46 protein-coding genes (2 of these 46 only partly in view) are annotated in these 57023 nt (G+C 71.9%); 24 read left to right on the top strand and 22 right to left on the bottom strand.

The window, feature by feature from the left end; translation table 11 throughout:
• Positions 1-876 carry the 5' portion of an ABC transporter substrate-binding protein gene (locus tag B082_RS0114885; protein WP_078622573.1) on the bottom strand. The gene continues 462 nt to the left of window position 1, outside the view, so the window shows 876 of its 1338 coding nt (coding positions 1-876); the start codon lies at positions 874-876; the stop codon falls past the left edge of the window.
• A 570-nt stretch (positions 877-1446) separates the two neighbouring features.
• Here B082_RS0114885 and B082_RS0114890 point away from each other — a divergent pair.
• The 3 genes from B082_RS0114890 (at position 1447) to B082_RS0114900 (ending at position 4236) form a co-directional block, all read left to right on the top strand.
• Complete coding sequence (locus B082_RS0114890) at positions 1447-2427, top strand: DUF1996 domain-containing protein (protein WP_051094619.1); 981 nt, start codon at positions 1447-1449, stop codon at positions 2425-2427.
• Positions 2428-2500: 73 nt separating this feature from the next.
• On the top strand, positions 2501-3109 hold the full coding sequence (locus B082_RS0114895; RefSeq protein ID WP_018552605.1) for a DUF305 domain-containing protein: 609 nt from the start codon (positions 2501-2503) through the stop codon (positions 3107-3109).
• A gap of 74 nt (positions 3110-3183) precedes the next feature.
• Positions 3184-4236 carry a LacI family DNA-binding transcriptional regulator gene (locus tag B082_RS0114900; protein ID WP_018552606.1) on the top strand — a complete coding sequence of 351 codons (1053 nt, stop codon included), beginning with the start codon at positions 3184-3186 and terminating at the stop codon, positions 4234-4236.
• Positions 4237-4257: 21 nt separating this feature from the next.
• Here B082_RS0114900 and B082_RS0114905 read toward each other — a convergent pair whose 3' ends face one another.
• Positions 4258-6420, bottom strand: a complete 2163-nt coding sequence (locus tag B082_RS0114905) for an alkaline phosphatase family protein (protein ID WP_234018157.1) — start codon at positions 6418-6420, stop codon at positions 4258-4260.
• Between the two features lie 83 nt (positions 6421-6503).
• A complete protein-coding gene (locus B082_RS0114910; RefSeq protein ID WP_026249799.1) occupies positions 6504-6908 on the bottom strand; it encodes a hypothetical protein in 405 nt (134 codons plus the stop codon).
• A gap of 221 nt (positions 6909-7129) precedes the next feature.
• Between B082_RS0114910 and B082_RS0114915 the strand changes: the two genes are divergently transcribed.
• Both B082_RS0114915 and B082_RS0114920 read left to right on the top strand, forming a co-directional pair.
• Positions 7130-7912, top strand: coding sequence for an MBL fold metallo-hydrolase (locus tag B082_RS0114915; RefSeq protein WP_018552609.1), 783 nt, complete (start codon positions 7130-7132; stop codon positions 7910-7912).
• Positions 7912-8535: a DedA family protein gene (locus B082_RS0114920; protein ID WP_018552610.1), complete on the top strand. Its 624-nt coding sequence runs from the start codon at positions 7912-7914 to the stop codon at positions 8533-8535. Before B082_RS0114915 ends, B082_RS0114920 begins: the two co-directional genes overlap by 1 nt.
• A gap of 165 nt (positions 8536-8700) precedes the next feature.
• On the opposite strand, the gene B082_RS0114925 is transcribed toward B082_RS0114920, so the two are convergent.
• On the bottom strand, positions 8701-9951 hold the full coding sequence (locus tag B082_RS0114925) for an aminotransferase class I/II-fold pyridoxal phosphate-dependent enzyme (protein ID WP_018552611.1): 1251 nt from the start codon (positions 9949-9951) through the stop codon (positions 8701-8703).
• 51 nt (positions 9952-10002) lie between these two features.
• On the bottom strand, positions 10003-10797 hold the full coding sequence (locus B082_RS0114930) for an IclR family transcriptional regulator (protein ID WP_018552612.1): 795 nt from the start codon (positions 10795-10797) through the stop codon (positions 10003-10005).
• A gap of 245 nt (positions 10798-11042) precedes the next feature.
• Between B082_RS0114930 and B082_RS0114935 the strand changes: the two genes are divergently transcribed.
• The 3 genes from B082_RS0114935 (at position 11043) to B082_RS0114945 (ending at position 14011) form a co-directional block, all read left to right on the top strand.
• Positions 11043-12548: a bifunctional phosphatase PAP2/diacylglycerol kinase family protein gene (locus B082_RS0114935; protein ID WP_026249801.1), complete on the top strand. Its 1506-nt coding sequence runs from the start codon at positions 11043-11045 to the stop codon at positions 12546-12548.
• 174 nt (positions 12549-12722) lie between these two features.
• Positions 12723-13532, top strand: coding sequence for a class I SAM-dependent methyltransferase (locus tag B082_RS0114940; protein ID WP_018552614.1), 810 nt, complete (start codon positions 12723-12725; stop codon positions 13530-13532).
• Between the two features lie 125 nt (positions 13533-13657).
• On the top strand, positions 13658-14011 hold the full coding sequence (locus B082_RS0114945) for a VOC family protein (RefSeq protein WP_018552615.1): 354 nt from the start codon (positions 13658-13660) through the stop codon (positions 14009-14011).
• 10 nt (positions 14012-14021) lie between these two features.
• Here B082_RS0114945 and B082_RS0114950 read toward each other — a convergent pair whose 3' ends face one another.
• Both B082_RS0114950 and B082_RS0114955 read right to left on the bottom strand, forming a co-directional pair.
• On the bottom strand, positions 14022-14570 hold the full coding sequence (locus B082_RS0114950) for an AAA family ATPase (protein WP_018552616.1): 549 nt from the start codon (positions 14568-14570) through the stop codon (positions 14022-14024).
• 43 nt (positions 14571-14613) lie between these two features.
• Positions 14614-16581: a DUF5107 domain-containing protein gene (locus tag B082_RS0114955; RefSeq protein WP_018552617.1), complete on the bottom strand. Its 1968-nt coding sequence runs from the start codon at positions 16579-16581 to the stop codon at positions 14614-14616.
• Positions 16582-16795: 214 nt separating this feature from the next.
• On the opposite strand from B082_RS0114955, the gene B082_RS0114960 reads away from it, so the two are divergent.
• Positions 16796-17134 (top strand): DUF6204 family protein, encoded by a 339-nt coding sequence (locus B082_RS0114960; RefSeq protein ID WP_018552618.1) that lies wholly within the window; start codon positions 16796-16798, stop codon positions 17132-17134.
• Positions 17135-17235: 101 nt separating this feature from the next.
• Here B082_RS0114960 and B082_RS0114965 read toward each other — a convergent pair whose 3' ends face one another.
• Complete coding sequence (locus tag B082_RS0114965) at positions 17236-19350, bottom strand: discoidin domain-containing protein (RefSeq protein WP_018552619.1); 2115 nt, start codon at positions 19348-19350, stop codon at positions 17236-17238.
• 423 nt (positions 19351-19773) lie between these two features.
• On the opposite strand from B082_RS0114965, the gene B082_RS0114970 reads away from it, so the two are divergent.
• Positions 19774-21642, top strand: coding sequence for a transketolase (locus B082_RS0114970; RefSeq protein WP_018552620.1), 1869 nt, complete (start codon positions 19774-19776; stop codon positions 21640-21642).
• Between the two features lie 52 nt (positions 21643-21694).
• Here B082_RS0114970 and B082_RS0114975 read toward each other — a convergent pair whose 3' ends face one another.
• The 7 genes from B082_RS0114975 to B082_RS0115005 form a co-directional block, all read right to left on the bottom strand.
• Entirely contained in the window at positions 21695-22249 is a 555-nt protein-coding gene (locus tag B082_RS0114975) for a GNAT family N-acetyltransferase (RefSeq protein ID WP_018552621.1), read from the bottom strand.
• Between the two features lie 71 nt (positions 22250-22320).
• Complete coding sequence (locus B082_RS0114980; protein WP_018552622.1) at positions 22321-22560, bottom strand: DUF1049 domain-containing protein; 240 nt, start codon at positions 22558-22560, stop codon at positions 22321-22323.
• Between the two features lie 127 nt (positions 22561-22687).
• The gene (locus B082_RS0114985) at positions 22688-23632 is read right to left on the bottom strand and encodes a S66 peptidase family protein (protein WP_018552623.1); all 945 of its coding nucleotides are present in this window, start codon (positions 23630-23632) and stop codon (positions 22688-22690) included.
• Positions 23629-25617: a prolyl oligopeptidase family serine peptidase gene (locus tag B082_RS0114990; protein WP_018552624.1), complete on the bottom strand. Its 1989-nt coding sequence runs from the start codon at positions 25615-25617 to the stop codon at positions 23629-23631. The genes B082_RS0114985 and B082_RS0114990 overlap by 4 nt, the downstream gene beginning before the upstream one ends.
• Before the next feature lie 24 nt (positions 25618-25641).
• Positions 25642-26985, bottom strand: a complete 1344-nt coding sequence (locus B082_RS0114995) for a M20/M25/M40 family metallo-hydrolase (RefSeq protein WP_018552625.1) — start codon at positions 26983-26985, stop codon at positions 25642-25644.
• The gene (locus B082_RS0115000; RefSeq protein WP_018552626.1) at positions 26978-27811 is read right to left on the bottom strand and encodes a M55 family metallopeptidase; all 834 of its coding nucleotides are present in this window, start codon (positions 27809-27811) and stop codon (positions 26978-26980) included. Before B082_RS0115000 ends, B082_RS0114995 begins: the two co-directional genes overlap by 8 nt.
• 105 nt (positions 27812-27916) lie before the next feature.
• Positions 27917-28894, bottom strand: coding sequence for a quinone oxidoreductase family protein (locus tag B082_RS0115005; RefSeq protein WP_018552627.1), 978 nt, complete (start codon positions 28892-28894; stop codon positions 27917-27919).
• Between the two features lie 106 nt (positions 28895-29000).
• Here B082_RS0115005 and B082_RS0115010 point away from each other — a divergent pair, with 106 nt between their 5' ends.
• A complete protein-coding gene (locus tag B082_RS0115010; protein ID WP_018552628.1) occupies positions 29001-29342 on the top strand; it encodes an ArsR/SmtB family transcription factor in 342 nt (113 codons plus the stop codon).
• Positions 29343-29373: 31 nt separating this feature from the next.
• On the opposite strand, the gene B082_RS0115015 is transcribed toward B082_RS0115010, so the two are convergent.
• Positions 29374-30375: an aldo/keto reductase gene (locus B082_RS0115015; protein ID WP_018552629.1), complete on the bottom strand. Its 1002-nt coding sequence runs from the start codon at positions 30373-30375 to the stop codon at positions 29374-29376.
• A 129-nt stretch (positions 30376-30504) separates the two neighbouring features.
• Between B082_RS0115015 and B082_RS0115020 the strand changes: the two genes are divergently transcribed.
• Positions 30505-31395 (top strand): LysR family transcriptional regulator, encoded by an 891-nt coding sequence (locus B082_RS0115020; protein WP_018552630.1) that lies wholly within the window; start codon positions 30505-30507, stop codon positions 31393-31395.
• Positions 31396-31653: 258 nt separating this feature from the next.
• On the opposite strand, the gene B082_RS0115025 is transcribed toward B082_RS0115020, so the two are convergent.
• From B082_RS0115025 to B082_RS0115040, 4 genes are all read right to left on the bottom strand, one after another.
• Positions 31654-32373: a class I SAM-dependent methyltransferase gene (locus B082_RS0115025; RefSeq protein ID WP_018552631.1), complete on the bottom strand. Its 720-nt coding sequence runs from the start codon at positions 32371-32373 to the stop codon at positions 31654-31656.
• 100 nt (positions 32374-32473) lie between these two features.
• Positions 32474-34921 (bottom strand): SpoIIE family protein phosphatase, encoded by a 2448-nt coding sequence (locus B082_RS0115030; protein WP_018552632.1) that lies wholly within the window; start codon positions 34919-34921, stop codon positions 32474-32476.
• A gap of 153 nt (positions 34922-35074) precedes the next feature.
• Entirely contained in the window at positions 35075-37540 is a 2466-nt protein-coding gene (locus B082_RS0115035; protein ID WP_018552633.1) for an MFS transporter, read from the bottom strand.
• A gap of 184 nt (positions 37541-37724) precedes the next feature.
• Complete coding sequence (locus B082_RS0115040; protein ID WP_018552634.1) at positions 37725-38198, bottom strand: SRPBCC family protein; 474 nt, start codon at positions 38196-38198, stop codon at positions 37725-37727.
• 148 nt (positions 38199-38346) lie between these two features.
• Here B082_RS0115040 and B082_RS0115045 point away from each other — a divergent pair, with 148 nt between their 5' ends.
• From B082_RS0115045 to B082_RS0115055, 3 genes are all read left to right on the top strand, one after another.
• On the top strand, positions 38347-39405 hold the full coding sequence (locus B082_RS0115045; protein WP_018552635.1) for an Rv2578c family radical SAM protein: 1059 nt from the start codon (positions 38347-38349) through the stop codon (positions 39403-39405).
• 132 nt (positions 39406-39537) lie between these two features.
• Entirely contained in the window at positions 39538-41130 is a 1593-nt protein-coding gene (locus tag B082_RS0115050; RefSeq protein WP_026249803.1) for an alpha/beta hydrolase, read from the top strand.
• Between the two features lie 325 nt (positions 41131-41455).
• Positions 41456-44764: a type ISP restriction/modification enzyme gene (locus B082_RS0115055; protein WP_026249804.1), complete on the top strand. Its 3309-nt coding sequence runs from the start codon at positions 41456-41458 to the stop codon at positions 44762-44764.
• Between the two features lie 10 nt (positions 44765-44774).
• Here B082_RS0115055 and B082_RS0115060 read toward each other — a convergent pair whose 3' ends face one another.
• Both B082_RS0115060 and B082_RS0115065 read right to left on the bottom strand, forming a co-directional pair.
• Entirely contained in the window at positions 44775-45158 is a 384-nt protein-coding gene (locus B082_RS0115060) for a hypothetical protein (RefSeq protein WP_106435498.1), read from the bottom strand.
• A 195-nt stretch (positions 45159-45353) separates the two neighbouring features.
• Entirely contained in the window at positions 45354-45926 is a 573-nt protein-coding gene (locus tag B082_RS0115065; RefSeq protein WP_018552639.1) for an adenylosuccinate lyase, read from the bottom strand.
• Positions 45927-46296: 370 nt separating this feature from the next.
• Here B082_RS0115065 and B082_RS0115070 point away from each other — a divergent pair, with 370 nt between their 5' ends.
• The 9 genes from B082_RS0115070 to B082_RS0115110 form a co-directional block, all read left to right on the top strand.
• Complete coding sequence (locus tag B082_RS0115070) at positions 46297-48078, top strand: 3-hydroxyacyl-CoA dehydrogenase family protein (protein ID WP_018552640.1); 1782 nt, start codon at positions 46297-46299, stop codon at positions 48076-48078.
• A gap of 91 nt (positions 48079-48169) precedes the next feature.
• The gene (locus B082_RS0115075) at positions 48170-48985 is read left to right on the top strand and encodes a TetR family transcriptional regulator (RefSeq protein ID WP_026249806.1); all 816 of its coding nucleotides are present in this window, start codon (positions 48170-48172) and stop codon (positions 48983-48985) included.
• A 55-nt stretch (positions 48986-49040) separates the two neighbouring features.
• Positions 49041-49853: a GNAT family N-acetyltransferase gene (locus B082_RS0115080; RefSeq protein WP_051094620.1), complete on the top strand. Its 813-nt coding sequence runs from the start codon at positions 49041-49043 to the stop codon at positions 49851-49853.
• A 389-nt stretch (positions 49854-50242) separates the two neighbouring features.
• The gene (ccrA, locus tag B082_RS0115085; RefSeq protein WP_018552643.1) at positions 50243-51604 is read left to right on the top strand and encodes a crotonyl-CoA carboxylase/reductase; all 1362 of its coding nucleotides are present in this window, start codon (positions 50243-50245) and stop codon (positions 51602-51604) included.
• Positions 51605-51613: 9 nt separating this feature from the next.
• A complete protein-coding gene (locus B082_RS0115090) occupies positions 51614-53626 on the top strand; it encodes a protein meaA (protein ID WP_018552644.1) in 2013 nt (670 codons plus the stop codon).
• Positions 53623-54651, top strand: coding sequence for an HpcH/HpaI aldolase/citrate lyase family protein (locus B082_RS0115095; protein WP_018552645.1), 1029 nt, complete (start codon positions 53623-53625; stop codon positions 54649-54651). Before B082_RS0115090 ends, B082_RS0115095 begins: the two co-directional genes overlap by 4 nt.
• Before the next feature lies 1 nt (position 54652).
• On the top strand, positions 54653-55180 hold the full coding sequence (locus tag B082_RS0115100; RefSeq protein WP_018552646.1) for a MaoC family dehydratase: 528 nt from the start codon (positions 54653-54655) through the stop codon (positions 55178-55180).
• Between the two features lie 2 nt (positions 55181-55182).
• Positions 55183-56388, top strand: coding sequence for an acyl-CoA dehydrogenase family protein (locus tag B082_RS0115105; protein WP_018552647.1), 1206 nt, complete (start codon positions 55183-55185; stop codon positions 56386-56388).
• A gap of 182 nt (positions 56389-56570) precedes the next feature.
• Positions 56571-57023: the 5' portion of a phosphatidylserine decarboxylase gene (locus tag B082_RS0115110; protein WP_018519860.1), read on the top strand. 195 nt of this gene lie beyond the right edge of the window; only the first 453 of its 648 coding nucleotides appear in the window; the start codon lies at positions 56571-56573; its stop codon lies off the right edge, out of view.

The raw sequence follows: 57023 nt of genomic DNA on the forward strand, positions 1-57023 counted from the left end.
GGTGCCCTGGAACATCATCCCGGCCTTCCTGGACTCCAGCGCCTTGGCCGCGTCCTGCCAGATCCGGCCGTTCGCTCCGCTCTGTACGTACGGCATCATCTCGGCCCAGTGCTGGAAGACGCTGTACACGCCCTGATCGGTCCACGGGACTTCGTGCTTCAACAGTTTGACGTGGTAGTCGTAGCCGTTGAGCCGCATGTTGAGGATGTCGAACGTGCCGAGCGCCGGCCAGCCGTCCTTGTCGCCGAAGGCGATCGGGATCAGCCCGTCGGACTTCATCTTCTTGCAGAGCGCCATGTACGCGTCCCACGTGGTGGGCACGGTGTAGCCGTTCTTCTTGAACAGGCTCTTGCTGTAGAAGACGACCCACGGATAGTTGTAGAGCGGCACCAGGTACTTGCGGCCGTCCAGCCCCGTGGAGAGCTTCTTGGCGACGTCGTTGAAGTTGCCGCCGATCTTCTCCCACACGTCGTCGATCGGTTCGGCCAGCCCCTGGGCCGCGAAGTACTGCATGCGGTATCCGGCGAACCAGGTGAACAGGTCGTCCGGGGTGCCCTGGAGGTAGCTGGTGATGTTCTGCTGGAAGGAGTTGTGGTCGACCGTGTTGATCTTGATCTTCGTCTTGGTCGACCCCGCCGCGGAATCGGTGAGCGCGGCGAACGCCGTCCTGGTCGCCGGATCGGAGTAGTTGGACCCGAAGGTCACCGTGCTCCCGGCCACCGGCCCCGACGACTTGCCGGACTCGGACTCCGAGTCACCGCAGGCCGCCAGCAGCCCTCCGGCGGCGACGGTCAGCCCGGCCCCGCCCACTCCCCTGAGCAGGGTTCTGCGCGTCGGAGAGCCGACAACACTATCGGGACGATCGACAACCGACATGGTGCCTCCATGGGCGTGACTGGTCGTGGTCGATAGGGCAACAGCCGGAGGATCGGTCCGGCCGGCAGGGATTACAGATCCAGCTTTTCTCAACAGAAGCGATCAAGTCAGAACGCCAGCTTGATCGCAGAGGTAGTTTTACGCTCGTCGCTCGATGGCGTCAACGCTCCCGACACGAGCCGGAACCGGACATTGACCCACCGGTCGCGACGGGGTGACGGCGCTTCAACTCCCGTGCAGCGATGGGTTACTACCCGGCCGGCAGCCACGTCAGGCTTCGACTGGGCCCACGTCGCGGCACAGGGACCGGCGTCGATATCACCAGAACCCAACATCACACCGGCCGACAGCGGCCACCCCTCCCCCACACCACAACATCGGAGGGACCCCCTCCGCTTTCCCGGATCCACCCCTTTCGAGCAAGCTCCTTGAGAGAGCGCTCTCCCAATCATGCCGCAGGTCAACTGGGTTCAATCCGCAGGGAATTGCCGTTCTGCGCGTTCTATTGACATGGCCGCAACACGCTTTTACGTTCCACGGAGAGAGCGCTCTCTCACCTGACCACAACCCATGGCCAGGCCCCCCACTTCCCCGAACAGGAGTGCCGTGCTCTTCTTCCGTCAACGACGTACCGGCGAAGACAGCCACCGCAGAACCCCACCGCCCAAGCGGTACCGCACGGCGGTGCTCGCCGCCGCCGCGCTCGCCCTCACCTTCCTCCAGGCCAGCACCGGCAGCGCGTCCGCCGGCCCGGCCACCGCCGCGGCGCCCGCCCCCAAGGCGGCCGCCGATGTCGTCCGGGTCGCCGAGTTCCTGGCCGAGTGCCCCTACACCCACCGGGCACCCGACGACCCGATCGTCTTCCCGGGCCTGCCCGGGGCCTCGCACATGCACAGCTTCTTCGGCAACGACTCCACGAACGGCAACTCCGACCTCGCCTCCCTGGAGCAGGCCAGGAGCACATGTTCACCCGACATCGACCTGTCGTCGTACTGGGTGCCGACCCTGTACGACGGGGACAAGGAGGTCGAGCCCACCGGCACGACGTTCTACTACCTGGGTGAGGGCGTCCGGGACGACGTCATCCAGCGCATCCAGCCCTTCCCCCGCGGGCTGCGGATCGTCGCGGGCAACGCCGTGGCGACCGGTCCCGAGGACAACACCATCTCGCGCTGGTCGTGCCTGCACCACGGCGAGGTCAACCCGTCGCACGACTTCGTCAACTGCCCGGCGGACGGGATGCTGGAGTCGTACCTCGACTTCCCGCAGTGCTGGAACGGCACGGACCTCGACTCGGCCGACCACAAGAGCCACATGGCCTACCCGGTCGGCGGCGAGTGCCCCTCGACCCACCCGGTGCCGGTTCCCAAGCTCCGTCAGGTGCTGCGGTACCCGGTCAACGGCGACCCGTCCCGGTTCCGGCTGGCATCCGGTCCCGGATACACGATGCACGGTGACTTCTTCAACGTGTGGCCCGAGGCCGAGATGGCGCAGCGCGTCCGCGACTGCATCAACGCCATCGTGAAGTGCGGGGCCGACGGCACCCCCTGATCACCGCACTCCCGTCCCCCGCCCGTCCGGGGCCCCCGCGGCCCCGGACGGGCTCCGACCCGAGGGAACTCCCGTGAAGAAGGCGGCCCGCGGCACCGCGGCACTCCTCCTGCTCCTCCTCGCCGCCGGTTGCGCGGCCCCGGCCGACGAGCGCCGTCCCCCCGCACCGGCTGCCGCGTCCCGGGCATCCGGCGGTCCGGCCTCCGCTCCCCCGGCCTCCGGTGCACCCGCCGATCCGACCGACGCCGCCTGGGTCCAGCTGATGACCCCCATGAACGAGCAGGCCGTGGCACTGCTCTCGCTCGCCCCCGCGCGCTCCGGCGACGCCGGGGTACGGAGCTGGGCGGCCGGGCTGCTGGCCTCGCAGAACGGTGAACTCGCCCGGCTGCGACGGCTGCTGGCCCAAATGGGGCTGCCGGACACCAATATCCACGAGGGCCACGACATGCCGGGCATGGTGACGGCGGACGACCTCGCGCGGGCCCGCACGGTGGAGGGCGCCGCCTTCGACCGGTTCCTGGTGGCGCAGATGAAGGACCATCTGACCCAGTCCGCACAGGTGTCGCGCTCCGAGACCGGGTCCGGCACCCGGCAGGACGCCAAGCGGCTGGCCGCCGAGCTGGTGAAGGCCCGGCGCACCGAACTCGCCGCGCTCCCGGCTCTGGCCGCCGGCTCGGGCTGATGCCCCGGTCAACGTAGCCCCAAGGCCCGCGAAGCCGTTCACGCGTCGGTCTTACCACCCGGTATAAAGACTGCATGACTGCCGACGCCCCGCCGCCCGCCCGTCCCGTCACCCTGGAGGACGTCGCCGGGGTGGCCGGGGTGTCACGGGCGACCGTGTCCCGGGTGATCAACGGGGCGACCACCGTCGACCCGGTGATGCGGCGGATGGTGGAGGCGGCGGTGGACGCCACGGGTTACGTGCCCAACCGCGCGGCCCGTTCGCTGGTGACCCGGCGCACCGACTCGATCGCCCTGGTCGTCTCCGAGCGGGAGCGGCGCACCGTGCCCGAGCCGTTCGTCGGCCGGATGTTCTCCGATCCGTACTTCGGGCGGGTGGTCGCCGGCCTCCTCGAAGTACTGCGCCCCGCGGGCATCCAGCTGGTCCTGATGCTTGCCGACGACCGTGAGTCCCGCGACCAGCTGCTGTCGTATCTGCGCCACGGGCATGTCGACGGGGTGGTGCTGATCTCGTCGCACGCGGACGATCCCCTGCCCGGACTGCTGCACGGGACACGGCTGCCCGCCGTGCTCGCGGGGCAGCCGCTCAGGCCGACCCCGCTGACCTACGTCGAGGCGGACCAGCGGGCCGGGGCGCAGCTGGCCGCCGACCACCTGGCCTCGCTGGGGCGCCGACGGATCGGGACGGTGTCCGGCCCGCAGGACATGCCGGCCAGTCAGGCGCGGCTCGCCGGTTTCCTGGACGCGCTCGCGGCGCACGGCATCCGGGACGTGGCGACCGCCGAGGGCGACTTCACCCATGCCGGTGGCGCGGCGGCCATGCGGCGGCTGCTCGCGGACCGGCCGGACCTGGACGCGGTGTTCATCGCGTCGGACCTGATGGCGCTGGGCGCCGTTCCGGTGCTGCTGCGGGCCGGCAAGGACGTGCCCGGGGACGTGGCGCTCGTCGGGTTCGACGACAGCAGTGCGGCGATGGCCTGCGATCCGCCGCTGACCACGGTCCGGCAGCCGGTGGAGGAGATGTCGGCGGAGATGGCCCGGCTGCTGCTCAAGCAGATCGGCAAGCCGGGCGACCCGGCCCCGTCCGTGATCTTCCACCCGACGCTCGTACGGCGGCAGTCCGCCTGACCCGGGCGCGTCCGGGGGCGGTCAGGGGTGTGCGCCCGTCCCGGAACCCTTGCCCTGTCCGCGCCGGGTCTGCCCGCGCCGGGTCCACCGGCCCGCCCCGGTGCCCGGCACTCCGTCCGCCCGCACCGGCAGCTGGGGCCCCGACGCCTCGCCCAGCCAGCACCGCAGGACCCGGTGGACGGCTTCGGCGCCGACGAGTTCGTCCGGCCGGTCGCCGTCCTCGTCCGCGAGGGCGTCCAGCGGGTCCGTCATGGAGCGCGGCCACAGCAGGAACGGCCGGGACTGCTCGCCGCCCAGGCCGCCGTGCGAGCCGATCTGCTCCTCGAAGGCGTGCACGGTGCCGGTGGCGGGGTCGTACATGGAGTTGACCATCACATCGGCGACGTGCGGGAAGGTGTCCGTGCGCCGGACCGCGTCCGCCGCCCCGGGACCGAACGGGGCCAGCGGCCCGTGGCCGTCGGCCAGGTCCGCGACGGGCACCCGCACCCCGTCACGGGCCAGCACCACGGAGCCGTGCCGTTCGCCGCGGACGAGCAGGAAGCCGATGCCGGGGTGGTTGGCGAGCGTGGAGAGCAGGGCGGGGTGGCGGCGTTCCAGCTGTTCCAGGGACGCGCGTCCCTCGATGTCGGGGAAGGAGATCAGACCGAGGTTCCCGGAGGCGAGGACTATCGGGTCGGAGGGCTTCGCGACGTGCTCCTCCTGGCCCTCGGCGACCGGCCGGTGCAGTGCGATCCGGACCGCGTCGCGGGCCTCGGAGGCGCTGCGGGTGCGCTGCGCCCTTCGGGGCACCGGCAGTCCGCTGCCCGCCCGCACCAGGTCCTTGAGGGTCAGCCCGTACACCCCCGCGAAGGTGTCCCCGGGGCTCTGGCCGTGGTCGGACAGGAGCACGATCCGGTAGGTGCGCGGGGTGTGCTCGGCGACCTTGTCGATCAGGGCGAGCGACCGGTCGAGGCGTGCGAGGACCTTCTCGGCGTCCCGGCTGCGCGGCCCCGAGTGGTGCGCCACCTCGTCGTACGCCACCAGGTCGGCGTAGACCGCGGTGCGCCCGGCGAACATGTCGCCCATGACGGCGGCGACCACCACATCGCGTTCGACGACGGTCGCGAAGGCGCGGATGAAGGGGTACAGCCCGCCGCGCTTGATGCGGGGCGTCTCCTTGCGGAGGCGGGAGCGGGTCGACTGGGCGATCTCCCGGCAGACCTCCGCGGCGAAGGAGCCGGCGGTGCGGACGGCGTTGGCCGGGTCGGAGAAGTAGGCGAAGTACCCGGCCCGGGACCGGCGGCCCTTGCCGAGTCTGGCGGCCATCGACAGGACGAGCGCGAGCTGGCCCGCGCCGCCGCTGAAGAGGTTGCCCCGGCTGGCCCCGTCGAGCGTGAGGAGTCCGCCGTCCCCGGTGCGGGCGACGGCCCGGCGCTGCATCTCCAGGGCGCTCGCCGGTTTGCTGGAGACCATCACGACGCCGGTCTCCTTCTCGTACCAGCGGAAGGCGGGGACGTCGTGGTTGCTGCCGTGCAGGATGCCGAGCTGGCTCGCGCCGGTCTGGCTGGACCAGTCCGTGCGCCAGGGGGTGAGGCGGTGCCCCTCGCCGTCGGCCAGCCAGTGCGCGACGGTCGGCATCAGTCCCTCGGCGGCGGCCCGCACCAGGGCGTCGTGGCCGACCCCGTCCAGCTGGATGAAGACGGTGCCCGGCGGGCCCCCGCGGGCGTCGCCCGTGCCGCTGCGCCGGCGGCGCCGGTCGGCCAGCCGGGAGAGCCGGCGGCGGTAGGCGTCGTCGTCGCGGACGGCGAGCGCGGTGGAGGTCGCGGAGGCGACCGCCGACATCACGGCCGCGACGACGACGGCGGTCTCCGGGGCGGCGGCGCCCCGGCCGTCCGGGATGAGCCGCAGCGCGATCAGCAGCAGCGAACCGTTGAGGAAGAAGACGAGCATGCCGAGCACGAGGGCCGGCACGATGAGCAGGGCCCGTACGAGCACCGGCCAGACCAGCGCGGAGAGCAGCCCGAAGGCGCCCGCGCCCCAGGCCGCGGTGAACGCGGTCTTGGTGACGGTGTCGCCGTCGGCCGACTGGAGCCGGAAGTCCGGGAGGATGCCCGCGAGCGCCAGCATGGTGAGCGTCGAGACGGCCCAGACCGCGATCACTCGCATCAGCGCGCTGCCGGCTCGCCGCCATCGCCTGTCGCCCACGCCGTTGTCACCTCACGTCCGGGCCCTGCCGTTCCGGGCCCCGTCTCAGCCTTTCACAGGGGGTCGCGCGGGCTTGCGGGCGGTCAGCAGCCGTCGTATCCGGCGGTCGGCATGGAGAGCCTGCGGTGCACTCCGGCCTTGTGGTCGGCGCTGTAGGACGGCTCGTGGAGCCCGGCGATCTCCAGGCGTACGCCGCGCCGCTCGCACTCCGCGGTGAACTGCGGCACCGAGGCCAGGGCGCGGGCGAGGACCCGGTCGCAGGGGGCGACGAACAGCTCGATCTCGCCGCTGTCGACATCGGCCCAGAGCGCGGGGTGGTCGGGGCGCAGCCCGTAGAGGCGCAGCTGCCGGGTGACGACGTAGCCCTGGTCGGCGGCCCAGCGGGCGCACATGGCGTGCTGGCCGCGGGTGTCCACCAGGAAGGGGTCGCTGTCCAGTTCTTCGAGCGGCGTGAGACTGGCGATGGCCGCCACTCGTACGTCCCCCATGGCCGTCTCCCCGTGCTTGTCCTTTGGCTTCGACCCTATGCGCCCGCTCCCGTGGCCCCAGGGCGCGTACCGGGGCGGTGAGGGGGCGCACGGGGGCACGGCCCCAGGACCAGGAATGCCTGATGCGCCGGGGTGCGCGGACCGGAGAGGGGCGGGGGCCCGTAGGCTCTTCGGGCAGGTGCGGTCAGGTCCGAAGGGTCCGGTGAGCAGAAGGAGGCGGAGTGCCGGTGGAGATCACCTGGTGGGGTCATGCCACGTGCACGATCGAGGACTCCGGGGTGCGTTTCCTGACCGATCCGCTCTTCGTACGGCGCTTCGCGCATCTGCGGCGCCGCCGTGGTGCGCTGCCGGGCCCGGACGCGGCCGTCGCCGACGTGGTCCTGATCTCGCACCTGCACTCCGACCATCTGCATCTGCCGTCACTGGCGCGGGTCGCCCCGGGGGCCAGGCTGATCGCGCCGCGCGGCTCGGTGCGGGCCGTTCCGGGGCTGCGGATGCTGCGCAGGGTGCGCGGTCTGCGGATCACCGAGGTCGTGGCGGGCGACGAGGTGCGTGTGGGCGAGGTACGGGTACGGGCCGTGCCGGCGCTGCACGACGGCCGGCGCCTTCCGCTGGGCCCGCACCGCTCCCCCGCCCTCGGGTACGTGGTCGAGGGCGCCGCCCGCACGTATTTCGCCGGGGACACCGGGCTCTTCGACGACATGGCGGAGGCGGTCGGCCCGGTGGACGTGGCCCTGCTGCCGGTCGGCGGCTGGGGCCCGTATCTCGGCCACGAGCACCTGGACGCGGGGCGCGCGGCGGAGGCGCTGACCCGTCTTGAGCCGCGCTCGGCGGTGCCGGTGCACTACGGGACGTACTGGCCGATCGGGATGGACGGCATCCGGCCGCACGAGTTCCACGCCCCGGGCGAGGAGTTCGAGCGGAAGGCGGCGCTGCGGGCGCCCGGGGTCGTGGTGCACCGGCTGGCGCACGGGGAGCGCGTGCGGCCGGAGGGCTCCGGGTGATGGAGCTCCTGCGGCAGACGGCGCAGCTGCCCCCGGAGTCGACACAGCAGGCCGTCGGCTACCCGTCGCTGTTCCTGCTGGTGGCGCTGGGTGCGCTGGTCCCGGTGGTGCCGACGGGCGCGCTGGTGAGTTCGGCGGCCGTGGTGGCGTTCCACCAGTCGTCGCCGTTCGCCCTGCTGGTGGTGTTCGCGGTGGCGTCGGCGGCGGCGTTCCTGGGGGACATATCCCTGTACTGGCTGGGGCAGCGGGGGGTGCGGTCGAAGAACGGCTCGCGGTGGCTGCGGGCCATCCGGGACCGGGCCGCGCCGGAGCGGCTGGCGCAGGCGCAGCGGAAGCTGGACGAGCACGGCGCGACGGTGCTGGTGCTGTCCCGGCTGGTGCCCGCGGGGCGCATCCCGGTGATGCTGGCGTGTCTGCTGGGGCGGATGCCGATGCGGCGGTTCGCCCGGGGCGATGTGCCGGCCTGTCTGGCGTGGGCGGCGACGTATCAGCTGATCGGCATCCTGGGCGGTTCGCTGTTCCCGGAGCCGTGGCAGGGGGTGGTGGCGGCGGTGGGTCTCACGCTGCTGCTCAGTGCGGCGCCCGCGCTGTGGCGCCGGACGCGGGCGCGCTGGGCGCGGTGACGTCGGGCCGACGCGGTCCGCGCCGGGCGGGTCGGGCGGCAGGGGCTCGGGGGCGTACGGCAGGCGGCGGATGTGGCAGTCCCCCTCCGCATTGGGCCGGACGGCGTGTTCGCGGGCCGGCCGGGCCATGGCGAGGCCAAGGGCTGTCCCGTGGTCCTTGGTGGATCAGCGCAGTTCGTCGAGGGCCGCCCGGAATGCGCTCAGGGCTTTTGCCACGTGCGGCAATGCGAGGGGCTCGGGCGCGGTGAGCGAGTGGATCTGCTGTTCCGGGGTCGTGCCCAGCAGTGACCCGGTGCCCAGCCGTACGCGGAGGGCTCCGAGTTCGTCGCCGAAGCGGTGGCCGCCGGGGCTGGGCGTGCCGAGTCGCCGGCTGAGGTATTCCTCCAGTTCGAGCGAGTCCGTGACCCCGCGGGCGGCGAGCGGGGAGCGGAGCGGGCCGAGGTCGGCGTAGAGGTGGCGGCCGGCCTGCGGGGGCCGGGCCAGGGCGCCCGTCGCGAGCACCGCCCGGTGGGCCTCGGCGGCGACGCGGGACTGGAGGGCGGCGGCTCGGCGGGCCCGTCCGGTGACGGCTTCCGGTTCACGCAGCGCGTGGGCGGCGGCCGCCGCGACCGGGCGGGCGACGAAGGCGCCGAGGGCGGTGAGGATGTCCAGGGTGCGGGCCCGGCGGGCGGCAGCGCGCGCGGTGGCGGGGAACCGGGCGACGGCGACCGGCCAGGCGGGCGGGGTCAGCGCGCCGTACAGGCCGGAGACGACCGTCACGTCGTCCGGGCACATCTCGGCCGGGCTGACCAGCACCGTCTCGTGCGGCCTGTGCAGGGTGTCGCGCCAGGTCTCGTCGCTGACGATGTGCAGGCCCTCGGCGACGGCGGCCTCGCACGCCTCCCGCACGAGTTCGGGCGGGGCGACCGTGGCGGTGGGGTCGTCGGCCACGGAGAGCAGCAGCAGCCTTGGCCGGCCGCCCTCGGCGCGCACCCTGCGGACGGTCTCCAGGAGTGCGTACGGGTCGGGGACGCCGCCGCACTCGGCGGGGGTGGGCACCTGGTAGGCGGGGCGGCCGAGCAGCCGGGCCTGCGGAATCCAGGAGGCGGGGCAGGGGCGCGGCAGCAGCACGTCGCCCCCGTGCGCGGCGATCAGGGCGAGCAGCAGCGGGGAGGTGCCGGGGGCGGCGGCGACGTGATCGGGGCCGCAGCGCAGTCCGCGCCGCTCCCAGTAGGCGCAGGCGGCCTCGCGCAGGGTGGCCGACCCGCCGCCGGGTTCGGGTGCGGCCCGGTCCGCCGCTGCCGCCAGCACCTCGGCCAGTTCGGGCAGGACGGGCAGACCGGGCCAGGGGGCGTGCGGCCCGTACCGTACGGGACCGCGATCCTCCCGGACCGTGTCCGTGCCGCGCTCCTGGCCCCCGGTCCGCTCCCGGCCCATCCGGGCCTCCTTCGCCGCCGCTCGGTCCACCAAAGGTTGTCCTCCGGACCTTTATACGAGGGAACGGGGCGGCGCGCCCGGCCTGGGGTCGTGTCCGAGGCGGCCGGACAGCTCCTCGGCGCCGGCGACGGCGAGCGCGGCGAGTTCCCGCTCGCGCTCCTCGTCCCAGCGGGTCATCGGGACGGAGACGGACAGCGCGGCGACGACCCGCCCGGAGCGGTCGCGTACGGGGGCCGCGACACAGCCCACGTCGGGGTCGGACTCCTGGCGCTCCACGGCGACGCCCCGCTTCCGCGCGGCGTCGAGCGCGGTCCGCAGCTCCCGTGCGTCGGTGACGCTGTCGCTGGTCAGGCCGGTCAGTTCGAGCCCGTCGAGCCGGGCGTCGAGTTCCCCGTCGGGCAGCGAGGCGAGCAGCATCTTGCCGACGGATGTGCAGTGGGCGGGCAGTCTGCGGCCGGCCGCCGACACCATCCGTACCGCGTGGGTGGAGTCCGCCTGGGCGATGTAGATGACGTCGGTGCCCTCCAGGACCGCCACGTGCACGGCCTCGCCGCAGGTGCCGGCCACCCGCTGCGCCACCTGCCGGCCCTCGGACGCGAGGTCGAGCTGCTCCGCGTACCGGCTGCCGAGCTGGTAGGTGCGGACGCCGAGGCGGTAGCGGCCGGGCCGGTCGGGGACGGTGACCAGGTACGAACGGGCGGCGAGCGTGGTCAGCAGCTCATGGACGGTGGTACGGGGGAGCTGGAGCCTGCGGGTCACCTCGGGCGCGGAGAGCGTGCCGTCGCCGTGGAGGAAGAGTTCGAGTACGTCCAGCGCCCTGGTCACCGCGGGGACGAGTCGCCCCATGGTCGTGCACCACCCTCTCGTTCGGTATCCCGGCCGGTGACCGGGATCACGAACGCAGGCTAAGCGCGGCGGACTTGCCGGGGCAAAGACGGAGTGAAGTCGCCCACGCGCCATCCGGCCGCAGGGGAGGTTCGCCCGGTTATGGGGCTGAATGGCGGTCGGGGCCGGGACTCCGCGGCCGTGCCTTCGGCGCGCTGCGGCGCGCCTGCTGGTTCGGGTCGGCGTTGGCGGGTATCCGCTGTTCCATGTCGTCAGCGAGCATCCCTTCCGTCCCGCCCCTGCTCACCGGAGTGCGCGGCCGGTTCCACAGCCGCGATGTCGCGGTGTTCCAGAGCCTGGCCCGCCGGCACTGGCCGGCCGCGGGTCCCGTGCTGCCCCGGCTGAGCCGCAGCGCCAATCACGGGCTCCTGTGGTTCGCGGCGGCCGGTGCCATGGCCGCCTTCGGGGGCAGTGCCCGTGCCCGGCGGGCCGCGCTGCGGGGCGTCGCCTCGCTGGCGGTGGCCTCGGCCGCGATCAATACGGTGGGCAAGGGCGCGGTCCGCAGGGACCGGCCGATACTGGACGCCGTGCCGGTGATACGGCAGCTGAAGCGCCAGCCGGTGACCACGTCCTTCCCCTCGGGGCACGCCGCGTCGGCCGCCGCCTTCGCCACCGGGGTGGCGCTGGAGTCCAAGGGGTGGGGTGCGGTGGTCGCGCCGGTCGCGCTGTCCGTGGCCGCGTCCCGCGTCTACACCGGGGTCCACTACCCGAGCGATGTCCTCGCGGGTGCGGTGCTGGGCGTGGGCGCGGCGTTCGCCCTGCGCGGGGTGATCCCGACGCGGGGCCAGCTGCCGGCTCCCGGCCGCCCTCCGGCCGAGGCGCCCGCCCTGCCGGACGGCCGGGACCTCGTGGTCGTCGTCAACCAGGAGTCGGGCACGGCCACGGCCACCGCGTCGCTGGTCAAGGACGCGCTGCCGGAGGCGGAGGTGGTCGAGTGCCCGCCCGGCCGGCTCTCCGCAGAGCTGGAGAAGGCGGCGGGCCGGGGCCGGGCGCTGGGGGTGTGCGGCGGGGACGGCACGGTCAACCAGGCGGCGGCGGTGGCGGCCGTGCACGATGTGCCGCTCGCGGTGTTCCCCGGCGGGACCCTCAACCACTTCGCGTACGACCTGGGCATAGAGACGGTCGCGGACGCCGTCGCCGCACTCGGCGAGGGGAGCGCGGTCCGGGTGGACCTCGGCCGCTTCCGGCCGGGCCCCGACGGGCCCGGGGGTGCCCACGGTTACTTCCTCAACGCCTTCAGCCTGGGCGTGTACCCGGAGCTCGTACGGATGCGGGAGCGCTGGTCGCCCCGGATCGGCGGCTGGCCGGCCGGTGTCCTGGCGGCCCTGCACGTGCTGCGTGGCGAGCGCCCGCTGGAGGCCGAACTCCAGGGCAGGCGGCGCCCGTTGTGGCTGCTGTTCGTCGGCAACGGCCTGTTCCAGCGGGTGGGCCCGGCGCCGGGCCGGCGGCACAACCTGGCGGACGGGCTGCTGGACGTACGGGTCGTGCACGGCGGCCGGACCCCCGCGCTCAGGCTGCTGGCCGCCGCCGTCGCGGGCCCGCTGACCCGCTCACCGATACACGCGGCCACCCGCAGGCAACGCGTGCGGATCTCCGGGCTGAAGCCAGGCACACCGTATGCGTACGACGGTGAAGTGGCGCGCAGCGGAAGCGAGCTGATGATCGACAAGCTCCCGGAGGCGCTGACGGTGTACTGCCCGAGGCCGGTGTAGCGGACCGGGCCGGAAGGCAACGGAGGGCGGCCGACGCCGAGTCGGCCGCCCTTTCGCACGATCCAACACTGTCCACATCGCAAGATTCCCATCTCATTATTCGGCGGCAAGGTCTACGGTGGTCCTACCGATCAGCGATTTCGCGGTTCGCGTTTCGAGAGAGGATGCACGGCCATGCCGAAGGAGACCGCCGTCTACACCCACGGGCACCACGAGTCGGTGCTGCGTTCGCACCGGTGGCGCACCGCCGAGAATTCTGCGGCCTACCTCATCGGCGAACTCCGTCCGGGCCTGAACGTGCTGGATGTCGGCTGCGGCCCCGGCACCATCACCGCCGACCTGGCCGAACGGGTCGCCCCCGGCCGGGTGACGGGGCTGGACACCACCGACGAGATCCTGGGCCAGGCGGCCGCGGTCGCCGCCGAACGCGGCCTGGACAACGTCGGGTTCGCGATCGCGGACGTACACGCCCTGGACTACCCCGACGACTCCTTCGACGTGGTCCACGCCCATCAGGTCCTCCAGCACGTGGGCGACCCGGTGCAGGCGCTGCGCGAGATGCGCCGGGTCTGCCGCCCCGGGGGCGTCGTCGCGGCGCGCGACAGCGACTACGCCGCGATGACCTGGTTCCCCGAGTCCCCGGGGCTGGACCACTGGCAGGAGCTGTACGGCCGGGTGGCCCGCGCCAACGGCGGCGAGCCGGACGCCGGACGCCGGCTGCTGTCCTGGGCCCGGCAGGCGGGGTTCACCGACATCACGCCGACGGCGGGCTCCTGGTGCTTCGCCACCCCGGAGAGCCGGGCGTGGTGGAGCGGCCTGTGGGCCGACCGCACCGTCGGCTCGGCGTACGCGGCGCGCGCGGTGGACGGCGGGCACACGACGGCGGAGCGGCTGGCGGAGATCGCCGAGGCGTGGCGCCGGTGGGGCGAGCAGGGCGACGGCTGGTTCATGGTTCCGCACGGCGAGGTGCTCTGCCGCGCCTGAGCGCACCGCCCCGGGGCCCGGCAGCACGGCCCCGGGGCTCGGCACGCACGGCCCCGGGGCCGCTCCGGTGACTCCCCCGCCCGAATCGATCACGCGGCGCCGCACCGCCAACTACCCTGGTGGGCATGGAAATCCTGGGAACCACGCTGCGTATCTGCGTCGCCGACCTGGAGGCCGCGGTGGCCTTCTACGAGGAGCTCACGGGCGGTCAGGCCCTGCGCTTCGAGCGCGGCGGGGTCTCCGTCGCCGCCATCGGCTGCTTCCTGCTGATGAGCGGGCCCGAGTCGGAACTCGAGATCCTGCGCAAGGTGACGGCGACGATCGCCGTGAAGAACGTCGACGAGGCGCACGACTCCCTGACCCGGGTCGGCGCCCGCGTCATCGCGGGCCCCGTCCCGACCCCGGTCGGCCGCAACCTGATCGCCGTCCACCCGGACGGATCGGTCTTCGAGTACGCCGACCGCCACCTGACCGGCTGAGCGGCGCCCCTCAGACCACGGCCCCGGCCAGGCCGGTCCGCTCCAGCACCAGGCCGGCCAGCTCGCGGGTGGGCAGCTCACCGTCCAGTACCACCGTGTCCTCCCGCAGGCTGCCGACCGCCGCCACGCACTCGGCGATCCGTGCCTTCCCCCAGCGCCGCGCGGCCTCGTCGCGCTCCGGATCGCCGGGCACCACCACCCGGTCGTCCAGACGCTGTGCGAGGACCCCGGCGGACACGTCGAGGAAGAAGTGGTGGACCGGCACGCCCGCCCGGTCCAGGGCGTCGAAGATCTCGTCGGCGTACTGCCGGCGGACCACGGTCATCGGTGCCAGCACCGGCCGCCCGTACTCCTCGACCAGCCCCTGGGCCAGCGACGCCACCTGCTTGCGCCAGAGCGGGATGTTCTGGAAGTTGCCGTCGGGGACCTCCACGATCTGCCGCAGCAGGAAGCCGACGTGCTCCGGGTCGTAGACCAGGGCATCCGGCAGCCTGCGGTTCAGCTCCGTGACCAGGGTGGTCTTGCCGCTGCCGAAGGCCCCGTTGATCCAGACGATCATGTAGTGATGCTCCTGTTCCTCGTACCGACGTGCCGTCGTGCCGTCAGGCCCTCGGGCGCATGCGGTAGTTGTACAGGTCCGGCACGGGTTCGTCCGTGAGCCGGTTCCACATCTCCTCCAGCACCTCCGCCCCCTCGCGCAGGTCGGCGACCTCGAAGCCGGCGTCGAACAGGGCCTTGGCCTCGCCGGTCCGGCCCTCCGCGATCAGCAGCTGGGCCTCCAGCAGACGGAAGCGGCCCCGCGCCCGGACCTCCGGCGGCAGTCCCGCCCACACTGCACGGGCGGCCTCGGCCCGGTCCGCCGTGAGCAGCGCCTCGATCGTCTCCCGGCCGAGGGCCGCGGTGGCGGCGGTCCATGCCTCGCCGTCGCCGCGCTCCGCGCACAGGCCGTCGAACGCCTCCGTGTAGTGGTCCGCCGCTCGTTCGCGCTGGCCGCCCTCCTGGGCGGCGACGGCCAGACAGCGCAGCAGCGGCCAGCGGGACGAGGCGGTGGCCAGGCCCCGTTCCCAGCTGCGGACCGCCTGGGCGCGGTCGTCGGCGTGCCACTGGGCGACACCGAGGTGGTATTCGGTGAGCGGTTCGGCGGGGGCCGTCTCCAGCATGTCGCGCCAGTGCCAGGAGACCAGGGTGGGGCCCGGCGGGGCGGCCTCGGAGGGTCCGGGGAGGGTGCCCTGCTCCAGCAGCTCCAGCCAGGGGGCCTGCTGCTCCCCGAGCGTGGAGTCGGCGAAGGGCGTGCCGGGCAGCTTGTAGCGGCCGCGCCGCACCTCCAGGGCGCCCCAGCCGGAGCCGGTGGCGAGGCTCTCGCCCGGTTCGGTGTCGGCGCAGGCACGCCAGGCGGCGTACGCGGCGTCCACGTCGGCGCGCGGCAGGACGTCGGCGAGCCGCCGTTCGGTCTCGGCGCGGGCCGCCGCCCAGTCGTTGCCGTGCACGATCGCGGGGTCGGCGGCCAGCGGCCCGTACGACTCCAGCCAGCTGAACTCGCCGCCCGGCTCCAGCGGTATGTGCTCCAGCTGGGTGCGGGCGAGGCCGGCCTGGATCTCGGCGTAGCCGCCGGTGCCGGGTTCGGTGAGCCAGTCCTGCCAGCGCCGGCCGCCGGGGCCGCTGCCCCAGAGGAACAGCTTGCGCCCGCGCAGCAGGTCGGTGGAGGTCTGGACGAGTCCGTGGCCGCGCTCGTCCAGGGAGGCGATCCAGCGGCGGGCGCCCTCGGGCACCTCGTAGAAGTAGTCGGCGGGGTAGGCGCTGCGCAGCGGGTAGGTGCGGTCGGTGCCGCCGGTCTCCGGGACCGGGACCCGGGTCAGTGTCCGCTCGTACCCGAAGTGCCAGGCCTCGTCGGCCGGGGCGACGACGCGGGTGCGTTCGCCTTCGGGGACGGCGATGTTGGACCACCAGTAGACGGGTGCGGGCTGCTCGTGCGGGTTGCGTATCCGTACGCCGACGTGCAGGAACGCGGAGTCGTCGGGCAGCCACAGGTCGACCTGGAACGGCAGGTCGCGCAGCCGTTCCCACTCCCAGAGCCGGACCATCTCGCCGCCGTCGGGCGCCGGGACGCGGGCCGCGTGCACCGGGGCGCAGGAGAGGGTGGTGTGGCCGGTCGCGCCGATGTTCCACTCGATGCCGCCGGAGAACCAGGCACCGTTGAGCGCGAAGTCGGCGGGCTGGAGGACGGGGTTGGCGTAGACGAGGCCGCGCCCGGCCGGTTTGTGGACGAGGGAGTGGATACGGCCGCCGAGTCCGGGGAGCACGGTGACGCGCAGGTGGTCGTTCTCGATGACGATCGCTTCGAGGTCCGTGGGGGTGCGTTCGCGCCCGTAGCCGTCGAGGGTGCGGACGGGCAGGACGGTGGCCAGGGGCGCGTGGCCGAGCTGGCGGGCCATGTCGCGCGGGAGCCCGGCCCGGTCCCCGGCGTCGATGACATGCGTCTCGTCCAGGGGCCGCAGCGCGGGCAGCGGGTTCTCCGGTCCCGTCGCCGCGGCGGGCAGGGTCAGTACGGCACGTCGTACGGTGGTGGCCAAGGCAACCTCGCTCACTCGCGCGGGCCGCCACAGGTCCGGGCGCCCCCCGATGACCATGGAACACGTCTGCCGCCGCCCGGACCAGGGTCCCAGGCGTCACTCTTCGGCAAAGGGCCCGGCCGCCGCCCGCCAGGAATTCCGTTTCCGCCCCGCTCCCGGCCCCGTACGCTCGCATCCGACACGAACGCGGCAGGCGAGAGGAACGGCGGAACACATGAGCACGCAGCACACGTACCGGGTGATCGTGCGCGGCACGTGGGAGGGGCTGACGGACGCGGCGCGCGAGCGGCTGCTCGCCGAGGTGGAGGAGCACGGCCTCGCCGCGATGCAGTTCACCGAGGAGGGCTCGCTGACCTACGACCGGGCGCTCAAGCACTTCAGCTTCCGGTACGTGGTCGTCTCGGACGCCGAGGACGGCGAGGAGATGGCGTCCGCGATCGCCGAGGACCGGGCGCAGACGACGCTCGCGAGGGCGGGGTACGGACACGGCGGGCTTCGGTCCACGGCCACCGACATGGACACGATGAAAATCAACTACAAGGGGCGACGGTGACGCCCGCACACGGCAGGAGACCGTGTGCGGGCACCATCACTCCCTGACGACGCGCCATGACGCGTCACCCGTTCACTACCGCTGGTGTGCTGCCGCGCTTGTCACTGCGAGACCCGCACGTAGTCGATCAGCATCCGCTGCGGGAAGACGGTCGAGGCGTCCGGGGATCCGGGCCAGTCACCGCCCACCGCGTTGTTCAGGATGATGTAGAAGGGGTGGTCGTAGACCCAGGGGCCCTGGGTCGCCTCCACCGTCGACTTGTCCGCCGTGAAGAAGGCGTTGCCGTCGACGGAGAACGTCATGTGGTCGGCATCCCAGTCCACGGCGTAGACGTGGAAGTCGGAGGCGAAGTCCTTGCCCGCCAGGGTGTACGGAGCCCCGTAGCCGTTGCCGCCGTAGTAGGCGGGCGCGTGCAGCGTGGAGTACACCGAGTCGGCGACGCTGCCGACGTGCTCCATGATGTCGATCTCACCCGAGTTCGGCCACGGTGTGCCGGTGTTGAAGTTGGATCCGAGCATCCAGAACGCGGGCCACAGACCCTGCGTGCCGCTCACCTTGATCCGGGCCTCGACATGGCCGTAGGCGAAGTTGAAGTGGTTCGAGGTGTTGATGCGGCCCGAGGTGTACGAGCCGTCGGCCTCCTTCCTGGCTTCGATGACGAGGTTGCCCTCGCCGTCCATGTTGGTGTTGTCACCGTTGGTGTAGGTCTCCAGCTCGCCGTTCTGCCCGTTGCCGGGGTCCTGCGTCCACTTCCCCGTGTCGGGCTTGGTGCCCGCCGGACCGTTGAACTCGTCGCTCCACACGAGCTGCGGGGGGTTGCGGGGCGCGGGCGGAGCGGCGGGCGGCGGGGTCGGGCTGCCGCCTGTGCCGTACACGTCGAAGCCCCACAGCGAGTAGCCGTAGCCGTTGCTGCGCGCCGTCCCGTACATCCGCACGTAGCGGCCGTCACCGTCGACGTTCAGGGTCTCCTTGAACCCCTTGCCGGTGGTGGTGGAGTAGATGCTGGTCCAGTTGGTGCCGTCGGGTGACGTCTGGATCTGGTAGGCCGTCGCGTACGCCGGGTCCCACTGCAGCACGACCTGCGTGATGTGAGCCGTGGCGCCCAGGTCGACGCTGATCCAGCCGGGGTCGACCCAGCCGTCGCTGTCACTGGTGGCCCACCGGGTGGCCGGGTCGTGGTCGAACGCCTTGGCCGGGGTGCAGCCGACGCAGCTGTTGGCGTTCTGGTACGTGGAAGCGGTGGCCGGCTTGTCGTACGAGAGCAGGACGGAGTCGCCGGGCGGAGGATCCGTCGGGCCGCCCGGGTCCACGTCACCGCCGCCGGCGGTGAAGACCTGGAACTCCCAGAGGGAGATGCCGTACTCAGTGGCGCGGGCCGTGCTGTACACCCGGACGTAGCGGCCGGTGCCGGTGAGTGTGATCAGCTCGGTTGCGCCGGGCCCCGTGGTGGTGCTGTGCAGCGTGGTCCAGTCGGTGCCGTCCGTCGAGGCCTGGATCTGGTACGCCTTGGCGTACGCCGCCTCCCAGCTGAGCTGGACCCCGCAGATGGTCTGGCGGGAGCCGAGGTCGATCCGCAGCCACTGCGGGTCACCGGGAGCGCTGGACCAGCGCGTGCCGGCGTCGCCGTCGACGGCTGCGGAGGCCGGTGTTCCGGCGTTCTCGGTCGACGAGGCGGAGGCCGGCTTGTTCAGCGCCGCGTTGGTCCTGCCGCATTCCGCCTCGGTGGCGCCGGAGCCGCCGAAGATCTGGAACTCCCAGAGGGAGTAGCCGTAGGCGGTGGCGCGCTGAGTGCCGGTCAGTCGCACGTAGCGGCCCGAACCGGTCACGTCGAGCGTCTGCTTGCCACCGGTGGCTGTGGTGGTCGAGTAGATGCTCGTCCAGTCGGTGCCATTGGCCGACGTCTGGATCTGGAACGCCTTCGCGTACGCGGCCTCCCAGTTGAGCGTGATCTGGGAGATGGACGAGGCGGCGCCCAGGTCCACCTGGATCCACTGCGGATCGGCTGCCGCGCTGGACCATCGGGTGCCGGCGTCGCCGTCCACCGCGGCGGAGGCGGGGGTACCGGCGTTCTCGACGGACGATGACGTTGCCGTCCTGCCCTGCGAGAGCAGGGTGCCCGCCGCCTTGGCGGGGGTGTTGCCGTTCAGGGCGAGAACCAGGCTCGCGAGAACAGTGACGACCAACGCCAGGATCAGGGATCTTCTGCGGTTGGTCATCGAGAGGGATGAACTGGGGGAACTACTTCTGTGCATGGCGTCTCCTCGTGGTCGCCAAATCCCGAGAGAGCGCTCTCTGGGGTGAGCAGATGATTGCGGCGTTGATGCCGACACGTCAAGAAGTTGAACGCGATTCGCCGCAACCCGGCGCAGCGGCCCCTGACGTGACATCAACTGTTGAACGGGCGGTAGCGGCTCGGCGGGACAGTGAGGACCGGGACTCCGCCGGCCCGCGGCCGACCCGCCGACCGGAGCGCGGGGCGGACCACGCGTCACGGAACGCGCTCGGAGCCGGAAAAGCCCGGGGCGCCCGCTCCCGGCCCACGGCCGAAGGAGGTCAACCCGCGTCCGGGGGGTGATGGACCGGCCGGAACCGGGAACCCGTCTCCTGTCGCCCCACCCCCCACAGGAAAGGCCCGTCCCATGACCACCCAGCAGACCACCACGCTCGGTCCCGACAGCGAACTCACCGAGGTGTTCGAGCTCGCGCAGCAGCTGCGGGTGGACTCGGTGCGCGCCAGCACCTCGGCCGGCTCCGGGCATCCCACCTCCAGTCTGTCCGCGGCCGATGTGATGGCCGTGCTCATGACCCGGCATCTGCGCTACGACTGGCAGGCCCCCGACAACCCCGCGGGCGACCACCTGGTCTTTTCCAAGGGCCATGCCTCGCCGCTGCTCTACGCCATGTTCAAGGCGGCCGGCGCCGTCAGCGACAAGGAGCTGATGACGACCTACCGCCGCTTCGGCCACCGGCTCCAGGGCCACCCCACGCCCGAGCTGCCCTGGGTGGACGTGGCCACCGGTTCGCTCGGCCAGGGCATCGCGTACGGCGTCGGCATCGCGCTCGCCGGGCGGGACCTGGAGAAGCAGCCCTACCGGGTGTGGGTGCTGTGCGGGGACAGCGAGATGACCGAGGGGTCCGTGTGGGAGGCCCTGGACAAGGCCGGCCAGCACAAACTGGCCAACTTCATCGCCGTCATCGACGTCAACCGCCTCGGCCAGAGCGGCCCGACCGAGTTGCAGTGGGACACCGACACCTACGCCCGCCGCGTCGAGGCCTTCGGCTGCCGTGCCCTCGTCGTCGACGGCCACGACCTCACCGCGATCGACCGGGCCCTGAAGACCGCGGCGGACGGCACGGCCCCCACCGTGATCGTGGCGAAGACCGTGAAGGGGCGCGGGGTGAGCGAGGTCGCGGACAAGGAGGGCTGGCACGGCAAGCCGCTACCCTCGGACATGGCGGACCGCGCCGTCGAGGAGCTGGGCGGCATCCGCGATCTCCGGGTCGGCGGCCCCCGGCCGCCGAAGGCCGCCCCGGCAGCCCCGCAGGCCGGCGGCACCGTGGAGCTGCCGCGCTTCGACCGGGGGGACGAGGTCCCCACCCGGGTCGCCTTCGGGAAGGCCCTGGTCGCGCTCGGGGCGCGGCCCGACGTCGTCGCCCTGGACGCCGAGGTCGGCAACTCCACGCACTCCGAGGACTTCAAGAAGGCGTACCCCGAGCGGTTCTTCCAGACGTACATCGCCGAGCAGCAGATGATCGCCGAGGCCGTGGGCATGGCCGTGCGTGGCTACCGCCCGTACGCCACCACGTTCGCCGCCTTCCTCACCCGGGCGCACGACTTCATCCGGATGGCCGCCGTCTCGGACATCACGATGGCCCTGTGCGGCACCCACAGCGGCGTGGAGATCGGTGCCGACGGGCCCTCGCAGATGGGCGTGGAGGACCTGGCCATGATGCGGTCGGTGCGCGGCTCGACCGTCCTCTACCCGAGCGACGCCACCTCGGCGGCGGCGCTGACCGCGGCCATGGCCGATCTCGACGGCATCTCCTACCTGCGCACCACACGGGGCGCCTACCCGGTGCTCTACGGGAGCGAGGAGGCCTTCCCGGTCGGCGGCTCCAAGACGCTGCGCCACGGCGCCGACGACCGGGTCACCCTCGTCGGCGCCGGGGTCACCCTGCACGAATGCCTGGCCGCCGCCGGTCAGCTGGCCGACGAGGGCATCGCGGCCCGCGTCATCGACCTCTACTCCGTCAAGCCGATCGACATCGCCGCCCTCACCCGCGCGGCCCAGGAGACCGGCGCGCTCGTCGTGGCCGAGGACCATCACCCCGAGGGCGGCATCGGCGAGGCCGTGCTCTCCGCCCTCGCCTCGGCCAACAGCCACCCCGCCTTCGCTCACCTCGCCGGGAGGAACCTCCCGGGGTCCGGCACCACCGGGGAACTGCTCGACGCGGCGGGCATCTCCCGCACCCACATCGCCGAAGCGGCCCGCCGGCTGGTCGGCTAGGACGCCGGCGCCGGGATGCGCGAGGTGCGCGGGGTGCGCGGGGTGCGCGGGGTCAGCGCATCTCGGCGGTGATCGCCCAGCGTTCGTGGTCGCGCCAGGCGCCGTCGATGTGGAGGAAGTCCGGTGAGTAGCCCTCACGCCGGAATCCGGCCCGGCGGACCAGGGCGATCGAACCCTCGTTGCCCGGCTGGATGTTGGCTTCCAGGCGGTGCAGCCCGAGCGGGCCGAAGGCGCGGTCCAGGACGAGGCCGAGGCCCTCGCTCATGAGGCCGCGCCCGGCCGCGTGCGCGAAGACGCCGTAGCCGAGCGCGCCGCAGCGAAAGGCTCCGGCGACGATGTTGTTGATGTTGATGAACCCGGCGATCGCGCCGTCGGCCGGATCGTGCGGCCCGTGCCGTTCGCACACGAGGAAGCCGGCCCGCGTCGGATCGTCGATGAGCGCGCCCGCGTAGGCGGCGTACGCATCGGGTGCGGTGGGCGGGAACAGCCAGGGGCGGTGCAGCCGGCCGCTCTCCCGGGACCGGGTGGTGAACTCGCCGGCGTCGGCGAGCGTGAAGGGGCGGATCGCGGTGCGCGGCCCCTCGGCCAGGTAGCTGGTGTCGGACATCGTTCCAGCGTAGAGCAGCCGTGCGGGCCGGGCCCGTGAGCCCGGCCCGCACGGCCGCCGCCGCACCGGCCCTACTTGGGCCGCCTGCGGAAGAGGTAGGCGCCGCACGCCATGCCCGCCACGAACATCACGACCAGCCACACGTAGAGCGGCGCGGTCACCAGCGGGACGATGAGGCGGACCTTGACGTCCTTCGTGTTCTCGGCGATGAACACGACCGACAGAACCGCGATGACGAGGACCAGAATGCGGCCGGGGGTGAACGCCCCGCTGCCGCTCTTCCCGCTGCTCGACACGTCCTTCGGACTCATGAGCAGCCCCTTTCCCGGCCCCGGTACGGCCGTCGCCCGGGGCTCCAGGATGGCTCCGCCGCCGCCCCGGCAGGCACTGATGTTCGACCATTCGGGTGATGGGGCGGTGGGAGCGGCAGCGGACCGCTCAGAGCAGGGCGGGCACCTCCGCCGTGAGGGTGGCCGGGCCGCCGTCCGCGGGGGCGTCGAGCACCGCCGGCACGCCGAGCGGAATGGTCAGCCCGGTCGGTCCGTGCCCGAAGCCGAGCTCCTCGACGACCGGAACACCCAGCGCCCCGAGCCGGTCCGCGAGCACCGCCCGCACCTTCTCGTACGGTCCGCACCCGGCCCAGGACCCGCAGGCCACCCCGGCGACGCCGTCGAGCGCCCCGGCCCGCAGCAGCTGCGTGAGGATGCGGTCGAGGCTGTACGGGTCCTCGGTGGTGTCCTCGATGACGAGCAGCCCGCCCCGGGCCGAGGCACGGGCGTCCGGGGTGCCGAGGCCGGCGGCGAGCAGGCTGACACAGCCGCCGTACGTGATGCCGCGCGCCCGGCCGGGGACGAGCGCCCGCGCATCCTCAAGTCCCAGTGTCCGCACGGTCTCCGGCTCGAACAGGGTGGCCCGCAGGGACTCCTGGGTGCGCGGGTCCTTGAGGAAGGCGTCCGTCCCCACCATGGGCCCGTGCAGGGTGGCGAACCCGGCCCGCAGCGCGAACGCCTCGTGGAGCGCGGTGATGTCGCTGTAGCCGACGAACACCTTGGGCCCGGCCTCGCGCACGGCCGCCCAGTCCACCAGGTCGACCATGCGGTGCGCCCCGTAGCCGCCCCGCGCGCAGATCACCGCCTCGACGGACGGGTCGCACCAGGCGTCGCCGAGGTCCCGGGCACGCCCCTCGTCCGTACCGGCGAGGTAGTCCAACTCCCGGTGCACGTCGAGCACATGGGGCATCGGCACGGGGTCGAGACCCCAGCCGCGCAGGATGTCGAGTCCGGGTTCCAGGCGGTCGGCGGCCACGGGTCCGCTCGGGGACACGACGGCGACCCTGGAGCCTGTGCGCAGCCGGGCGGGGCGGGCCGGCGGGGCGAGGGTCACTTCCTCAGCTCCAGGGCAACCACGTCCGGGCGGTCAAATCCGAACACCTGGGCGTACAGGGAGAGTTCCGACTCGATCGCGTCGATCATGGTGTCGGCGCGCCGGAATCCGTGGCCCTCGCCCGGGTAGGTGCGGTAGGCGTGCGGGATGCCGCGCCCCTCGACGGCGGCGAGGAACCGCTCGCACTGCACGGGCGGGCAGATCGGGTCGTCCTCGCCCTGGAGCAGCAGGAACGGCGCGGTGAGCCGGTCGGTGCGGGTCACCGGGGAGCGTTCGCGGTAGCGCTCGGGGACCTCGGCGAGCGGTCCCACCAGCGACTCCAGGTAGCGGGACTCGAAGTCGTGGGTCTCGTCGGTGCCCCAGCCGGTGAGGTCGAGGATGGGATAGATGATGGTGCCGCAGGCGTAGACGTCGGTACCGGTCAGCGAGGCGGCGGTGGTCCAGCCTCCGGCACTGCCGCCCCGGACGGCGAGCCGTCGCGGGTCGGCGGTGCCTTCGGCCGCGAGCGCCCCGGCGACGGCGGCGCAGTCCTCCACGTCCACGACGCCCCACTGCTCGCGCAGCCGGTTGCGGTAGGCCCTGCCGTATCCGGTGGAGCCGCCGTAGTTGACCTCGGCGACGCCGATGCCGCGTGAGGTGAAGTAGGCGATCTCCAGGTCGAGGACGAGTGCGGCGTGGCTGGTGGGGCCGCCGTGGGCCCACACCACGTAGGGCGGCAGCTCGCCGTCGGGGCCGGTGCGGTCGGGGTTGCGCGGCGGGTAGACCTGGGCGTGGATCTCGCGTCCGCCGGGTCCGGTGAAGGTGCGGACGACGGGTTCGGGGTAGTACGCGGGGTCGACCGCGTCCTCGTGCGGGGCGCCGATGATCCGGGTGTGCCCGGTCGCCGTGTCCAGCTCCACGATCTCGTACGCGCTGTGCGGGCCCGCGGCGACGCCGACGACCCGGCTGCCCTGCACGGTGAGGGTGGGGGCCCACTCGGTCCAGGGTCCGGCGATGTCCACCAGGTCGCCGGTCTCCGGGTCAAGGATGCCGAGCGTCGTGGTGCCCCTGCCGTGGAGGGTGGCGATCAGTCCGTTCTCCAGAGGGCGGAACCAGACGAGCCCGACCTTCCACAGCCCGGCGGCGAACTCCTCCTCGCGGGGGCAGAGCGCGACCGGCTCGCCGCCGTCCGGGGCGAGGCGGTAGAGATTCCACCAGCCGCCGCGGTCGCTCGCCAGGAGCAGGTGCCCGTCCGCGGTCCACTGGATCTGCGGCACGGACTCGTCGGGGCCGCCGATGAGGGTGCGGGCGCCGTGGAAGGTGCCGTCGTCCGCGATGTCGGCGACCACCACCTCGGTGCCGTCCCAGGGCATGAGCGGGTGGTCCCAGCCGATCCAGGCGGCGCGCCGCCCGTCGGGCGAGACCTCCGGTCCGGTGACGAACCGGTGCCGCTCCGGGCTGAGTTCGCGCACGGCGGACCGGTCGCCGGCCGCCGATCCGTCCAGTGGTACGGCGGCGATGACGCGGCGCAGTTCGGTGGGCGCGTCGCCGGTGAACTCCTCCAGGACGCACCAGACCTCACCGGCCGGGCCCCGGTCCGGGTGCAGGCGCGGGTCGACCCAGCGCAGTCCGCCGCCGACCGCGGAGACGGGGGTGAGCGGCCACGGCTCGCGGGCGCCGTCGGGCTCGTAGGCGTACAGCCGCTGGTCGTCGAAGTGGACGAAGACGATCAGCGGGCCGCCCTCGGCCCGTCCGGTGCCGGCCCAGGGCTGTCCGCCGTATTCGATGACGCGGCTGCGGACGTTCCAGGGGGCGGGCAGTTCGGTGGTGGTGCCGTCCGCCGTCCGGCGGACCAGGGCGCGCCGGCCGGCTTCGGCCGGGCGCGGTTCCGTCCACCACAGCTCGTCGCCGACCGCGCCGGCGTACTCGGGACGGCCGTCGTGGGAGGCGGCCAGCGCGGCGTCGATCGGCGAGGGCCAGCTTCCGTGGGCCTGTGTGGATGCCATGTGTGTGAGTCTCCCCCGGCGGGTTCAGGCGGTGCGCAGATAGTGGTCCAGGACCCGGACGCCGAAGTGCAGGGCGTCGACGGGGACGCGCTCGTCCACGCCGTGGAAGAGGGCCTGGTAGTCGAAGCCGACAGGCAGTTTCAGCGGCGAGAATCCGTAGCCGGTGATGCCGAGCCGGGAGAACTGCTTGGCGTCGGTGCCGCCCGACATGCAGTACGGCACGACGTGCCCCTCGGGGTCGAACCGCTCGATGGCGGCCCGGAGTTTGGCGTACGTGGGTGAGTCGACGGGGGCCTGGAGGGCGACCTCCTGGTGGTGGAACTCCCAGTCGACCGTGGGCCCGGTGAGCCGGTCCAGCGTGGTCCGGAACTCCTCCTCGCCGCCGGGGACGGTCCGCCCGTCGATGTAGGCGGTGGCATGGCCCGGGATGACGTTGACCTTGTAACCGGCCTCCAGCATCGTCGGGTTGGAGCTGTTGCGGACGGTCGGGGCGACGAGGGCGGCGGCAGGTCCGATCTTGCCGAGGAGTTCGTCGACGTCGAAGCCGGGGGCGTCGAGGTCGGGGTGGATGCCGTGGAGCGCGGCGATCTCGGTGAGGGCCGCGCGGACCGTCGGGGTGAGGCGGACCGGCCACTCGTGCTCGCCGATTCGGGCGACGGCGGCGGCGACCGCGCTGACGGCGTTGGCCCGGTTGACCTTGGAGCCGTGGCCGGCCTTGCCGTGGGCGGTGAGCTTGAGCCATCCGGTGCCGCGCTCGCCGGCCGCGATGGGGTAGAGCGGCATGCGGGGCCCGGCGTGGAAGGTGAAGGCGCCGGATTCGCTGATGCCCTCCGTACACCCTTCGAAGAGCGCGGCGTGCTGGTCGGCGAGGAAGCCGGAGCCGTCGTCGGCGCTGGCCTCCTCGTCGGCGGTGTACGCGATCACGATGTCGCGGCGGGGGCGGATGCCGGCCCGTGCCCAGTACCGGACGACGGCCAGGACCATCGCGTCCATGTTCTTCATGTCGATGGCACCGCGCCCCCAGACGGTGCCGTCGCGCACCTCGCCGGAGAAGGGGTGCACGGTCCAGTCGGCGGCCTCGGCGGGCACCACGTCCAGATGGCCGTGGACCAGGAGCGCGGGGGCGCTGGGGTCGGTGCCGGGAATCCGGGCGACCACGTTGGTGCGGCCGGGGGTGCGCTCCAGGAGCGCGGGTTCGAGTCCGGTGGCGGCGAGGCGCTCGGCGACGTACTCGGCGGCGGGACGTTCGCGGCAGTCGCCGTCGCCCCGGTTGGTGGTGTCGATGCGGATCAGTTCGGAGGTGAACGTCACCGATTCGTCGAGCGCGAGGCCGTCGACGGAGTCCTGGGGGGCGGTGGCCTCAGCCATACTGTTCCTCCACGGCGGCCGACACGATCGTCGTCACCGCCTTGAACGTGCGGATACCTTCGTACATCGTCGCGCTGGTGTACGCGACACGCCTCTCGCCGCTCGGCCCGACACCGGGGACGACGGTGGCCGCCGCGGCCAGGTGCTCGGCGTCGAACTCCAGCTCCACGGTGAACGGGCCGCCCTCGACCGGCGGGTACCGGCCGGCCAGCGGGACGGCCTGCTGGGCGGCGGCCCGGATGTCGGCGGCGGTGCGGGCGGGGGTGCGGCAGACGGCGGCGTAGCGCGACACGTGGTCCTTGACGGCGACCTTCCGCGCGTCGGGGGCGTACCCCTCGGCGTCCACGCAGGTCAGGTCGTCCCCGGTGACGAGGACGACGGGAACGCCGTACTCGGCGGCGACATGGGCGTTGAGCAGCCCCTCGCTCGCCCGGACGCCGTTCAGCCAGACCCCGGTGATGGAGTTGGCGAGGTAGGTGTGGGCGAGGACGCCTTCCGTGCCGGCGCCCGTGTGGTAGCCGATGAAGGCGACGGCGTCGACGTCCCCGTGCTGGATGCCCTCGACCATGCTGAGCGACTTGTGCTTGCCGGTGAGCATCTGGACGCGGTCGTCCAGCTTCTCCAGCAGGAGGTTGCGCATGGTCCAGTGGGCCTCGTTGATCAGCACCTCGTCCGCTCCCCCGTCGTAGAAGCCGAGGGCGGCGGCGTTGACGTCGGAGGTGAACAGGGAGCGGCACCGCTCCCACTGCGGCGTGCCGGGCAGCACGTCGGCCGGCCAGGTCACGCCGGTGGCGCCTTCCATGTCTGCGCTGACGAGGATCTTCATGCGGCAACACGGTACGCGCCGCAGAACGCGCAGGCCAGGGCTGCCGGGACCTCCACAGGTCCATTCCAATGACGGCCCCGGCGGCCGTGCGGGCCCGGCGGACGATCAGTCGGCGACGCGCAGGAGGAGCTTGCCCGTGGAGGTGCGTCCCTCCATCAGCCGGTGGGCGTCGGCTGCGTCCCGCAGGGCGAACTCCGCCGTCACCGGGAGCGTCACCCGGCCGTCGGCGACCGTGCGGAAGGCGCGTGCGGCGAGGGCGCGCAGGACGGCGGGGTCGGACTGCGCGAGGCTGAGGATCGAGAAGCCGGCGACCGACCGGCCGCCCGGGTAGAGCTCGGGCTGCCCGACCTGCCAGGGCGCGCCCCCGCCCGCGTTGCCGAAGGAGACCAGGCGTCCGAAGACCGCGAGCGCGTCGAGGCCGCGTCGCAGGGTGTCACCGCCGACCGGGTCGAGCACCAGGTCGACGCCCCGGCCGCCCGTGGCGCGGCGGACCTCGTCGGGGAAGGTGTCGCCGACGAACACCTCGTCGTAGCCGTGGCCGAGGGCGTACGCGGCCTTGGCGGCCGAGGACACCACGCCGTACACGGCTCCGGCGCCGGACGCGTGGGCCAGTTGTCCGGCGACCGTGCCGACGCCGCCGGCCGCGCCCTGCACCAGCACGGTCTCGCCGGCGCGCAGCCGGCCGATCTCGTGGAGCAGGGCGTGTGCGGTGGGCAGCACGGTGGGCAGGGTGGCCGCCGTGCGCAGGCCGATGCCGTCCGGGAGCGGGAAGACGGTGGCGGCGGGGGCCGTCACCACCTCCGCGTATCCGCCGCCGGCCAGGAACGCGGCGACCTCCTGGCCGGGGCTCAGCCCCTCCACGCCCGCGCCGACGGCCCGGACGCGGCCGGAGATCTCCAGGCCGGGCACGAAGGGCAGCGACGGCACCCGGTAGCCCTCGGAACGGGCCTTGAGGTCCGCGAAGTTGACGCCCGCGTAGACGGCGTCGACGGTCACCTGTCCGGAGCCGGGTTCCGGCACGGGCTTCTCGGTGACGGTCAGCACCTCGGGCCCGCCGTACTTCTCGACTTCGACCGTACGCATGACAGACCGCCCCCTGGAGGTAGTGTTCAACGAAAATCGAACACTCGGACTGTAAGATATTCATCGAACACTCGGCAAGCGACCCGAACGGGAGACAGGAGGGGCCATGGCCCAGCAGCCGGCGGGCGGCGGACACCGGCCCGCCCCCGTGCACACGGACCCCGCCCGGGTGACGACGCTCGCCGCCCTGTCGGCACTTGCCGACCCGGTCCGCCTCCAGCTGGTCCGCGAGCTGGCGCACTCCGAGGACTGGACGCGCACCTGCGGCAGCTTCGATGTCCCCGTCGGCAAGGCCGCGCTCAGCCACCACTTCTCGGTGCTGCGCGGAGCGGGCCTCGTCGAGCAGCGCGACGAGGGGCCCAAACGGGTCAACCGGCTGCGCCGCGCGGAGTTCGACGCCCGCTTCCCCGGCCTGCTGGAGCTGCTGCTGCGGCCGGACGAGGTCTGATCCTCACGACGCCCGGTCCGGCCGCCTGCGGTCAGCGCCGCTTGGCGCCCTTCAGCAGCTTCTCGATCCGGCCGAGCTCCTTGTCCGTGAACTCCAGGTTGCGCACGGCCTCGACGCTGTTCTCCAGCTGGGCGACGCTGCTCGCACCCACCACGGCGGAGGTGACGCGGCCGCCGCGCAGCACCCAGGCCAGGGCCATCTGGGCGAGGGACTGGCCGCGCGCGGAGGCCAGTTCGTTCAGTTCGCGCAGCCGCGCCACCAGGTCGGGGGTGACCGAGTCGGCCGACAGGAAGGGGCTGCTGCCCGCGGCGCGGGAGCCCTCCGGGATGCCCTGGAGGTAGCGGTCGGACAGGATGCCCTGCTCCAGCGGGGAGTAGGCGATGGAGCCGACGCCCAGCTCGTCCAGGGCCGTGAGCAGGCCGTCCTCGACCCAGCGGTCGAGCATCGAGTAGCGCGGCTGGTGGATGAGGAGCGGGGTGCCGAGGTCCTTCAGAATGCGCGCGGCCTCACGGGTCTGCTCGGGCGAGTAGTTGGAGACGCCGACGTAGAGCGCCTTGCCCTGCCGCACCGCCGAGTGGAGGGCCCCCATGGTCTCTTCGAGCGGGGTCTCGGGGTCGGGCCGGTGGGAGTAGAAGATGTCGACGTAGTCCAGGCCGAGCCGGGTGAGGCTCTGGTCCAGGGAGGCGAGGAGGTTCTTGCGCGACCCCCACTCGCCGTACGGGCCGTCCCACATCAGGTAGCCGGCCTTGGTGGAGACGACGATCTCGTCACGGTGGGCGGCGAAGTCCGTCGCCAGGGCGCGGCCCATCGCGCTCTCGGCGGAGCCGGGCGGCGGGCCGTAGTTGTTCGCCAGGTCGAAGTGGGTGATACCGAGGTCGAAGGCCCGGCGCAGGATCTCGCCCTGCGTCTGCGGTGTCCGGTCCCCGCCGAAGTTGTGCCACAGGCCGAGCGAGAGCGCCGGCAGCTTCAGGCCGCTGCGCCCGGTGCGCCGGTAGGGCATGTTCGCGTAGCGGTCGGCGGACGGGATGTACATACGAGGCTCCACGGGAGAGATGTTCCGGTTCGCCCGGTCGGGGAACGGGCACGTGTCCAGGCTCGCTCACATCGATCCAGCAGTCCAACAGGAGATTCCGCTTGGATTCAGGACCTATATTTCTCAATCATGGAGTTGCGTCAGCTGGAACATTTCGTCGCGGTCGCCGAGGAACGGCATTTCACCCGGGCCGCCGAGCGGGTCGCCGTCTCGCAGTCCGGACTCTCCGCCTCCGTACGGGCGCTGGAGCAGGAGCTGCGGACGCCGCTGTTCAGCCGGACCACCCGCAGCGTACGGCTGACCGAGGCGGGGCGCGCCCTGCTGGTGGAGGCCGAGCGCACGCTGGCCGGGGTGCGGGCCGCGAAGGACGCCGTCGCCGCGGTACGCGGCCTGCTGCGCGGCACGCTGTCCGTGGGCGTGGAGCAGTGCGTGGCCGGGCTGCGGCTGCCCCGGCTGCTCGCCGCGTTCCACGGCGCGCATCCGCACATGGACATCCGGCTGCGCCAGGAGGGCACGGCGAAGCTGGTGGACGGGGTGGCGGGCGGGCGGCTCGACATCGCCTTCGCCGCGACGGTGAGCCCGGCCGGGTGGCGCGGGGAGCTGGTACCGCTGGCCCGGGAGCCGATGGTGCTGCTGTGCGCGCCGGGCCACCGGCTGGCGGCGGCGGACCGGGCCGGCTGGGCGGAGCTGGCCGACGAGCCGTTCATCGACTTCCACCCGGACTTCGGGCCGCGCCGCGCGGCCGACGCGGCGTTCACCGCGGCCGGTGCCCACCGCACGGTGGCCCTGGAGGTGACCGACGTCCACAGCCTGCTGGAGCTGGTGCACGAGCAGCTGGGGATCGCGGTCGTGCCGCACCACTTCTCGCGGAAGCCCGAGGCGCGGGGTCTGGCGGCCGTGCGGCTCGACGGGCCGGACGAGGCGTTCTACGAGAGCGTCGTGGTCCTGCCCGAGGCGCGGGCCATGAGCCCGGGGGCGCGGGCCCTCATGGCGCTGGTACGGGAGGAGGCGGGGTCCTGAGCGGGCCGGCTCAGCCGCTCAGCGCCTCGGCGAACGCCCGAGGCCACGCCCGAGGTGAACGTCGTACTGAGCGCCCTCTGCCACTGGAGAGCACCGGGCTCCGGTTCGGTGGTGTCCGGGTCCTCGCCGCGGCGGCCTTGCCGCTCTGCGGGTGGGTCGAGGACATCGCGGCGGGACGGCGGTCCCGGCTGCTGCCGTGAACGGGTGCGGGCCGGTCCCGGACGTGGTCACGCGTCCGGGGCCGGCGTCGCGTACGGGTCAGCCGGCGGCCAGGACGAACCACCGCGCGGGCAGGTCGATCCTGGTCCCGTCGGCCAGCGTCTCGGTCTGCGGCAGGACCGTTTCCCCGCTGTCCAGGGTGATCAGCCCGGCCGCCTTCAGCAGCTCCGGGACCTCCTCCTCGGCGGCGCTCGCCGGCTTGAGCCCGTGCTCGAAGACCCGGCGCAGCTTCACCGGGGGGCCGTCCGGGCCCTGCGCGGCCCGTTGCAGCACCTCCTTGGAGGCGGGCGTCAGCTCGGCCACGAAGGCCCGGCCCCGCTCCCCCAGCAGGGTCGCCACGGCCGCCGCGACGGCCGGCCGGGCCTCGGGGTCGCTCTGGTGGATCACGGCCCGCATGTAGACGTTCGCGTCGCCGATCCGCTCGTGCAGGGCGCGTACGGCGTCCGCGTCGGTCAGGTCGAGCTGGGCGAACTCCGCGACCTGCCCGGTGTCGGCCCGCCGGGCGTGGTCGATCGCGGCATGCGAGAGGTCCACCCCGATCGCCCGGGGGAAGAGGGTGGCGAGATGGCGGGTCTGCGTACCGCTGCCGCAGCCGAGGTCGACGACGGGCAGGGTGGCGTCCGCGTGCGGCAGGAGCAGCCGGCTGTGCGGTACGGCGCTCAGGGCGGCCTCCGCGTCCCAGATCGCCTCACCGGGCCGGTCCGACGTGGCCGCCCAGTAGCCTTCCCACGCCTCACGGTATTGCTCCGACACACCCATGCGTACTCCCAAGTCCCGTCGTGCACACTCACTTCGCTCAGCCAGGGACTACTGCCCCGAGTGGCCCCGGGGCAAGGGTTGGGACGCAACTGCCTTGTGATTACCAGCCGTTCGTCAGCGGCCGGGACGGCCGGGAGAGTGCCAGCTCGAACCAGACGGTCTTGCCGCGCGCCGTTCCGCTGGTGCCCCACTCGCGGGCGAGGCTGCTCACCAGCACGAGGCCGCGCCCGAATTCGTCGTTCGCGGTGACTCCGAGGAGCGAGGCGGGGGCGGGCTCGTCGTCGCTGACCTCGCACAGCAGCGCGCCCGTGCGGACCAGGCGGAGCCCGATGTGGTGGGTGCGGCCGTGCTTGACGGCGTTGGTCACGAGCTCGCTGACCATCAGTTCGGCCGATTCCACCGCGTCGGGCAGCTCCCAGTCGAGCAGCTTGCCGCGCACCAGGCGGCGGGCCCGGGAGACCTCGCGCGGGTCGAGGGCGAGCTGCCACTCGGCGACGTCGTCGTCCCCGATCCCGTTGAGCCGGGCCATCAGCAGGGCGACGTCGTCCTTGCGGCCGCCCCTGGGGTTCAGGGCGCGGATGATGGTGTCGCAGGCGTCGTCCATCGACGCGGCGGGGTGGGCGGCGGAGGCGCAGAGCGCGGCGAGCCCGGCCCCGATGTCCTGGCCGCGCACCTCGACCAGGCCGTCCGTGCACAGGATCAGCCGGTCTCCGGGGCGCACCCGGACGGTGGCGGTCTCGAAGGCGACCTGGCCGACGCCGATCGGCGCCCCGGTCGGCAGGTCCAGCAGTTCGGCCCGGCCGTCCTCGGCCCGGACCAGGACCGGCGGGATGTGGCCCGCGTTGGCGATCTGGAGCTCGTGGCCGATGGGGTCGTAGACCGCGTAGAGGCAGGTCGCGAGGTACTGCTCGCCGAGGCGCTGGGCCAGGTCGTCCAGATTGCGCAGGAGCTGGGCCGGTGGCAGCTCCATGGTGGCCATGGTCAGGACCGCCGTGCGCAACTGGCCCATCATCGCAGCCGAGTTGAGCCCGTGCCCCATCACGTCACCGACGACGAGCGCGGTCCGCGAGCCCGGGAGCTTCACCGAGTCGAACCAGTCGCCGCCGATCCGGCCGAGCCGGGTGCCCGGCAGATAGCGGGTGGCGATGTCGCAACCCGCCATGCGGGGCTCGACGTTGGGCAGCATGCTGTCCTGGAGCGTCTCGGCGACGTTCTCCTGGTAGGTGTACATGCGGGCGTTGTCGAGTACGAGCCCGGCGCGGGCCGCGAGTTCGGCGCCGGTGGTGCGGTCCATGTCGTCGAAGGGCTCCCGGCCGGGGCGGCGCATGAGCACCATGAAGCCGAGCACCACGTCGCGGGCCTTGAGCGGCACGATGAGCAGCGAGCGGTGGGTGATCAGGGGCCTGAGGTCCCGCTTCTCGAACTCGCCCGAGATCCGGTTGCTCAGCTCCTCGCTGACGTAGGGCACGATGACCGGCTCGCCCGTGACCATGCACTGGAAGAACGGGGTGTGCTCGGGGAAGGCGATGGACTCGCCGACGGGCACGGTGTCGTCCCAGCGGCCCGGTTCGTCGTTGTGCTCGACCCAGACGCGGTGCCAGACCGTGGTGACGTCGGGCGGCCCGTCGGGAAAGCCCTCGCCGGCCAGGACGGCGGCGCGCAGGTGTGTACCCGCGAAGTCGCTGAAGCGGGGCACGGCGGCGCTGGTGACCTCGCGGATGGTGCGTTCGAGGTCGAGGGAGGTGCCGATGCGGCCGCTGACCTCGTTGAGGAATTCCAGCCGCTCCCTGACCGCCGCGTATTCGAGGTCCAGCTCGGGCCGGGGCACGGCGCGCGGAGCCGCCGCCCCGTCGGCGGCGCGCCCCTCGCTCTGTGCCGGGATGCCTCCGGCGCGCTTCGGCACACCCCAGTCGGGGGTGACCGGGATGCGGTCGTGGTGGCTGAACTCCAGGACCGGGTAGCCCAGTTCGAGGACCTGGGCGACGATTCTCGTGGCCTCCTGCACACTCATGTTGGGCAGGATCTCCGGCAGCCGCGCCGACAGCTCCGGGTAGCCCGGGAAGTCGGTGTGGGCGGCGAATCCGGGTGCGACGGTCCGGGTCCGGGCGTCCTCGCCGCCCTCCGCGCCCCTCAGTCGCGCGCCGTCGGCGGCGAGCACGAGCAGCCGTTCCGGGCCGGGCCCGACCAGCGGGTAGGCCCACCACAGCACGTCGATCCGGCCGCGGCCGGGGTCGTCCAGCCGGGCGCTCCCCGCCACCGGGTAGGCGAAGTCGCCGCTCAGCGAACTGTCGAGCACGGGCCCTGGATCGGCGCGCTCCGCTTCCGCCGATGGACCGTCACCCGGGGACAGCACTCCGGAGACCGGGAGGAGTTCACCGGCCGGGCAGCCCACCGCCTGCGCCCGGGTGATCCCGAAGAGCCTTCCGGCTCCGGTGGACCAGTGCGAGACGAGTCCGTCCGTGTCGACGACGACCACGGCCAGTGGTACCCGGCCCGCCGCGTTGTCACGCGGCTGTGGTGTTCTCTGCGGCGACACACCGAGGTCCATGGGGGAAGGCTCCTTCCTCACCGCGACATGCCGCGGCGCGTGACTCCACGGTACGGGGCGGCGACCGGCGTCCGTGGGTCATCGGCGGAATCACCCACGGGGGTGGTGCGCCCGGCGCACTCGACGGCGCACCACCCCTTGCCGGACGTGCGCTCAGTCCTCGTGCCCCAGCTGGAGGTCGCGCTCGGTGCGCCCGCCGCCGGCGACCTGGAGCACGGTGGCCACCGGCGGGTAGCCGGCCGCGATCACGGTGTACTCGCCGGTGGACAGGTCCACGAACCGGAACGCCCCGTCGGGCCCCGTGGTCACGGTGTCCACGACGTTGCCCGCCGCGTCCAGGAGCGTGACGCGGGCGTCCTCGACGGGCCGCCCGCCGCCGGCCCGGACGATCCCGCGCAGCACGGCGCCGCCGGCCAGCTCGATGTCCTGCCGGGTCTCCCTGGCCGCCTGCACGCTGACCGGGAGGGCGGCGGGCCGGAACGCCGGGGCGGAGGCCGCGAGGGTGTACTCGCCCGCCACCAGCTCCGTGATCACGTAGCCGCCCTCGCGGCCGGTGCGCGTGGAGGCGACGACCTCGCCCCGTACGTCGGTCAGGGTGACGGCCGCGTCCCGCACGGGCACGCCGTCGGCGGTCACCACCGTTCCGGCGAGCCGGCCCGCGCCGCCGAGCACCACGTCGAGTTCGACGGGCCGTTCGCCGACGGTGACGCTGACGGCCTGCGGCTGGTGGCCCCCGGCGGCGGCGATCAGGACGTACGAACCGGCGCCCGGCACGCTGAGCGCGTACCGCCCCTCGTCCCCGCTGGCGCCCCGGCCGACCTGCTGCCCCTGGACGTCGATGAGGGTGAGGGCGGCGCGCGGGACCTTCGTACCGTCCGGGTGCTGGACGCTGCCGGAGACCGGGACCCCGGAGAGGTATCCGGCGGACGTGGTGCCCGGGTCGGTGCGGGCGGAGGGGATCGCGGCGGGCTCGGCCGCGGTGGTCTCAAGACCGGCTGCGGTGGTTTCGGAACTGTGGGACACCAGCGGTTTCTCCTTGAGGAAGAAGGCGAAGAACAGGCCGAGCACGAGGACCGGCACGAGGTAGAGGAAGATCCGGGGCATGGCGTCGGCGTACGCCTGGATGTAGGCGTCCCGCAGGGCGGGCTCCATCGCGTGCACCAGCTGCGGGCTGATCGACTCGGGGTCGGGGAGCTCCACCCCGGAGGGCAGCCGCACGGCGAGCGCGTCGGCCAGCCGCCCCGCGAACAGGGTGCCGAAGACGGCGGCGCCGACGCTGCCGCCGATCTGCCGGAAGTAGTTGTTGGCGCTGGTCGCGGAGCCGAGGTCGGCGGGGCGTACGGAGTTCTGCACGGCGAGGACCAGCACCGGCATGACGAGCCCGATCCCGAGGCCGAGCACCGCCTGCGCGATGCTGTATTCGATGCGCGGGGTGTCGGTCTCCATGCGGGACAGCAGCCACATGCCCACCACGGAGACGGCGCAGCCCGCGATCGGGTAGACGCGGTAGCGCCCGGTGCGGGAGATGAGCTGGCCGGAGACGACGGAGGCGGCGACGATGCCGCCCATCATGGGGAGCATCAGCAGCCCGGACTCGGTGGCGGTGGCCCCGTCGACCATCTGGAGGAAGGTCGGCAGATAGCTGGCCGCGCCGAACAGCGCGACGCCGACGACCGCGCCGACCAGTGCCGTGACGTTGAAGATCGAGTCGCGGAACAGCCGCAGCGGGATGATCGGTTCTGCGGCGCGGCGCTCGACGACGAGGAAGAGCGCAGTCGTCGCGACGGCGCCGGCCCCCAGCCCCAGGATGGTGCCCGAGCCCCAGGCGTACTCCGTGCCGCCCCAGCTGGTCAGCAGCACCAGGAAGGTCGAGGCGGCGGCGAGCAGGGCGGCGCCGAGGATGTCGAGCCGGGGGCGCACGGTCGGCCGGGGGAGCTTGAGGACGACGGTGATCACGGCGAAGGTGACCAGGCCGAACGGCACGTTGATGTAGAAGCACCAGCGCCAGGAGGCGTGGTCGGTGAAGAAGCCGCCGAGCAGCGGGCCCGCCACTGAGGCGAGGCCGAAGGCCGCGCCGATGAGCCCCATGAACCGGCCGCGCTCGCGGGGCGGGACCACGTCCGCGATGATCGCCTGGACGCCGATCATCAGTCCGCCACCGCCGACGCCCTGGAGGGCCCGGAAGGCGATCAGCTGGTCCATGGTGCGTGACCAGCCGGCCAGCGCGGAGCCGACGACGAAGACGACGATGGCGAACTGGAAGACGCCCTTGCGCCCGAAGAGGTCACCGAGCTTGCCGTAGACCGGCAGACCGATCGTGGAGGCGAGGAGGTAGGCGGTGACCGCCCAGGACATCTTCTCCAGGCCGTGCAGCTCACCGACGATCTTCGGGAGCGCGGTGGCCACGATCATCTGGTCGAGCGCCGCGAGCAGAAGCGTGAGCATCAGCCCGACGAAGATCAGCCGGATGCGGCGCGGGTCCGCCTCGGTCCCACCGGGCGAGTCGCCGCCGGCGGCTTCCTTCGCGGCGGGCGGCGGAGGCGGAGCGGCCGCGGGCGCCGCTTCGGCGCCCTCCGGACCGCCCGGCTCGTCCTCCAACAGAGTGATGCCACCCACCACGTGCCGCTCCCCTCGTCGCGCTGCCGCCCATTTCTCGCATCGTGCGACAAGCGAGGGCAAACGCGACGGGGGGCGCTGACGGCGCACTCAGGGGGCGTATCCCCCGGTGGGAGCCACTACGGCGCACAACCGCCCGGCCGCAAAGACCACCCGAACCGGTGAGGCCGGACCACGTGGCGGAGCGTCAGTTCTCGACCTCGGCGGCGAGGTTCTGCAGCAGCTCGTCGTAGATGCGGCCGAGCCCCTTGGGCGCGAAGGTCTTCTCGAAGAAGCCGCCGATGCCCCCGGCGCCGTTCCACACGGTCGAGACGACGGCCTTGGACTTGCCCTCGCCGGCCGGGGTGACGGTCCAGGTGGTGACCATCGAGGAGTTGCGGTCCTTCTCCACGAGCTGCCCTCCCCCATAGCCTGCGGCATGGGAGGTGCCCCCTGTCGGCTCGCTGACGTCGAGCAGGCAGTCGCGCACCCGCTTGCTGGTGGCCTGGAGCTTCCAGTGGACGAGGGTGCCCTCGCCGTCCCCGCCCTCGCGCACCTCGTACTCGCTGAAGTGGGCGGGCAGCACCTTGCCCCGGACCTCCTTGTAGTCGGCCAGCGCATCGAACACCGCCTCCGCGTCCGCCGCGATGATCCGCTCCGTCGTGGCTTCGACCTGCGCCATGGCTGTTCCTCCAGCACTCGGTTGTTCCGGGTGTGCTGAGCCAACCACCTCGGGGGTCCCGCTCAAAATCCGGTCCGGGACGAAGGGGAGGAAACGATCAAGGGAACAAGTGTTCTATTCTCGGTCCAGAGCTACCGAGGAGGCGTCCATGCGCTGGGACAATCTGGCCGAAAACAACGCCAACAACCCCATAGGCGGTACGGGTGCGCTCTTCGCCGCGGACGCGGTGACGACCCGGACCTTCGACACCCCCGAATTCCGGGGCATCACCTTCCACGAGATCCGGGCCCGCTCGATCGTGAACCGGGTGCCGGGCGCCTCCCGGATGCCGTTCGAATGGACCGTGAACCCGTACCGCGGCTGCACCCACGCCTGCGTCTACTGCTTCGCCCGCAAGACCCACAGCTATCTCGACCTCGACACCGGGCTCGGCTTCGACTCGCAGATCGTCGTCAAGGTCAACGCCCCCGAGCTGGTCCGCCGCGAGATCGCCTCGCCGCGCTGGAACGGCGCGCACGTCGCGATGGGCACCAATGTCGACTGCTACCAGCGGGCGGAGGGCCGCTACCGGCTGATGCCAGGCATCCTGACCGCACTGCGCGACCACACGAACCCGTTCTCGATCCTGACGAAGGGCACCCTGATCCTGCGCGACCTGGAGCTGCTGCGGCAGGCCGCCGAGGTCACGGAGGTCGGCGTCTCGGTCTCGGTGGGCTTCGTCGACCCCGAGCTGTGGCGGACCGTGGAGCCCGGCACACCCTCGCCGGAGCGTCGCCTCGATGTCGTACGCACACTGAGCGAGCACGGCATCGGCTGCGGGGTGCTGATGGCGCCGGTCATCCCGCACCTCGGCGACAGCCCCGACCAGCTCCGGGCGACGGTCCGCGCGATCGCCGCCGCCGGGGCCACCTCGGTGACCCCGCTCGTCCTGCATCTGCGCCCCGGGGCCCGCGAGTGGTTCATGGAGTGGCTCGGCCGCCACCACCCGCACCTGGTGCGGCGCTACGAGCGGCTGTACGCGGACGGCGCCTACGCACCCACCTGGTACCAGCGCCGCATCACCCGGTACGTCCACGAGCTGGCGACCGAGTACGGCATCGGGCCCTCGCACCGCGGCACCCCCCGCCGCCTGCCCGGACGTGAACCGCGGCCCCCGCAGGACGGCTCCGAGCCGGGCACCGGACCCACCCAGCTGACCCTGCTCTGAGCCGGCACCGCCCGAGCACACGGGCAAACGGGTCATCTCTCACCCCAACAGGTCCTCCCGTCCCCGAATCCGGGGAACATCCGGCGGGGGCTGCGCCCGGCGCAGCCGTGATCCCCCACCACGGGAGGCCATATGACGAACCGTCCAGGAATGCTGCTCGCCGTCGGAGCGACGGTCGCCGGTCTGGTGACCGCCGCCCCGGCCCCGGCTGCGGCGGACACCGGCACACCGAGCACCGCACCGCTCGCCTGGAAGGACTGCGCGACGAAGTCGTACCCGACGCTCCAGTGCGCGACGGTGCGCTCGCCGCTCGACCACGACGACCCGGCCGGCCGCGAGGCCACTCTCGCCCTGACCCGGGTCCCGCACACCTCGAAGACCTTCCAGGGTCCACTGCTGGTCAACCCGGGCGGCCCCGGGGGCAGCGGTCTGTCGATGGCCGGTTTCGTCGCCGCCGCGCTGCCGAAGGAGGTGGCCGCCCAGTACGACGTGATCGGGTTCGACCCGCGCGGCGTCGGGAAGAGCCGGCCGGCCCTGGACTGCCTGCCCGGCTACTTCGACCCGGTGCGGCCCGACCCGGTGCCGCAGTCCCTCGGGGGCGAGCGGGTCAACCGCAACCGCGCCCGTGACTTCGCGGCGGCCTGCGGCGAGAAGTACCCGGACCTGCTCCCGTACATGGACACGGTGAGCGCGGCCAAGGACCTCGACGTGATCCGGCGCGCGACCGGCGCACGGCAGCTCAACTACTTCGGCTACTCCTACGGCACCTATCTCGGCGCCGTCTACGCCAAACTGTTCCCGGACCGCGTCCGGCGCCTGGTCCTCGACTCGAACGTCGACCCGGACGGCGTCTGGTACGACGACAACCTCGCCCAGGACTACGCGTTCGACACCCGGCACAAGGCGTTCGCCGCCTGGGTCGCGAAGTACGACGACACCTACGGCCTCGGGAGCGACCCGGCGAAGGTGGAGGCGGCCTGGTACCGGATGCGGGACGCGGTGAAGAAGCGTCCGGCGGGCGGGAAGGTCGGCGCGGGCGAGCTGGACGACACGTTCCTGCCGGGCGGCTACTACAACGGCTACTGGCCGGTGCTGGCCGAGGCGTTCGCCGCCTATGTCAACGACAAGGACGAGAAGCCGCTGACCGAGGCGTTCGAACGGTTCGCCGCGGTGGACGCGGACGGCGACAACGGCTACTCGGTCTATACGGCGGTGCAGTGCCGGGACGCCTCGTGGCCGGGCGACTGGAACGTCTGGCGCAGCGACACCTGGCGGGTCCACGCCAAGGCGCCCTTCATGGCCTGGGGCAACACCTGGTACAACGCGCCGTGCGCCGACTGGCCGGTCGAGCCGCTGAACCCGGTGCGGGTCTCCAACCACGACCTGCCGCCGGCCCTCCTCTTCCAGGCCACCGACGACGCGGCGACCCCGTACGAGGGCGGTGTCACCCTGCACCGCAAACTGCGCGGTTCGCGCCTCGTGGTCGAGCAGGGCGGCCCCAACCACGGCATCACGCTGAGCGGCAACGACTGCCTGGACCGCTATCTGGCGGACTACCTGGCCAAGGGCACCGTGCCCCGCGCCGGGCGCGGCGACGTGGACGTGGTCTGCGCGAAGACCCCCGACCCGGTACCGGAGACCGCCAAGTCGGCCCGCCCGGCATCCCGGACCGACGCGGCCCTGCGGGGCACCACCCTGCACACGCTGCTGGGCTTCCGGGGCTGAGCCGCCGCCAAGGGGCGGGCGTCGGGGGGCGTACTCCAGAACGAGCCGCATGACCACACGGCTCACTCCCGCGTGCGCCCCCGGCCCGCCCATGCGCGCCACGGCCCTCGTCACCGAAGGTGTCCAGTTGTGGCCGGTCGATCAGGAGCGGGAAGGCGTTGCGGTCGCTCTATCGGCATGGCCTGCTTCGAGACCCCGCCCGTCACCCTTGCGAGGTGCCACGAACCGAGTCACCGACCCCCTGACGCACCGTTGACAGCCCGTCGCCCACACCTGACCATGCGTTACGGGGATCACATCGTCTGGCTCGACCCGTGGGGGGCATATGTCAGAGGGGCTGTACGGCTGGCTTGTTTCTGCTGTGGCGGAGTTCGGCCGGACAGCCAAGATCAAACTGTCCGGCGGTGGCGGTGCCGAAGCATCGATACGCGGTCCACTCGAAGCCCTGCTCAAGGTCGTCGGGGAGCGGCACCACCAGCATGAGGTGAGCTGGCACGACGAGTACTCGCTCCCCGACCTGGGCGTCCGCCCGGACTACGCGGTGCGGGCCGGCGGTGAGCTGACGGGCTACATCGAGCTCAAGCGGCCCGGCCTCTCCGTGGACCCCAGTACGTTCGACAAGGCCAACACGGAGCAGTGGGAGAAACTGCGGAATCTCCCCAACGTGCTCTACTCCAACGGGACCGAGTGGCGACTTTTCCGTGACGGACAGCAGGTCGGGCAGACGGTCTGGTTCAGTGGTGCGTTGAAGAGCGCCGGCGCCGCGCTGACCCCGGTTGATCCGGCGGCCTTCGACGCACTGCTCAAGGTGTTCCTGAACTGGAAGCCTCCCGCGATCTCCAACGTCTCCCGGCTGGTCCAGCACGTCGCCCCTCTGTGCAGGCTTCTGCGGTCAGCCGTTGTGGAGCAACTGGCCGCAGAACGGAAGTCGTCCGCCGCGGACGACGACCCGCGGGCCAGACCCTTCACCGGTCTCAAGAACGAGTGGCGCAGACTGCTGTTCCCCACCGCCGACGACGCCACGTTCGCGGACGGTTACGCCCAGGCCGTGACCTTCGCGCTCCTCCTCGCGCGCTCCGAGGACATTCTCGTGCCGGACGTCGGGCTCCACGACATCGGCCGCCGCCTGGACGCTGACCACGCCCTCATGGGCAGGGCGCTGCAGTTGCTCACGGACCACGTCAACGACCGCTTCCGAGTGACGCTCGAACTGCTGCAGCGCACGATCACAGGTGTGGACTGGCCCGCCATCCGGGCCGGCAACCGGGATGCGTACCTCCACCTGTACGAACACTTCCTGACCGTGTACGACCAGGCGCTGCGCCAGAAGAGCGGCTCCTACTACACCCCGCACCAGATCGTGCGGGAGATGGTCCGCCTCACCGAGGACGTGCTGCGCACCCGACTCGGACAGCAGACCGGCTTCGGTGAGGACGACGTGCGCATCGTGGACCCCGCCATGGGCACGGGCACCTACTTGCACACGGTCATCGAGCGGGTGGCGGAGCAGGCCGCCGACCGCTACGGCCCGGCGATGGCCCCGGACGCCATCGCCCGGCTCGCCACCCGCCTCTACGGCTTCGAGTTGCAGATGGGCCCGTACGCCGTCGCCGAGCTCCGGACGTCGGACCTGCTGAAGCGCCACAGGACGCCGGTGCCCGAGGGCGGGCTCAATCTCTTCGTCACCGACACCCTCGACAATCCCTTTATCGAGGACGAACAGCTGTACACGCACGACGTACTGTCCGCCTCCCGGCGGCGGGCCAACCACATCAAGGCGACCATCCCGGTGAACGTCGTGATCGGGAACCCGCCGTACGACGACAAGGCGGAGAACCGCGGGGGCTGGGTGGAGAAGCGCGGCGGCAGCCAGGAATCGCCCCTGCTCGACGACTTCAGGCTCGCCGGAAACGGCCGCTACGAGCACGTCCTGAAGAACATGTACGTCTACTTCTGGCGGTGGGCCACCTGGAAGGTATTCGACGCGCACGAGGGCGACCGGCACGGAGTGGTCTGCTTCATCACCCCTTCCGGCTGGGTGACGGGTCCCGGCGGAAGGGGCATGCGGCGGTATCTGCGGCGGACGTGCGACGAGGGATGGATCATCAACCTCTCCCCGGAGGGCCAGCGGGCCGAAGTCGCCACCCGTCCCTTCCCCGGTGTCGCTCAGCCACTCGCCATCTGCGTCTTCGTCCGCAGGGCGGGAGAGAAACGCCGCGCGGACCACGGGGCTCACGTGCACTACCGCTCCGTCTCGGGCAGCCGTGATGACAAGTTCCGGCAGCTGTGCGACATCCGTCTGGACGACGGGGGCTGGAGGGACACCCATCCGACGGGGCATCGCTCCTTCACACCGGTGACGCAATCGGGCTGGGAAGAGTTTCCTGCTCTGGACGACCTCTTCCCGTGGGGCAGCCCCGGTGCCAAGGCGAACCGGTCCTGGGTCAGCAGTCCGTCGAAGGAGATCCTGCGCCGCCGGTGGGCGACGCTGATCCGCGAGCCCGACCCGGAGACGAAGTCCGAACTGTTCAAGGAGACCCGGGATCGCAGGCTCGGTGACAGGAAGGAGCCACTCCCCGGCCGCACTGCGCACTCCCGTTCGATGAACGAAGAGACACACAGCCGCCCCGAGACGGTGAGAATCGCACTGCGCAGCTTCGACAGGCAGTGGCTGATCGCCGACAACCGCGCCCTCGACTACCCTCGCCCGGACCTGTGGGCTGCGATCCACGGCGGCCAGATCTTCCTGAACCAGCAGTCGTCGCACGCAATCGACTCGGGCCCAGCCGTCGTGGCGACCCACCTCGTACCCGACACCCACCACTTCAACGGCCGTGGTGGCCGAGTCATGCCGATCCTGCATCCCGATGGGTCGCCCAATACCGCGGCGGGTCTTCTGCCCCACCTCACACGTACCTTCGGCGGCGAGCCGGTGACCGTAGCGGATCTTGCCGCCTACACCGCCGCCGTCACCGGGCACAGCGCCTTCACCGAACGCTTCACGGAAGAACTGCTCACTCCTGGCGTACGTCTACCGCTGACCCGCAACGCGGAACTCTGGAACAGGGCCACGGCTCTGGGCCGCGAGATCCTCTGGGCATCGACGTACGGCGAGCGCTGCGCCGACACCCCGGCCGGCCGCACCGCCGCTGACGTCGGGTTTCCGTCCGGAGACGAGCGGCAGGTCCGCTACCTGACCCACATCGGCAGCACCGTCCCCAACACGATGTCCTACGAACCCGGTACGGAGACTCTGCGTGTGGGTGAGGGCACGTTCGCTCCGGTGCCGGAGGCGGTCTGGGCCTACCACGTAGGCGGCATGCGGGTCGTGAACAAGTGGTTCGGCTACCGCAAGGCCAAGCCGACGAGCAAGAGAACCAGCCCTCTGGACGACATCCACGTCGACAGCTGGCCGCCGGAGTGGACGACGGAACTGATCGAACTGCTCTGTGTCCTGCGTCGCCTCACCGATCTGGCCCCCGCGCAGAGCGCCCTGCTCACGGAGATTCTCGCGGGCGAGGTCATCACATGCGCCGAACTGGCCACTGAGGGAGTGACGCTCGCACCGGCCTCCGGCCGCAAGCCGCGCCACCGCCCCGCGGACGGGCTTTTCACGGAGGAGCACGTCATCTGACGCCAAGGGCTCAGGCCGGGCGCGATGTGCGACCAAGCGCCTCGGCGAGCGAAATGGAGCCCTGGGCGAGTCTCCGGACGGTCCGGGCGAAGTACGGGGCCGCCGCTTCACCGGACTCGGCGAAGCGGGCCACGTCACTCAGCCTCAACTCGGATGCCTCAGCCACACGGCGGTAGTGAACCGCTGCACCGAGGTCCGTCACCACCAGCCAGCCGTCCCGTTGCTCCAGCAGCCGCAACCACGCCAGGACCGGCGCATCGACGCACACCTGGTCCGGATCGAGCCCGCGTGCAGATGCGCCGCCCGCATGCTGCCGGCCGCCGCTGCCGGGATCGGGCAGTGCGGCAGCGGCCAACTGGGCGAGAAGTCGCCACTGCGCATCAGTGAGGTCCATGTCAGGCATGGGGGCCGGAGAATGCATGGCGTCATGCCTAGCACATGGGTGCGTCCGGCTCGGACCAACGCCTCGTCGGAACGGGTATCGACGCGCGTGAGCACGGCCTCTGCGAGCACCCGGAAATCCTTGCGGCACGTCCTCACGTACTGCTGTGCGTAACGCACCGGGCGGGCTACGGGCATGGTCAGGCGCTCATTTCTCCCCCAGCCGCCCGAGCGCCTCCCGGGCCGCACCCGCCAGCCGGGGCCGGGGCAGTGCGGCCTCCAGGACCGGGCGGGCGGCCGCGTCCCCCAGGGATCCCAGGCCCTCGACGCAGGCCAGGGCGACCCGCCAGTGGGGTTCGTCCGGGGCCAGGAGCCGGGACAGGGTGGTGATCAGGGCGGGTACGGACTCGGGGGCGCGCAGGGTGGTGAGCAGGCGGACCGGATGCAGGGCGTAGGCGGTGCGCAGGGAGTTGGTGGCGAGCGCGGCGGCGGCGCGCGGGGTGCGGGGGTCGCCGAGGCGGGCCAGGGCGTGGGCGGCGCTCGCGCAGCGCTCGGGGTCGCGGTGGTTGAGCAGGAGCACGAGCGTTTCGAAGGCGCGGGGGTCGCCGCCGCAGCCCAGCCGGAACGCGGCGATCTCGCGTGCCCACAGGGGGCGTTCGTGCTCGACGAGCACCCGGGCGAGTTCCTCGTCGTCCTCGGTGGCGAGCAGCCGGCGGCAGGCCGCCGAGTCCGCCGCCTCTTCGGCCAGCCGGTGTGTCAGGGACCGGAACTCCTCATCCATGACTGTCAGCGTACCGGCGGACACACAGCGTGCCGATGGGGCCGGGGAATGTGGCAGGGGCCACAACTGGGCAGGGCTGGCGCGCTCGTTACCCGCCGGTTAAGCTCAGGTGAGCGGGTTGAACCCCGCCGGCTCCGGTTGGCCTGGTGACGCAGCCACCCGGAGTGTTGTCGGTTCGGCAGTTCCACGAGACGTGACCCCGGGACAGGGTCCGTCGCCCCTTTCACGGTCCCGGCGTGCCTCACGCCCGGCGGCCGAGCACCACGACAGGCAACTCCCGCGCACCATGCGCCGGCCGGGCCCATCCGCCCCTCTCATCGGCCGCGCGCCGTGCGTTCCCTCAGTCGTCACTCATCCCTGGAGTCCCCTGATGGACATCCCTCTCTCCACCATTGCCGTCGTCGGCCTCGGCACGATGGGCACCGGCATCGCCGAGGTCCTGGCCCGGTCCGGCCGCGAGGTCATCGGCATCGACGTCGACGACGCGGCCGCCGGCCAGGCCGTCGCCTCCCTGGAGGCGTCCACCGCCCGCGCCGTGGAGCGCGGGCGGATCACCGAGGAGGAGCGGCGCGACGCGCTCGCCCGCTTCCGCACCTTCTCCGACCTCCAGGCCGCCGCCGACGCGGAGCTGGTCATCGAGGTCGTGCCGGAGTCGTACGAGATCAAGCAGCAGGTCTTCCGGGAGCTCGACGCGGTCGTCTCCCCCACCGCCATCCTCGCGACCGGTACCAACGCCCTGTCGGTGACCCGGCTGGCGGCGGAGTCGCAGCACCCCGAGCGGGTGCTCGGCCTGCACTTCTTCAACCCGGCGCCCGCGATGAAGCTGGTCGAGGTGGTCTCCTCGGTGCTGACCGCCCCGCCGGCCGTCGCCGCCGTCACGGAGCTGGCCCGTCTGCTGGGCAAGGAGCCGGTCTCCATCGGCGACCGCCCCGGGTTCGTCGCCGACGGCCTGCTCTTCGGCTACCTCAACCAGGCCGCCGCGATGTACGAGGCGAACTACGCCTCCCGCGAGGACATCGACGCGGCGATGAAGCTGGGCTGCGGTCTGCCGATGGGCCCGCTGGCCCTGCTGGACCTGATCGGCATCGACACGGCCCGTACGGTCCTGGAGGCGATGTACTCCGCCTCGCACGACCGGCTGCACGCCCCGGCGCCGATCCTCGGCCAGCTCGGCGCGGCCGGGCTGACCGGCCGCAAGGCGGGGCGCGGCTTCTACACGTACGCCGGGCCCGGCAGCCAGAGCGTGGTGCCGGACGCGCTGACGCCCGCCCCGCGCGGCGGGGAGTCCGCCGGGCGCGCCGTGCGGTCGGTGGGTGTCGCGGGCTCCGGGACGATGGCGTCGGGCATCGCGGAGGTCTTCGCGAAGGCCGGTTACGCCGTGGTGCTCGCCGCCCGCGGCCAGGAGAAGGCGGACCTCGCCAAGGGCCGCGTCGCCAAGTCGCTGGACCGGTCGGTCGCCAAGGGGCGGCTGACCCAGGAGGCGCGGGACGAGACGCTGGCCAGGATCTCGGCCGCGGGCTCGCTGGACGCGTTCGCCGATGTGGACCTCGCCGTGGAGGCGGTCGCCGAGGACCTGGCGGTCAAGCAGCAGTTGTTCGCCACACTCGACAAGGTGTGCAGGCCCGGCGCCGTGCTCGCCACCACCACCTCCTCGCTACCGGTCGTGGCGATCGCCAGGGCCACCGGGCGGCCCGAGGACGTCATCGGGATGCACTTCTTCAACCCGGCGCCCGCGATGAAGCTGGTCGAGGTCGTGCGTACGGTGCTCACCGCCGACGATGTGCACGCGACGGTCCACGAGGTGTGCCTGAAGGTGCGCAAGCACCCGGTGGACTGCGGGGACCGGGCCGGTTTCATCGTGAACGCGCTGCTGTTCCCATACCTCAACAACGCGATCAAGATGGTCGAGGAGCACTACGCGTCCCTCGACGACATCGACGCCGCGATGAAGCTGGGCGGCGGCTACCCGATGGGCCCGTTCGAGCTGCTGGACGTGGTGGGGCTCGATGTCTCGCTGGCGATCGAGAAGGTGCTGCACGGCGAGTTCCGCGATCCGGGCCTGGCGCCCGCCCCGCTCCTGGAGCATCTGGTGGCCGCGGGCTGCCTCGGCCGCAAGACGGGGCGCGGCTTCCGCGAATATGCCCGGCGCTGACCGGGGGGCCGGCTGGGGCGGGTTGCTCGGTCCTCCGGGCGGCCCGCCCCCGCAGGCGCGCTCTCCTGCACCGATGCAGTACGTTCACAGCATGTCCCAGCCCGCCAGGTCCTCCCGTGTGTCCGCCGCGCCCGACGTCCCGGAAAGTGCCGCAGGCACCCGAGCCGCTGCCCAGCGGCTCAAAATGCGCCGTGAGCTGGCCGCCGCGGCGATGGAACTCTTCGCCACCAAGGGGTACGAAGCCACCACGGTCGACGAGATCGCGGGCGCGGCGGGTGTGGCCCGGCGGACCTTCTTCCGGCACTTCCGCTCCAAGGAAGAGGCGATCTTCCCGGACCACGACGACACCCTCGTGCGGGCCGAGGCCGTCCTCAACGCCGCCCCCGCGCACGAGCATCCGCTCGACACGGTGTGCCGGGGCATCAAGGAAGTCATGCGGATGTACGCGGCCAAGCCCGCGGTCTCCGTGGCCCGTTACAAGCTGACCCGCGAGGTGCCGACCCTGCGGCAGGCGGAGATCGCCTCGGTGGCCCGCTACGAGCGGCTGTTCACGCGTTATCTGCTGGGCCACTTCGACGAGCGCGACCACCATCCGGGCAACGACGACCCGTTGCTGGCGGAGGTCGCCGCGTCCGCCGTCGTCACCGCGCACAACCATGTGCTGCGCCGCTGGCTGCGGGCGGACGGGCAGGGCGATGTGGAGGCGCAGCTCGACCAGGCCTTCGCCATCGTCCGGGACACGTTCGGGACGGGGATCGGCGCCGGCCGCACCGCCGGGGCCGAGCCCGCGAAGCCGCCGGCCGCCTCGGTGCAGGCCCAGGGCGAGGTGCTGGTCGCGGTGGCCCGGACGGACGCACCCCTGGACGAAGTGATGCGTACGATCCAGCAGGCCCTCAAGGAGCGCTGAGCCGGGCCGGGGAAACCCGGTTGCCGGGGTGGGGCCCCGGTGTTGAGGTGTGCGGATGAACGATCATGTGACATCCGGCCCCGCCCGGCTCCTCACCGTCTTCGACCGGGAGATGCGCGAGCACGCCCGCCCCGATGGACCGGGCGCCCGCGTCGAACGCGTCGGTGACGTCGTACGGCAGGTGGGCGGCTCCCACGACTGGAACGGGGTGGTCTGGTCGTCGCCGGACCTGGACGCCTCCCGGGCGGACGCGGCGGTCGCCGCCCAGGTGGCGCACTGCGAGCGGCTGGGCTGCGAGGAGTTCGAGTGGAAGCTGTACGGGCACGACCGGCCCGCGGACCTCGGGGCGCGACTGTCGGCGGCCGGCTTCGAGGCCGAGGAGCCGGAGACCCTGCTCGTGGCGCCGGTCGCGGACCTGGCCACGGACGTACGGCTCCCGGAGGGCATCCGGCTGCGGACGGTGCGCGACGAGGCCGATGTGGAGCTGATGGCGCGCGCCCATGAGCAGGCGTTCGGCTCCGACTGGTCGCGGCTGCGCCACCAGGTGCCGGCCCGGCTGCGGGAGGACCCGGAGCATTTCGTGGGGGTGCTGGCCCTGGCGGGCGACGAGCCGGTGAGCTCGGCCCGCATGGAGCTGCACCCGGGCACGGGCTTCGCGGGGCTGTGGGGCGGCGGCACGGTGGCGGCGTGGCGCGGGCGGGGCGTCTACCGGGCGCTGGTGGCCTTCCGGGCGGGCGTGGCGGCGGAGCGCGGCTACCGGTATCTCCAGGTCGACGCGACCGAGGACAGTCGCCCGATCCTCCAGCGGCTCGGATTCACGGCACTGACCACGACGACCCCGTACGTGTACCACCCCGCGCACCCCTGACCGTACAGACGGGTGCATACCACCCATACAGCCTCCCGTGTGGCTCATGCGTGGCACCCGGCTGACAATTGAGGGAAATTACTGGCACCGAGTGCCTTGTCATCTGTCACGCAGTGCCATACCTTGAAGGCGTCCGGGCGGCCGGCGTGCTGGGATCTCACGTACGCCGGCTGTCCCCGCAAGCCACCGCGCCTGCGCGCCCGGACGCCTGCGTCACCAGGCACCCTTCTGCTCCACAGAGCAAGCAGCCGAGCTTCACCCGCCGAACCGACGGCACACCTCCAGACCCGCCCCCCCCCTGTTCTCAGGGACCCCTCAGCGTTCCCTCAACGCTTCCCCGAGCTCTCGGCTTCGTCGAGCAGGGGAGACCCCATCCGCCGGAGGCACCCGTGAAGGAAATCCTGGACGCGATCCAGTCGCAGTCCGAAGCGAAGAGCGGCTCCGCCGCTGTCACCGCCGCGGACTTCGCGGCGCTGCCCGTCCCCGAGTCGTACCGCGCGGTCACCGTGCACAAGGACGAGGCGGAGATGTTCGCCGGGGTCGACAGCCGCGAGAAGGACCCGCGCAAGTCCCTCCACGTGGAGGACGTGCCGGTGCCCGAGCTGGGTCCGGGCGAGGCCCTGGTCGCGGTCATGGCCAGCTCGGTGAACTACAACTCCGTCTGGACCTCGATCTTCGAGCCGGTCTCGACGTTCGGCTTCCTGGAGCGCTACGGCCGGGTCAGCGAGCTGACCCGGCGCCACGACCTGCCGTACCACGTCATCGGCTCCGACCTGGCGGGCGTCGTCCTGCGCACCGGCCCCGGCGTCAACGCCTGGAAGCCCGGTGACGAGGTCGTCGCGCACTGCCTCTCGGTCGAGCTGGAGTCCTCGGACGGCCACAACGACACGATGCTCGACCCGGAGCAGCGCATCTGGGGCTTCGAGACCAACTTCGGCGGCCTGGCAGAGCTCGCACTCGTCAAGTCCAACCAGCTGATGCCGAAGCCGGACCACCTCAGCTGGGAGGAGGCGGCGGCTCCCGGGCTCGTCAACTCCACCGCGTACCGCCAGCTGGTCTCGCGCAACGGCGCCGGCATGAAGCAGGGCGACAACGTGCTGATCTGGGGCGCCAGCGGCGGCCTCGGCTCCTACGCCACGCAGTTCGCGCTGGCCGGCGGCGCCAACCCGATCTGCGTCGTCTCCAGCGACCAGAAGGCGGAGATCTGCCGGAAGATGGGCGCCGAGGCGATCATCGACCGCAACGCCGAGGGCTACAGGTTCTGGAAGGACGAGCAGAACCAGGACCCGCGCGAGTGGAAGCGGTTCGGCAAGCGCATCCGCGAGCTGACCGGCGGCGAGGACGTGGACATCGTCTTCGAGCACCCGGGCCGCGAGACGTTCGGCGCGAGCGTCTACGTCACCCGCAAGGGCGGCACGATCGTCACCTGCGCCTCCACCTCGGGCTACACCCACGAGTACGACAACCGCTACCTGTGGATGTCGCTCAAGCGCATCATCGGCTCGCACTTCGCCAACTACCGCGAGGCGTGGGAGGCCAACCGCCTGGTCGCCAAGGGGAAGATCCACCCGACGCTCTCCAAGGTCTACTCCCTGGACGACACCGGCCAAGCGGCGTACGACGTGCACCGCAACCTCCACCAGGGCAAGGTCGGCGTCCTGGCACTGGCGCCGCGCGAGGGCATGGGCGTGCGCGACCACGAGATGCGCGAGAACCACCTGGACGCCATCAACCGCTTCCGGAACGTCTGAGGTTCAGAGATGACCGAACGTCAGAAGGACCGCCCGTGGCTCATGCGGACGTACGCCGGCCACTCCACGGCCGAGGCGTCCAACGAGCTCTACCGGCGCAACCTCGCCAAGGGCCAGACGGGTCTGTCGGTCGCCTTCGACCTGCCGACCCAGACCGGGTACGACCCCGACCACATCCTGGCCCGCGGCGAGGTCGGCCGGGTCGGTGTGCCCGTGTCCCACCTCGGCGACATGCGCCGGCTCTTCCAGGACATCCCCCTGGATCAGATGAACACCTCGATGACGATCAACGCCACCGCCATGTGGCTGCTGGCGCTCTACCAGGTCGTCGCCGAGGAGCAAGGCGCCGACCCGGGCAGGCTCCAGGGCACCACGCAGAACGACATCGTCAAGGAGTACCTCTCGCGCGGGACGCACGTCTTCCCGCCGGGGCCCTCCCTGCGGCTGACCACCGACATGATCACGTACACGGTCAACCGCATCCCCAAGTGGAACCCGATCAACATCTGCAGCTACCACCTCCAGGAGGCGGGGGCCACCCCGGTCCAGGAGATCGCGTACGCGATGTCGACGGCCATCGCGGTCCTCGACGCGGTGCGCGAGTCCGGGCAGGTGCCCGAGGAGAAGTTCGGGGCCGTGGTCGCGCGGATCTCGTTCTTCGTGAACGCGGGCGTCCGCTTCATCGAGGAGATGTGCAAGATGCGCGCCTTCGGCCGCATCTGGGACCGCGTCACCCGGGAGCGCTACGGCATCACGGAGGCCAAGCAGCGCCGGTTCCGCTACGGCGTCCAGGTCAACTCGCTCGGCCTGACCGAGGCGCAGCCGGAGAACAACGTACAGCGCATCGTGCTGGAGATGCTGGCCGTGACCCTCTCCAAGGACGCCCGCGCCCGCGCCGTGCAACTGCCTGCCTGGAACGAGGCGCTGGGGCTCCCCCGGCCCTGGGACCAGCAGTGGTCGCTGCGCATCCAGCAGGTCCTCGCCCATGAGAGCGACCTGCTGGAGTACGAGGACATCTTCGCGGGCTCGCACGTCATCGAGGCCAAGGTCGACGAACTGGTCACCGACTCGCTCGCCGAGATGGACCGGATCGAGCGGATGGGCGGCGCCATGGCGGCCGTCGAGTCCGGCTACCTCAAGTCGGAGCTGGTCTCCTCGCACGCCGAGCGGCGGGCCCGGATCGAGGGCGGCGACGAGAAGATCGTCGGCGTCAACGTCTACGAGACGACCGAGCCCAACCCGCTCACCGCCGACCTCGACGGGGCGATCATGACCGTCGACCCGGCGAACGAGGCCAGGGTCGTCGCCGCGCTGCACGCCTGGCGCGACAACCGCGACGAGCCCCGCGCCACCGAGGCGCTGGCCGCGCTGAAGAAGGCCGCGGCGGGCACCGAGAACCTGATGGAGGCGACCGTCGAGTGCGCCCGCGCCGGGGTCACCACCGGCGAGTGGTCCTGGGCGCTGCGGGACGTCTTCGGCGAGTTCCGGGCGCCGACCGGGGTGTCGTCCGCACCGGTCGCGGTGACCGCCGAGGAGGGCTCGCCGCTGGCCCTCGTACGCGAGAAGGCCGCGCGGACCGCGGCGGACCTGGGGGTGGGCCGGCTGCGTCTGCTGGTCGGCAAGCCCGGTCTGGACGGGCACTCCAACGGCGCGGAGCAGATCGCGGTGCGCGCCCGTGACTCCGGCTTCGAGGTCGTCTACCAGGGCATCCGCCTCACGCCCGAACAGATCGTCTCGGCCGCCGTCGCCGAGGACGTGCACTGCGTCGGCCTGTCCATCCTGTCCGGCTCGCACGCCGAGCTGGTGCCGGACGTACTGACCCGGCTGCGCCGCACCGGCGCCGGCGACATCCCGGTGATCGCCGGCGGCATCATTCCCCCGGCCGACGCCGAGGCCCTGATCAGGGCGGGCGTCGCCGCCGTGTTCACCCCGAAGGACTTCGGTATCACGGAGATCATCGGCCGTATCGTCGACGAGATCCGGAAAGCGAACAAGCTCGACCCTCTGGAGGTCCCCGCATGACCACTCCCACGCCCGTGAACCGCCCGCCCGTCTCCCACCACCGCCCTCAAGAGACGTCCCTGCGGGACGGCACCTCCCGCCTGCGCCCGCGCCGCTCGTGTCTGGCCGTGCCCGGCTCGAACCCCCGGTTCCTGGAGAAGGCCCAGGGCCTCCCGGCCGACCAGGTCTTCCTGGACCTGGAGGACGCCTGCGCGCCGCTCGCCAAGGAGGGTGCCCGGCACACCATCGTCGACGCGCTGAACAACGGCGACTGGACGGGCAAGACCCGGGTCGTGCGGGTCAACGACTGGACGACGCACTGGACGTACCGCGACGTCGTCACGGTCGTCGAGGGCGCCGGGCAGAACCTCGACTGCATCATGCTGCCGAAGGTCCAGGACGCCCAGCAGGTCGTCGCGCTGGACCTGCTGCTCACCCAGATCGAGAAGACGATGGGCTTCGAGGTCGGGCGGATCGGCATCGAGGCGCAGATCGAGAACGCCAAGGGCCTCGTCAACATCGACGAGATCGGTGGCGCTTCGCCCCGTCTGGAGACGCTGATCTTCGGCCCGGCCGACTTCATGGCGTCGATCAACATGAAGACGCTGGTCGTCGGCCAGCAGCCGCCCGGCTACCCGGCGGACGCCTACCACTACATCCTGATGCGCATCCTGATGGCTGCCCGTACGCACGACCTCCAGGCGATCGACGGCCCCTTCCTCCAGATCCGCGACGTGGACGCCTACCGCGAGGTCGCCGGCCGTGCCGCGGCGCTCGGCTTCGACGGCAAGTGGGTGCTGCACCCGGGTCAGGTCGACGCGGCGAACGAGGTGTTCTCACCCTCTCAGGAGGACTACGACCACGCCGAACTGATCCTGGACGCCTACGACTGGTGCACGTCGGAGGAGGGCGGCAAGAAGGGCTCGGCGATGCTCGGTGACGAGATGATCGACGAGGCCAGCCGCAAGATGGCCCTGGTCATCGCGGGCAAGGGCCGGGCGGCCGGCATGCAGCGCACCTCCAAGTTCGAAGCACCGGAGGCCTGATATGCAGTTCGGTCGCACTTACGAGGAATTCGAGGTCGGTGCGGTCTACAAGCACTGGCCCGGAAAGACCGTCACCGAATACGACGACCACCTCTTCTGCCTGCTGACCATGAATCATCACCCGCTGCACATGGACAGCAACTATGCGGAGAAGACCACCGATTTCGGCAGGAACGTCGTCGTCGGCAACTACATCTACTCGCTGTTGCTCGGCATGTCGGTGCCCGACGTCTCCGGAAAGGCCATCGCCAACCTGGAGATCGAGTCGCTGAAGCATGTCGCGCCGACCTTCCACGGTGACACGCTCTACGGCGAGACGACGGTCCTGGACAAGACCCCGTCGAGGTCCAGGAGCGACCGCGGAATCGTTTACGTGGAGACCAAGGGCTATAAGCAGGACGGCACGCTGGTCTGCGTGTTCCGCCGCAAGGTCATGGTCCCCACCGAGACGTACATCAAGGAGCGGGGTGGGGAGCAGCCCGGCCGCCCGGAGCTGAACCAGCCTTCGCAGAAGAACGTGGAGAAGTAGCCATGACGCGACTCGCCCAGACGGCCGGCCTCAACGACGTCCAGCAGGAGATCCTCTCCACGGTCCGGGATTTCGTCGACAAGGAGATCATTCCGGTCGCGACGCAGCTGGAGCACCGCGACGAGTACCCGACCGAGATCGTGGAAGGGCTCAAGGAACTCGGCCTGTTCGGGCTGATGATTCCCGAGGAGTACGGCGGTCTGGGCGAGTCGCTGCTCACGTACGCGCTGTGCGTGGAGGAGATCGCCCGGGGCTGGATGAGCGTGTCGGGCATCATCAACACGCACTTCATCGTGGCCTACATGCTCAAGCAGCACGGCACCCAGGAGCAGAAGGACACCTTCCTGCCCCGGATGGCGCTGGGCGAGGTGCGCGGGGCGTTCTCGATGTCCGAGCCGGCGCTGGGCTCGGACGTCTCGGCGATCAGCTCCAAGGGAGTCAGGGACGGCGAGGAGTACGTCCTGAACGGCCAGAAGATGTGGCTGACGAACGGCGGCACGTCCTCACTGGTCGCCGTGTTGTGCCGGAGTGACGAAGGACACCCCGAGGGCACGGCCCCGCACAAGTCGATGACCACGTTCCTGGTGGAGAAGGAACCGGGCTTCGGCGAGGTCCGCCCCGGGCTCACGATCCCCGGGAAGATCGACAAGATGGGTTACAAGGGGGTCGACACCACCGAGCTGATCATGGACGGACTGCGCATTCCGGCCAATCGTGTGCTCGGCGGCACCACCGGCCGAGGGTTTTACCAAATGATGGACGGGGTGGAGGTCGGCCGGGTAAATGTGGCGGCCCGTGGCTGCGGCGTCGCACAGCGTGCTTTCGAACTGGGCGTTTCCTACGCACAGCAGCGCCAGACCTTCGGAAAGCCCATCGCGCAGCACCAGGCCATCCAGTTCAAGCTGGCCGAAATGGCCACCAAGGTCGAGGCCGCCCATGCGATGATGGTAAACGCAGCGCGCAAAAAGGACTCCGGGGAGCGAAACGACCTGGAGGCAGGGATGGCGAAGTACCTCGCCTCCGAGTACTGCAAGGAAGTCGTCGAGGACGCCTTCCGTATCCACGGCGGTTACGGCTTCTCCAAGGAGTACGAGATCGAGCGCCTCTACCGGGAGGCCCCGATGCTGCTGATCGGCGAAGGTACCGCCGAGATCCAGAAAATGATCATCGGGCGCCGACTCCTTGAGGAGTACCGTTTCCAGGGTTGATTGTCCCTTTCGCGGCGATTTAACCGCGAAGAAGATCACACCCTGTCATCCTCAACCGGTGCCTTCCAGACGTCCGACTCGGCTGCTGGCTTGCCCAGTTGCGGCCAGCAACCGATAACATCGCCGGAAAAGCCGCCGTCCCCCGTTTGCCAGCGCGGCCTCATCCGCTACGAAGGTCATCCATGCCCGACAGCCATACTTCTGCCTCACGCGGCCGGGTCCGCATCGCACGCGGAGCTTCGCCGTGGCTCCTGCCGACCGTCGCCACCGCCGCCCTCAGCCTGACCCGCGCCCGCCGGTCCGGGCGCTGGGCGGCCGTGGCCGTGCCCACCACCGCGCTCGCGGCGGGCATGCTCTGGTTCTTCCGCGACCCGGAGCGAGAGATCACCGGGGGGCGCGTCATCTCACCGGCCGACGGCGTGGTGCAGAGCATCATGCCGTGGAAGGACGGACGGACCCGCGTCGCGATCTTCATGAGCCCGCTGAACGTCCACGTCAACCGCGCGCCGCTGGCCGGCACGGTGACGTCGGTCGAGCACGTGCCCGGTGGCTTCGTCCCCGCGTTCAACAAGGAGAGCGAGAACAACGAGCGCGTTGTCTGGCACTTCGACACCGAACTGGGTGACATCGAGATG

Origin of the sequence: Streptomyces sp. ATexAB-D23 (genome assembly GCF_000373645.1) — a bacterium.
Taxonomy (GTDB): Bacteria; Actinomycetota; Actinomycetes; order Streptomycetales; family Streptomycetaceae; genus Streptomyces; species Streptomyces castrisilvae.

What these genes read in the sequence shown, in the direction of transcription:
- B082_RS0114890 (WP_051094619.1), top strand. Translation starts at nt 1,447, where the DNA reads ATGGCCAGGCCCCCCACTTCCCCGAACAGGAGTGCCGTGCTCTTCTTC.
- B082_RS0114900 (WP_018552606.1), top strand. Translation starts at nt 3,184, where the DNA reads ATGACTGCCGACGCCCCGCCGCCCGCCCGTCCCGTCACCCTGGAGGAC.
- B082_RS0114910 (WP_026249799.1), bottom strand. Translation starts at nt 6,908, where the DNA reads ATGGGGGACGTACGAGTGGCGGCCATCGCCAGTCTCACGCCGCTCGAA.
- B082_RS0114920 (WP_018552610.1), top strand. Translation starts at nt 7,912, where the DNA reads ATGGAGCTCCTGCGGCAGACGGCGCAGCTGCCCCCGGAGTCGACACAG.
- B082_RS0114925 (WP_018552611.1), bottom strand. Translation starts at nt 9,951, where the DNA reads ATGGGCCGGGAGCGGACCGGGGGCCAGGAGCGCGGCACGGACACGGTC.
- B082_RS0114930 (WP_018552612.1), bottom strand. Translation starts at nt 10,797, where the DNA reads ATGGGGCGACTCGTCCCCGCGGTGACCAGGGCGCTGGACGTACTCGAA.
- B082_RS0114935 (WP_026249801.1), top strand. Translation starts at nt 11,043, where the DNA reads ATGTCGTCAGCGAGCATCCCTTCCGTCCCGCCCCTGCTCACCGGAGTG.
- B082_RS0114940 (WP_018552614.1), top strand. Translation starts at nt 12,723, where the DNA reads ATGCCGAAGGAGACCGCCGTCTACACCCACGGGCACCACGAGTCGGTG.
- B082_RS0114945 (WP_018552615.1), top strand. Translation starts at nt 13,658, where the DNA reads ATGGAAATCCTGGGAACCACGCTGCGTATCTGCGTCGCCGACCTGGAG.
- B082_RS0114950 (WP_018552616.1), bottom strand. Translation starts at nt 14,570, where the DNA reads ATGATCGTCTGGATCAACGGGGCCTTCGGCAGCGGCAAGACCACCCTG.
- B082_RS0114960 (WP_018552618.1), top strand. Translation starts at nt 16,796, where the DNA reads ATGAGCACGCAGCACACGTACCGGGTGATCGTGCGCGGCACGTGGGAG.
- B082_RS0114965 (WP_018552619.1), bottom strand. Translation starts at nt 19,350, where the DNA reads ATGACCAACCGCAGAAGATCCCTGATCCTGGCGTTGGTCGTCACTGTT.
- B082_RS0114970 (WP_018552620.1), top strand. Translation starts at nt 19,774, where the DNA reads ATGACCACCCAGCAGACCACCACGCTCGGTCCCGACAGCGAACTCACC.
- B082_RS0114975 (WP_018552621.1), bottom strand. Translation starts at nt 22,249, where the DNA reads ATGTCCGACACCAGCTACCTGGCCGAGGGGCCGCGCACCGCGATCCGC.
- B082_RS0114980 (WP_018552622.1), bottom strand. Translation starts at nt 22,560, where the DNA reads ATGAGTCCGAAGGACGTGTCGAGCAGCGGGAAGAGCGGCAGCGGGGCG.
- B082_RS0114990 (WP_018552624.1), bottom strand. Translation starts at nt 25,617, where the DNA reads ATGGCATCCACACAGGCCCACGGAAGCTGGCCCTCGCCGATCGACGCC.
- B082_RS0114995 (WP_018552625.1), bottom strand. Translation starts at nt 26,985, where the DNA reads ATGGCTGAGGCCACCGCCCCCCAGGACTCCGTCGACGGCCTCGCGCTC.
- B082_RS0115000 (WP_018552626.1), bottom strand. Translation starts at nt 27,811, where the DNA reads ATGAAGATCCTCGTCAGCGCAGACATGGAAGGCGCCACCGGCGTGACC.
- B082_RS0115005 (WP_018552627.1), bottom strand. Translation starts at nt 28,894, where the DNA reads ATGCGTACGGTCGAAGTCGAGAAGTACGGCGGGCCCGAGGTGCTGACC.
- B082_RS0115010 (WP_018552628.1), top strand. Translation starts at nt 29,001, where the DNA reads ATGGCCCAGCAGCCGGCGGGCGGCGGACACCGGCCCGCCCCCGTGCAC.
- B082_RS0115015 (WP_018552629.1), bottom strand. Translation starts at nt 30,375, where the DNA reads ATGTACATCCCGTCCGCCGACCGCTACGCGAACATGCCCTACCGGCGC.
- B082_RS0115020 (WP_018552630.1), top strand. Translation starts at nt 30,505, where the DNA reads ATGGAGTTGCGTCAGCTGGAACATTTCGTCGCGGTCGCCGAGGAACGG.
- B082_RS0115025 (WP_018552631.1), bottom strand. Translation starts at nt 32,373, where the DNA reads ATGGGTGTGTCGGAGCAATACCGTGAGGCGTGGGAAGGCTACTGGGCG.
- B082_RS0115030 (WP_018552632.1), bottom strand. Translation starts at nt 34,921, where the DNA reads ATGGACCTCGGTGTGTCGCCGCAGAGAACACCACAGCCGCGTGACAAC.
- B082_RS0115040 (WP_018552634.1), bottom strand. Translation starts at nt 38,198, where the DNA reads ATGGCGCAGGTCGAAGCCACGACGGAGCGGATCATCGCGGCGGACGCG.
- B082_RS0115045 (WP_018552635.1), top strand. Translation starts at nt 38,347, where the DNA reads ATGCGCTGGGACAATCTGGCCGAAAACAACGCCAACAACCCCATAGGC.
- B082_RS0115050 (WP_026249803.1), top strand. Translation starts at nt 39,538, where the DNA reads ATGACGAACCGTCCAGGAATGCTGCTCGCCGTCGGAGCGACGGTCGCC.
- B082_RS0115055 (WP_026249804.1), top strand. Translation starts at nt 41,456, where the DNA reads ATGTCAGAGGGGCTGTACGGCTGGCTTGTTTCTGCTGTGGCGGAGTTC.
- B082_RS0115060 (WP_106435498.1), bottom strand. Translation starts at nt 45,158, where the DNA reads ATGGACCTCACTGATGCGCAGTGGCGACTTCTCGCCCAGTTGGCCGCT.
- B082_RS0115065 (WP_018552639.1), bottom strand. Translation starts at nt 45,926, where the DNA reads ATGGATGAGGAGTTCCGGTCCCTGACACACCGGCTGGCCGAAGAGGCG.
- B082_RS0115070 (WP_018552640.1), top strand. Translation starts at nt 46,297, where the DNA reads ATGGACATCCCTCTCTCCACCATTGCCGTCGTCGGCCTCGGCACGATG.
- B082_RS0115075 (WP_026249806.1), top strand. Translation starts at nt 48,170, where the DNA reads ATGTCCCAGCCCGCCAGGTCCTCCCGTGTGTCCGCCGCGCCCGACGTC.
- B082_RS0115080 (WP_051094620.1), top strand. Translation starts at nt 49,041, where the DNA reads ATGAACGATCATGTGACATCCGGCCCCGCCCGGCTCCTCACCGTCTTC.
- B082_RS0115090 (WP_018552644.1), top strand. Translation starts at nt 51,614, where the DNA reads ATGACCGAACGTCAGAAGGACCGCCCGTGGCTCATGCGGACGTACGCC.
- B082_RS0115095 (WP_018552645.1), top strand. Translation starts at nt 53,623, where the DNA reads ATGACCACTCCCACGCCCGTGAACCGCCCGCCCGTCTCCCACCACCGC.
- B082_RS0115100 (WP_018552646.1), top strand. Translation starts at nt 54,653, where the DNA reads ATGCAGTTCGGTCGCACTTACGAGGAATTCGAGGTCGGTGCGGTCTAC.
- B082_RS0115105 (WP_018552647.1), top strand. Translation starts at nt 55,183, where the DNA reads ATGACGCGACTCGCCCAGACGGCCGGCCTCAACGACGTCCAGCAGGAG.